The following is a 56,533-nucleotide window of genomic DNA, read 5'->3' on the forward strand; positions in this document are numbered from 1 at the left end:
CGCGCACTTGCGCCCGACGGCTGGTCAGCCGCCTGCAAGGGGCGCGGGGAACGGCGCGAGCAGCCACACTCGCTCCCGCAGGCGCGGTACTCCCGCACTCGGACGGCGCCCGGGCGTCCTCGGCCCCGGCGCACTTGCGCCCGACGGCTGGTCAGCCGCCTGCAAGGGGCGCGGGGAACGGCGCGAGCACCCACACTCGCTCCCGCAGGCGCGGTACTCCCGCACCCGGACGGCGCCCGGGCGTCCAAGCTCGCGCCACACCTCGCACCCCACGGCTGGACAGCCCACCCCCTGGGGCGCGGGGAGCGAGGGGCGCCCAGACCCCGCGCACCCCCCGCCCACACAGACGCCCCAACCGCCGGAGGCACTACGCCGCTTTGGCCTTGGTGGCGTACATGTCCACATACTCCTGCCCCGACAACCGCATGACCTCGGTCATCACCGAGTCGGTCACCGCCCGCAGCACGTACCGGTCCCGGTCCATCCCCTCGTAGCGGGAGAATTCCATCGCCTCGCCGAACCGCACGGTGACCCGGCTCGGCCGGGGCATCCCCGACCCGCCCGGCTGGATCTTGTCCGTGCCGATCATCGCGAACGGCACCACCGGCGCGCCGGTCATCAGGGTGAGCCGGGCGATACCCGTCCGCCCCCGGTACAGCCGCCCGTCGGGCGAGCGGGTCCCCTCGGGGTAGATGCCGAAGACCTTGCCCTCCTCGAGGATCCGCCGCCCGGTCATCAGGGCGGCGACTCCGCCCTTGCCGCCGTCGCGGTCGACCGGGATCATGCCGACGCCGGTGAAGAACCAGGCCATCAGGCGGCCCTTGAACCCCTTGCCGGTGACGTACTCGTCCTTGCCGATGAAAAAGACCTGCCGGTCGCACACGAGCGGAAGGATCATCGAGTCGATGAAGGTGAGGTGGTTGCCGGCCAGGATGACCGGACCCTCTCCCGGGATGTGCTCCACGCCTTCGACCCGGGGGCGGAACATCAGGCGCATGACCGGTCCGAGCACTGCCTTGATGAGCGCGAAGCGGGACAACGAGCCCTCCGATGTCAAGGGATAGCGGTATGAGTCTGTGCAGGTGAGGACGATACTCGCGGCCCCCCGGGTACCGCACATCGGGTTCACCGAGGTCTTACGCACTGTTGACGTACGTTTACCTGATCGGACGCGCCGTCGCGGGTCCGGCACGCGGGTGGACGATGTGACGAAGGACTCGACCGAGCAAGCCCGGGGGAGCCATGGAGATCGCCGCAGCCTCCGCCGTACCCGCACCCGTACGCGTATCCGTGCCGGTGCTCGCGACCGCCGTCACCGTCCTGGTCCGCGGGGACCGGCGCCGCTTCTCCGCGGGCCACGACCCGGCCCGATCGAGACGGACGCCACCCGCGGCCCGCGCGAGGCCCGCCGCAAGGCGCACGCGGCGCGCCACTTCGACGACGCGGGGCGCTCGTTCGCCCTGCGACCGGGACGGCCACGACCGTCACTGACCGACACCGTCCGGCTACCCCGCCCCGCCGCACCGAACCCGACGGGACGTCATCTGGCCGGAACAGACGCCACACGCCGTCACCCCGGTGTTCGTGTCGAGGCCTCCCCCCGGTCATGTGCACGCCCCTACGATCGGCGCGCACCGGACGAGCAGACGCAGGAGGACCATCATGGGGACGCACGAGTCGCAGGAGTCGCACGAGTCGCCGATGTCGAGCAGCCGGGCGGGCGGAACCGGACGGCGCGTGTTCCTCGGAGCCGCGGCCGCACTCGGCGCCGCCGGCACGAGCCTCGGCCTGACCGGCACCGCGAGAGCCGCCGACGCACGGCACGGCGCGGGCCAGGGCGGCAAGGGGCTCAAGAGCCTGCCCGTGCCGACGATCATCGGACACCGCGGCGCCAGCGGCCACCGGCCCGAGCACACCTTCGGCGCCTACCAGCTCGCCCTCGACCTGGGCGCCGACATCGTCGAGGCCGGCGACCTCGTCCCCACCAAGGACGGTCACCTCGTCTGCCGCCACGAGCCGGAGATCGGCGGCACCACGGACGTCGCGAGCCACCCCGAGTTCGCCGGCCGCAGGACCACCAAGCTCCTCGACGGCGTCCCCACCACCGGCTGGTTCACCGAGGACTTCACCCTCGCCGAGCTGAAGACCCTGCGCGCGACCGAGCGTATTCCGGCCAACCGCCCGCACAACACCCTCTACGACGGCCGCTGGGAGATCCCCACCTTCGAGGAAGTCCTGCGGTGGCAGGACGAGCAGACGCGCAAGCGCGGCAAGCAGGTCTGGATCTACCCCGAGCTCAAGCACCCCACCTACTTCCGCAAGCTCGGCCTGGGTCTGGAGGAGCGGGTCGCCAAGCTGCTGCGCAAGCACGGCAAGGACGGCAAGAACGCACCGGTCATCCTGCAGTCCTTCGAGCCGACCAGCATCCAGCGCCTGAACAAGCTGGTCGACAACCCCCTCGTCGTCCTCCTGTCGGGGGCCGGCACGCGCCCCTGGGACTTCGTCGAGACGGGCGACCCGCGCACCGTCGCCGACCTCGTCACCCGCAAGGGCCTGCGGGAGATCGCCGGTTACGCGCAGGGCATCGGCCCCACCCTCGACCTGGTGATCCCGAAGGACGCGAGCGGCAACCTCACCACCCCGACCACCCTGGTGAAGGACGCCCACGCCGTCGGCCTGGTCCTGCACCCCTGGACCCTGCGCAACGAGAACCCCTTCCTGCCCGCGAACTTCCGCAAGGGCACCGACGCCGACGCCTACGGCGACGTCTTCGGCGCCTACCGGGCGTACTTCGCGACCGGCATCGACGGCGTCTTCACCGACCAGCCGGACACGGGCCTGCTGGCCCGCGAGGACCACGTCAACGGCTGAGGGACCCGTTGGGGTGACACACCGGCCGTCCGGGCAACCCGCAGCCCGGCGGCCGCGTCGTGCCGCACATGAAGCACGACTTGCTCGCCGCCCTGCGCCCCCTGCTCACCGCGGAGGCCTCCGCCGAGGCGCACGCCACCGGCATCGAACCCGCCGACCTCGAACAGGCGGTCTGGCTGCGCCTCCTGGAACACCTCGCCACCGACGGGCCGCCGTTCGACCCGCAGGGCTGGCTGCGCCGCGCCGTCCGCGCCGAGTCCCGCCGCACCCGCCGCACGTCCCGCCGGGAACAGCCGTACGGGACCGATCCCGCGGAGGACAGCGAGCGGGGCCCCGAGCACCTCGTCCTCACCGCCGCCCGCCACCGCGCTCTGCGTGACGCCGTGCACCGCCTCCCCGGCCGTTGCCCCCGTCTCCTCCAGGCCCTGCTGTCGCCGCAGGACCTCACGTACCGCGAGATCGCGGGGGAGTTGGGTATCTCACAGGGCAGCCTCGGACCGGAACGTTCCAGATGTCTGGGATGTCTGCGACGTCTGCTCGCGCAGGAGGTTGCGACCCGCGAAGTGCGGGGATAGGAGTGAAGGACCCCAGGCGATCAGGTGAGCGGGAGGCGTGCGCACATGGGCATGAGCGTGACCATCTCGGTGGCGACCGAGCAGGATGCCGAGCAGATCTTCAGGCTGCAGTACCTGTGCTTCCAGAGCGAAGCGGCCCTGTACGGCAACTACCGCATCGCCCCTCTCGTCCAGACCCTCGAATCGGTTCGGCAGGAACTGGTCTCCGACTGCGTCTTCGTGGCCCGCCTGGGCGAGGAGGTCGTCGGCTCGGTCCGCGGCTCCATCACCGAGGACGGCGCCGCCGCCATCGGCAAGCTCTGCGTCCACCCCCGCCTCCAGGGGCACGGCATCGGCGCGCGGCTGCTGCGCGCGGCCGAGGCGGCACTGGCCGAGGAGCGGGGCGCCACCAAGTTCCGTCTCCACACCGGCCACCGCAGCGAGGGCAACCTCCGCCTGTACCGCCGCGTGGGCTACGAGACGGTCGGCACCGCCGAGGGCACGGACGGCGTACCGATGATCGTCCTGGAGAAGGCGGCGGGCGCGTACGTGGCTACGGCTTAGCCGTCCGGCCCTTCCGCAGCCAGTACAGGGCCGACAGCGGCAGCAGCACGGGGATGAACACGTACCCCATGCCGTAGTCGGACCAGACCGTCGCGTCCGGGAAGGCCGACGGCTCGATCAGCGTCCACGTACCGACGATCAGCACTCCCGCGAGCTCGGCGGCACAGCACACCTGTGCCGCCCTCCGCGCGGTCTCGCCGCCCCGCACCAGCGAGTACGTGATGAACCCGTACACCACGCCGGCCACCGCGGAGAGCGAGTAGGCCAGCGGCGCCCGGTCGAACTCCGTCGCGATCTGGTACGCCGACCGCGACACCGCCCCGACCACCATCACGCCGTAGAACCAGACCAGCAGCATGCCCGGCCCGCTGACCAGCCGCGCCCGCTTCTCCCCGACGGCCGTCATCTCAGCCTCCCCAGATGTCGAAGAGCCGCACTTCGAGGACGGCGAGCACCACGCCGCCCGCGGCGACCGTCACCGATCCCCACCGCGTCCGCTCGGCCAGCGACATGAACCCCGCCGCCGGCACGCACGCGAACGCCCCGAGCAGATACGCCACGAAGATCGTCGTGCCCTGCGCCGGTTCCTCGCCCCGCGCGAGCTGCACGATCCCGACCACCAGCTGCACCAGCGCCAGCACCGAGACCACGGCCATCCCGATGAAGTGCCAGTCCTTCGTCGGCTGGTCACGGTAGGCCGCCCAGCCGCACCACGCGGCGAGCAACAGCGCGGCGACACCGGTCACCAGCGTCAGGACATCAAGCATGCAGCGACCTTATTACGGCGTAATCGGCCCCCTGCGGTCGGCCCCGCACCACTCCCTGCGGTCTGGACCACCACGGTCCGTGGACCGGTGCGTGGACCGTGGCGTTGGCCACACCCCACCCCGCCCGCCTGTGCGCATCCGGCCCGGCGGCGAAGGGCCTGTCCGCCTTGTCCGCCCGGGGCTTGGGCGCGGAGGGGGAGGACCGCACACCTCCGCATGGTGTCCACGGCTGTCCAGTATGCGGACAGCGCGGCTTTGTCAGGACCGTACGTCTGCTTTACTGATCGCATGACCACGACGAGCAGCCGCATCCTTGCGACCGAGGCGACCATGACGCCCGGTGCTCGTTGTATGTGTCGAATGTGCGCCTTTTAGAGGGCCCCTGCACCACCCCCGAGCTCGCGCCCCGAAGCGAGACGCCGTGGCACGTCCGTACGCCGTGAGCCGTACGAGACCCGAGCCGCGCTCCGCGCACATGTTCTCCCCCGGTTCCACCGCCACCGCGAGAACCGTGTCGCGTCCCTGACCGATTCGCACCCGTGCCCGGGCACACCCACGCCCGCGCACTCGACAGTGACGGAAACCCAGTGATCACCACCTCGGGCCTGACCAAGGTCTACCGCGCCCGCGGCCGTGAGGTCACCGCCCTCGACGGCGTCGACCTCCACGTCCGCGAAGGCGAGGTCTACGGCGTCATCGGCCAGTCCGGTGCCGGCAAGTCCTCGCTGATCCGCTGCATCAACCTGCTCGAGCGCCCCACCTCCGGGACGGTCACCGTCGCCGGACAGGACCTCACCGCCCTCGCCGGCCGCGGCCCGCGCGCGGGCCGGGAACTCCGCCGGGCGCGCAGTCGTATCGGCATGGTCTTCCAGCACTTCAACCTGCTGTCGACGCGGACCGTGCAGGACAACGTCGAGCTGCCGCTGGAGATCCTCGGCCAGTCGGGGAAGGAACGTTCCCGCAAGGCTCTCGAGCTCCTCGACCTCGTCGGCCTCGCCGACAAGGCCAAGGCCTACCCCGCCCAGCTCTCCGGCGGCCAGAAGCAGCGCGTCGGCATCGCCCGCGCCCTGGCCGGCGACCCCAGGGTCCTGCTCTCCGACGAGGCCACCAGCGCGCTCGACCCGGAGACCACCCGCTCGATCCTGACGCTGCTGCGCGACCTGAACCGGCAGCTGGGCCTCACCGTCCTGCTCATCACCCACGAGATGGACGTGGTGAAGTCGATCTGCGACTCCGCCGCCCTCATGGAGAAGGGCCGCGTCGTCGAGTCCGGCACCGTCAGCGAGCTGCTCGCCACCCCCGGCTCGGAGCTGGCCTCCGCCCTCTTCCCGGTCGGCGGCGAGGCCTCCGGCGACGACCGCACGATCGTCGACGTCACCTTCCACGGCGAGGCCGCGACCCAGCCGGTCATCTCCCAGCTCTCGCGCACCTACAACATCGACATATCGATCCTCGGCGCCGCCATCGACACCGTCGGCGGCCTCCAGGTCGGCCGGATGCGCATCGAACTGCCCGGCCGTTACGAGGACAACGTCGTGCCCATCGGCTTCCTGCGCGAACAGGGTCTCCAGATCGACGTACCGGGCGCCCCCGCACAGGAGCCCCTGCTGGTGAAGGACGGTGCCAAGTGACCTGGTCCGAGATGCAGCCCCTGCTCGAGCAGGCGTGTTGGGACACCCTCTACATGGTGGGCTGGTCCACCCTCATCGCCGTCGCGGGCGGCCTCCCGCTCGGCATCCTGCTCGTCCTCACCGACCGGGGCGGCCTGCTGCAGAACGTCGTCGCGAACAAGGTGACCGGCCAGGTCGTGAACATCGCCCGCTCCATGCCGTTCATCATCCTGATAGTCGCGCTGATGGGCTTCACCCGGTCCATCACCGGGACGACCATCGGCCGCGAGGCCGCCATCGTGCCGCTCGCCGTCGGCGCCATCCCCTTCTTCGCGCGCCTGGTCGAGACGGCTGTCCGCGAGGTGGACGGCGGGCTGGTCGAGGCCGTGCAGGCGATGGGCGGCAACACCTGGACCGTCGTGCGCAAGGTACTGGTCCCCGAGTCGCTGCCGTCGCTGATCTCGAGCACCACCACCACGATCGTCGCGCTCATCGGCTACTCCGCGATGGCCGGCACGGTCGGCGCCGGCGGCCTCGGCGACATCGCGATCCGCTACGGCTACCAGCGCTTCGAGACCGAGCTGATGTGGATCACCGTCGCGGTCCTCGCCGTCGTCATCTCGCTCATCCAGTTCGCCGGCGACTACGCGGCCCGCTCCCTGCACCGCCGCGGCGGCCGCTCGGGCCCCGCGCCCCGGCTGCGCCTGCTGAAGGCCAAGGAGCCCGCGGCCGCCGACGTCGGCAAGGCCGCTTGAGCCGGGCGCCCGCGAGCGCCGCCCCCGGGCCCCCAGGGCCCACCCCCGACTCCCCGTACACCCACCACGGGGCCGCACCACCCTCAGGAAAGGCACTTTTCGTGCGTAACACCGCCAAGATCACCACCACCGTCCTCGCCGCCGGCGCCCTCACCCTCGGGCTCACCGCCTGCGGCTCGGACAAGGACGCCGCCTCCGACACCAGCGGCCCGCTGATCGTCGCCGCGAGCCCGACCCCGCACGCCGAGATCCTCACCTACGTCAAGGACAACCTGGCGCAGAAGGCGGGCCTCGACCTGGAGGTCAAGGAGTTCACCGACTACGTCACGCCGAACACCGCGACGGAGGACGGCTCCGTGGGGGCCAACTACTTCCAGAACCAGCCGTACCTCGACGACTTCAACAAGAAGAACGGCACCCACATCGTGCCCGTCGCCACGGTCCACCTGGAGCCGCTCGGCCTCTACTCCAACAAGATCAAGAGCGTCGACGACCTGAAGAGCGGTGCGACCGTCGCCGTCCCCAACGACACGGTCAACGAGGCCCGCGCCCTGAAGCTGCTCGCCGCCAACGGGCTCATCACCCTCAAGGACGGCGCGGGCGCCGCGGCGACCCCCGCCGACATCACCAAGAACCCCAAGAACCTCAAGTTCAAGGAGCTCGAGGCGGCCCAGACCCCGCGCTCCCTCAACGACGTGGACGCGGCCGTCGTCAACGGCAACTACGCCATCGAGGCCGACCTCAAGCCCGCCCAGGACGCCCTCGTCCTCGAGTCCGCCACGGACAACCCGTACGGCAACTTCCTCGCCGTCAAGGAGGGCAACGAGGACGACCCGCGCGTGAAGAAGCTAGCGAAGCTCCTCACCTCCGCCGAGGTCAAGAAGTTCATCGAGGACAAGTACGCCGGCTCTGTCATCGCCTCCTTCTGAGGCGCCGGTCCGCGCCCTCCCACGTCAGGGGTCCGCTCCTCCGTCCGGAGCGGACCCCGCGGTGCGTCGAAGTGGTTTCATGCTGCATGCTGGGCAGTTCAGCAGGTCTGACGGTCAAGCAGGTCGGATCCCGACGGTCTCGAAGGTTACGGAGCGGCGCATGACGAGCACCTTCCCCACCATCTCCATCAGCACGGAGCGGTTGGTGCTGCGTCCCCTCGACGAGGACGACGTGCCCGCCCTGGCCGAGATGATGAACGACGAGCAGATCACGGCCTGGACCGACGTCCCCCAGCCCTTCACCGAGGACGGCGCCCGCACCTGGATCACCGAGTACGCCCCTGCCGAACGCGCGGCGGGCCGCGGACTCGACCTCGCCGTCACCGAGTTCCTCACCCAGCGGCTCGTCGGCGTCATCCAGCTCGGCAAGACGAACTGGCACGTCCGCTCCACCGAACTGTCGTACATCGTCGCCCCCTGGGCCCGCGGCGAGGGCTACGCCTCCGAGGCCGCCCTCGCGACCGCCCAATGGCTGTTCACCGACCAGAAGTTCGAGCGGATCGAGCTGCGCACCGCCGCCGACAACACCGCCTCGCAGCAGGTCGCGCAGAAGATCGGCTGCATCAGCGAGGGCGTCCTGCGCAACGCCTGCATAGCGCGCGCCCGCACCGAGGACGGCCGCTGGACGGAGGTGCGCACCGACTTCATCGTCTGGAGCCTCCTGCCCGAGGACCTCGAGGGTGCGGGCGAGCAGCTCGCGGAGAGCAACGGATTCACGTCGTACACCGACTGGAACTGACACCCCGGTCACCGCGCCGCGGCCCGGCCCCGCGCGACCGGGTACCCTCACGGAGCCCGCTGCCTGCGCAAACCTCCGGGAGACTGACGACGATGGCCGACCGCGTCACGGTGATCGGCTGGGACGGCTCGCCGCTGACCGCCGCGGCCCGCTCCGCCCTGGGCGCCGCCACGCTGGTGGCCGGGGCCGCCCACCACTTGACGCTGCCCGAAGTGCCGCCCGCCGCAGAGCGCATCCGCCTCGGCAGCGTCGCCCTCGCCGCCCGCCGCATCGCCGGCCACCGCGGCACCGCGGTCGTCCTCGCCGACGGCGACCCGGGCTTCTTCGGCGTCGTCCGCACCCTGCGCGCGCCCGAGTACGGACTGGAGGTCGAGGTCGTCCCGGCCGTCTCCTCCGTCGCCACGGCCTTCGCCCGCGCCGGGATGCCCTGGGACGACGCCCAGGTGGTCGTCGCGCACCGGCGCACCCTGCGCCGCGCGGTGAACGTGTGCCGCGCCCACACCAAGGTCGCCGTCCTCACCTCGCCCGGCGCCGGCCCCGCCGAACTGGGCCTGCTCCTGGAGGGCGTCCACCGGACCTTCGTCGTCTGCGAGGAACTCGGCACCGACCGCGAACAGGTCAGCGTCGTCACCTCCGACAGAGCCGCGGACCACACCTGGCGCGACCCCAACGTCGTCATCGTCATCGGGGGACCGGCCGGCCCGGTGGGTGCCGGGGAAGTCGGCTGGATCGCCGGCCGGGACCCGGGCACCGGCCCGCGCGGCTGGGCCCTGCCCGCCGAGGCGTACGGCGCCGGCCTCGGCGAGGGCGAGTCGGAGCTGCTGCGCACCGCCCAACTCGCGCGGCTGGGGCCGCGCGTGGGCGACCTCGTCTGGGACATCGGCTGCGCCGGCGGCGCCTTCGCCACCGAGGCCGCGCGGGCGGGCGCGGCCGTGATCGCCGTCGACCGCGACCTGGAGGCGTGCGCCCGCACCGACGCCTGCGCGCGCCGCTACGGCGTCCAGCTCCAGATCGTGCGCGGCACCGCCCCGCACGTCCTGGAGAACCTGCCCGAACCGGACGTCGTCCGGGTCGGCGGCGGGGGAGTGGACGTGGTGTCCGCGGTCGCCGACCGCCGTCCGCAGCGCATCGTCACCCACGCCATGACCCGGGACGCCGCCGAACTCGTCGGCCGGGACCTGACCGAACACGGCTACCGCGTCGAGTGCGCCCTGCTGCAGTCCGTCCAACTCGACACGCGGGCCTGGACGGAGACCGAGCGGAGCGTCGCGTTCCTGCTCAGCGGGGTACTGCCGGACCGCTCGACGTGACCCGGTTCGCCCACCCGTGATCCTGTTGTCGTACCGCGCGCGGTAGGCTGGCCGATCGTCGTACCGCATCCGGTCGCCCGGCGCTTCGTCGGTCAATGTCCGGAAAACGCATCCGTTTTGGGATGCGTGTGGTACGGCAGAACCGGCGAGGGCGCGCAACGTGGCGCAGTCCACAGCGGAGCGTCGCGGATCAACCTGTCGCGACGCGACAACGGCCGCGACAATGCCACTGAATGGCTTTGTCGTCTTTTCCGGGCGGGTCGTTCGTGCCGCTGGGCGTGGACGCTCGTTCTTCACTACGGGGCGGTCGGTGCGCCGTTCCGGGTGAGCTGGTCGTAGGAGCACTAACCGATGGGCGAGGGGTACGCATGACCGACACCGGCCAGGTCCCGGGCGAGGGACTGCCGGAGAACGCAGGCATGGTGGAGCAGCCGGGCGCCTCCGCACCCGGTGCGTACACCTACCTCTCCGAGACCACCGCCGAGGACGAAGACCTGTTGCTGCTGCCGGGCGCCCAGAGCGCCTGGGGCAACGAGGTGGCGCCGCCCGCGCCGGAGCCGGTGGTCGAGGCCGTGCACGAACCGGGCCCGCACGAGACGGCCGGCCGCGACAGCGGCTCGGTCGACCTCAGCGGCGTCCGTCTGCCCGGCCCGACGGCTCCGTCGACACCGATCCCGCCGATCACGCCGCGCCGCCCGCTGCACCTGGGCCCGCCCCTCCCCGACACCTCCGCCAGCCCGGTCCGCTCCCTCGCCGACCGGGGCCCCGCCGGAGCCCCGGTACGTCACCCCGGCCCGCCCACGTCCGGCCCCGAGTACCTCGACGTACCGCAGGTGCGCGAGACGCCCCCGCGGGGCACGGCTCCCTGGGGGGCCCAGGCAGCGCCCCAGGCGCCGGTCGTTTCGGAGGCGGACGCCGCGGAAACGGTTGTTCCGCAGGCCCAGCCGCAGCCCGAGCCGGTCGGCGCGGCCCAGGCGGTCGTCGCGCGCGTGGCCACCCAGGCCGTCGCGGCCACCGGCGCCCCCCAGGCCGAGGAGGAGCACGGGCACGCTGCCGGCACGCCCCAGCCCGCGGAGGCCGCGTACGCCGGTGCGGGCGCGCAGCCCGGGCCGGCAGGCGTGATGCCCGCGGAGGGCGCGGCCGGAGACACGGCGTTCGCGGCGGCGACGCCGAACGCACCTGCGGCGGAACCGGTTTCCGCCGCAGTGCCGGGTCCCGACCAGGTGTCCGAGCCCGCCGTCGCGCCGGCTGTGGAACAGCCGGGCGACGCGGCGCAGGCGCCCGAGGCCGTACCGGTGCCCGAGAGCGGGCACGTGGAGGAGGCCGCCGCCCCCGTCGCACCCGAGCCTGTGCAGGCGCCCGCCCCGGTCGCGGTCGTGGCAGAGCCCGTACCGGCCCCCGACGCCGACGCGCCCGAGCCGGCCCAGCCTTCCGAGGCGGCCGACGCCCCGGCCGCGCCCGTCGCGGACGTTGCGGCCGACGCGACCGGCATCCCGGCGGCGCCCGCGCCCACGCCTGCCGCGGTCGCCGAGGCGCCCGTGGCGGAGGCGGCGCAGCCCGCCGAGACCCCGGCCGCCGTGGCCGCGCCTGCTCCCGCGCCCGAGGCATCCGCGCCCGGAACGGCCCCCGAGGCCCCGGCTTCCGAGGCGGCGGCCCACGTGACCGAGGAGGCCCCTGCCGCCGATGCCGCCGCGGGCACCCCCGCCCCCGACGCGGCTCAGGCACCCGAGGCCGCCCCCGAGCCCGCGCCGGCCCCCGAGACGGCGGCGCCCCCGACCCCGGAGGCGCAGGAGCAGATCACCGCACCCGCCGCGGTGCAGGAGCCGACGGCCGTCCCCGCCGATGTGCAGGAGCCGGCGGTCGCGCCGGCCGAGGAGACCGCCTCCGCTGCGGTGGCGGAGTCCCCCGCCGCTTCCGCGGATCAGGCTCTCCCGGCTGCTCCGGCCGAGCAGGCCGCCCCCGCCGTTCCGGCCGAGCAGGCCGCCCCCGCCGCGGAGGCGGACGCTTCCGTCGCGGAAGAGGCGGCAGCGGTGCCCGTCTCCGAGACGCCCGTCTCCGAGACGCCCGCTCCCGCCCCGGAGCCCGCCCCCGAGACGCCCGCTCCCGCCCCGGAGCCCGTCGCCGAGGCGCCCGCCGAGCCGGCCGTATCCGCCGAGACCGCCGTGTCCCCCGAGTCCGCCGTTCCGGACGCCCACGGACTCGCGGACGCCCCCACGGCCGCCGCAGCTGCCACTTCCGCCGAGCCGGTTGTCCAGCAGGCCGGGACCGAGGACGAGCAGGTGCTCCAGGAGCAGCCCACGGCGGAACCGCCCGTATCAGCCGCACCGGTGAGCGACCCCGCCACGGCCCCGCAGCCGGAACAGCAGGCGGAGCCCGCGCACGCGGCTCCCGCCGCCGCCCACATCGCGGACCCGGCGTCCCACACCCCGGACGCCGTCGCCCCCGTGACGGCCGAGGCGGAAGCCGCCCCGGAGCCCGCCCCGCACAACGCGCCCCACGCGGACGCCGCACCGCCCGCGGAGTCCCGGCCGAACGCCCCTCTGGGCCAGTTCGTAACGGTGGACGGCACGGTGCCCACCACCCCGCACCTCGCGCCCACCCCGCCGCACCCCCTCACGCTCCCGGATGAGCCGTGGACGGCGGAGCAGCAGGCGGCGGAACCCCGAACCACGGAAGTCCAGGCCACAGAACACCAGGCCACGGAGGGCCAGGCCGCCGAACCCCACGCCGTGACCCCCGGCGCACCGGCGGCCGAGACCGCCGTCGCCACGGTTCCCGCCCCGCGCGAGGGCGAGGCGCCCGTCGCGGCCGCCCCCCAGGCGGAACCCGAGCGGACGCCCGAGCACGACCCGAACGTCGCGCAGAACCCGGAGGACCTGGACACCAGGGCCGCCGACCAGGAAGAAGGCCAGGAAGAAGGAACGGGCCAGGTGGAAGAGGTACGGCAGCCCACCGGCCCGGCCGCGCCCGGGTACGACGAGGCCGAGCGCGAGGCCGTCCTCAAGGTCATGCGCGAGCGCCGGGACATCCGCAACGGCTTCCGCAGCGACCCCATCCCGCACGAGGTACTGCTGCGCGTCCTGGAGGCCGCCCACACCGCGCCCTCCGTCGGCCACTCGCAGCCCTGGGACTTCGTCGTCATCCGCTCCGCCGACACCCGGCGCGCGATGCACGAACTGGCGATGCGTCAGCGCGACGCGTACGCCAAGTCGCTGCCCAAGGGCCGCGCGAAGCAGTTCAAGGAACTGAAGGTCGAGGCCATCCTCGACACCCCCGTGAACATCGTCGTCACCGCGGACCCGACCCGCGGCGGCCGCCACACGCTGGGCCGGCACACCCAGCCGCAGATGGCCCCGTACTCGGCCGCGCTCGCCGTCGAGAACCTCTGGCTCGCCGCCCGTGCCGAGGGCCTCGGTGTCGGCTGGGTCAGCTTCTTCGACGAGCGCGAGATGGTCCGCGCCCTCGGCCTGCCCGAGCACCTCGAGGTCATCGCCTACCTGTGCGTGGGCTACGTCGACGAGTTCCCGGACGAGCCCGAGCTGATGCAGGCCGGCTGGGCCAAGCGCCGCCCCCTGTCGTGGGTCGTCCACGAGGAGACGTACGGCCGTCGCGCGCTGCCCGGCGAGGACCCGCACGACCTGCTCGCCGAGACCGTCGCCGGCATCCGCCCGCTGGACGCCAAGGCGCTCGGCGAGGCCTGGGAGCGGCAGAAGCGCATGACCAAGCCGGCCGGCGCGCTCGGCATGCTGGAGATCATCTCCGCCCAGCTCTCGGGTCTGTCCCGGCAGTGCCCGCCGCCGATCCCCGAGCCCGCGGCCGTCGCGATCTTCGCCGGCGACCACGGGGTGCACGCCCAGGGCGTCACCCCCTGGCCGCAGGAGGTCACGGCCCAGATGGTCGCCAACTTCCTGGGCGGGGGAGCGGTCTGCAACGCCTTCGCGTCCCAGGTGGGCGCCGAGGTCTGCGTGGTCGACGTCGGCGTCGCGGCCGACCTCCCGGCCACCCCGGGTCTGCTGCCCCGCAAGGTGCGCGCGGGCACGTCCGACATGACCACCGGTCCGGCGATGACCCGCGAGGAGGCCAAGCAGGCCATCGAGGTGGGCATCGAGACGGCCCGCGACCTGGTGGCGGCCGGCAACAAGGCGCTGCTCACGGGGGAGATGGGCATCGCCAACACCACGGCGTCCGCGGCCCTCATCTCCGTCTTCACGGGCGCCGACCCCGCCGAGGTCACCGGCCGCGGCACCGGCATCAACGACGAGACCCTCGCCCGCAAGACCGACGTCGTCCGCCGCGCCCTCGAGCTCCACCAGCCGGACCCCGCCGACCCCATCGGCGTCCTGGCCGCGATCGGCGGCTTCGAGCACGCGGCGATGGTCGGCCTCCTGCTGGGTGGCGCCTCCCTGCGCACGCCGGTGATCCTGGACGGCGTCAGCGCCGGTGCCGCCGCCCTGGTGGCCCGCGCCATCGCCCCCGAGGTCCTCGCGGCGTGCATCGCGGGCCACCGCAGTGCCGAGCCCGGCCACGTGGCCGCCCTCAACAAGCTCGGTCTGCGCCCGCTGGTCGACCTCGACCTCCGCCTGGGCGAGGGCACGGGGGCCCTCCTCGCCCTCCCCATGGTCCAGAGCACGGCCAGGGCGATGCACGAGGTGGCGACGTTCGACTCGGCCGGGGTGACCGAGAAGTAGGCGAGAGGGGCACTCGGGACACCCGTTCCGCGTGCCCTTCCTGCCGGGGCGAGGCGCCGGTGAGGCGGGTGCCCCACGGCCACCCGGCACCGCGCGCCGTGGTGGTGGACAGGCCTTCCTCCCGAGTGCGTCGACGCCCGGAAGGCGCCCCGGGCCGCACGGGCGGGACACCCCCCCGGAACCCCGCACCCGCGCGGCGACGCCCAGCCACCGGACACCCGATCCGCCAAAGGCCCGCCGCAGCATAAAATCCGCACGTCAGGGCCGCCCACGCCACCAAAGGGAGCCGCACCCTCATGGCCGAACACCCCGCCTACCCCGTAGGCCTCCGCCTCACCGGCCGCAGGGTCGTCGTCCTCGGCGGCGGCCAGGTCGCCCAGCGCCGCCTCCCCGCACTGATCGCGGCGGGCGCCGACATCCACCTCGTGTCCCCGGAGGCGACCCCGTCCGTCGAGGCCATGGCGGACGCGGGCGAGATCACCTGGCACAAGCGCCCGTACGCCGAGGGCGACCTCGCGAACGCCTGGTACGCCCTGATCGCCACCAGCGACACCGAGGCGAACACCCGCGCCTCCGCCGAGGCGGAAGCACACCGCGTGTGGTGCGTCCGCTCCGACGACGCAGACCAGGCGACCGCCTGGACCCCGGCCACCGGCACCAGCGAGGGCGTGACGGTCGCCGTCCTCACCACCGACGCCAGGGGCCGCGACCCCCGCCACACCGCCGCCATCCGCGACGCGGTCGTCGAGGGCCTCCGCGACGGCACCCTGGTGGCACCGCACCACCGCACCCGCACCCCGGGCGTCGCCCTGGTCGGCGGCGGCCCCGGCGACCCGGACCTGATCACGGTGCGCGGCCGCCGCCTGCTCGCGGAGGCGGACGTCGTCATCGCCGACCGCCTGGGCCCGCGCGACCTGCTCGCCGAACTCCCCCCGCACGTCGAGGTCATCGACGCGGCGAAGATCCCGTACGGCCGTTACATGGCCCAGGAGGCCATCAACAACGCGCTGATCGAGCACGCCAAGCAGGGCAAGTCCGTCGTCCGCCTCAAGGGCGGCGATCCGTACGTCTTCGGGCGCGGCATGGAGGAACTCCACGCGCTCGCCGAGGCCGGCATCCCCTGTACGGTCGTCCCGGGCATCTCCAGCTCGATCTCGGTGCCGGGCGCGGCCGGCATCCCGGTCACCCACCGCGGGGTCGCGCACGAGTTCACCGTGGTCAGCGGCCATGTGGCGCCCGACGACGAGCGTTCCCTGGTCGACTGGCCGTCCCTCGCGAAGCTCACCGGCACGCTGGTGATCCTCATGGGCGTCGACAAGATCGGGAAGATCGCCGAGACCCTGGTCGCCCACGGCAAGCCGGCCGACACCCCCGTCGCCCTCGTGCAGGAGGGCACCACCGCCGCCCAGCGCCGCGTCGACGCGACTCTGGCGACGGTCGCCGAGACGGTGCGCACGCAGGAGGTCAAGCCCCCGGCGGTGATCGTCATCGGCGAGGTCGTCACCGTCGGCCCCCGGACGTTGACGTAACCCGGGGTAACAGAACCCGTACCGAGCCGTTGGCACCGCACCCAGGACAAGGCAGTATCACCCCTGTGGCCGATCTCATCACCGTCGAGGACCCCGCCGACCCGCGCCTGCGCGACTACACCGGCCTGACCGACGTGGAGTTGCGCCGCAGGCGCGAGCCCGCCGAGGGCCTGTTCATCGCCGAGGGCGAGAAGGTCATCAGACGCGCCAAGGAAGCCGGCTACGAGATGCGGTCGATGCTGCTCTCCGCCAAGTGGGTCGACGTCATGCGCGACGTCATCGACGAGCTCCCGGCACCGGTCTACGCCGTCAGCCCGGAGCTCGCCGAACGCGTCACCGGCTACCACGTCCACCGCGGCGCCCTCGCCTCCATGCAGCGCAAGCCGCTGCCCACGGCGGCCGAACTCCTGCGCACGGCCCGCCGGGTCGTGATCATGGAATCGGTGAACGACCACACCAACATCGGCGCGATCTTCCGCTCGGCCGCCGCGCTCGGCATGGACGCCGTCCTGCTCTCCCCGGACTGCGCCGACCCCCTCTACCGCCGCAGCGTGAAGGTCTCGATGGGCGCGGTCTTCTCCGTGCCCTACGCGCGCCTGGACACCTGGCCCAAGGGCCTGGACTCGGTCCGCGAGGCCGGCTTCACGCTCCTCGCCCTCACTCCGGACGAGAAGGCCCGCAGCCTCGACGAGGCCGCCCCCCACACGATGGACCGGGTGGCCCTCATGCTGGGCGCGGAGGGCGACGGCCTGTCCACGCAGGCCCTGATGGCCGCCGACGAATGGGTCCGCATCCCCATGTCCCACGGAGTCGACTCCCTCAACGTGGGCGCGGCGGCCGCGGTCGCCTTCTACGCGGTGGCGACGGGCCGCCCCCGGGCGTAAGGCTGTCTGCCCGGATCACCCCGAGGCTCGGGGCTCGGCTCGCACAACGCGGGGACGCCGTCGCGGGTTCTCGATTCCTCGCCGCCGGGCCGCCCTCGTTCGGACGGCGACGGTGCCGCCGACGACGCCTCCGCCAGGGGCGCCGCTGCGCGGGCGCACCCGCAGGCGGCGCCACTCGATCGCGTCGGCGCCTCCCACCCTGCGGCCGCAGGCACCGAGCACCGAGCTCCGCTCACCGGCGCCGACGACGGCCGCAGCCCCGCGTCCCGCGGACCGGAGGTCACGCCCGGACCCCTCGGGCCTACCCGCCCGGCGCCCCGTCGGCCTCAGGCCGTACGTGCTCCTGCGCCTGCCGTTGGTCCTTCACGACGCCGTCGCCGCCGCCGAGCCCACGGGCCGGCCCCTGGCAGCCCTGGACCACGGCGATGCCTAGGGCCACGAGCAGCGTCACCACGACGAAGACGAACAGCCGCTGCCGCAGCAGCCGCGGATTGGCGGGCCGCCTCCCCAGCCCCGTGGCCCTCGGCGCCGGACGACCGGCCCTGCCGCGCGGGACCGGCCGACTGCCGCTGCCGGAACGGGTGTTGCGGGCGGCGGGCGTGGTCCGGCCGGCCGAGGAGGGCCGGGCGCCGTTCCTCGACGAAGAGGGCGCTCCGCCGTTCCGCGGAGCGCTCCCGCCCCGCGAGGCACTCCCGCCCCTGGACGGTGTGGCGTCCCGCGGAGGCACCGAGCCGCGCGAGGACGGCACCCCGCCCCGCGGCGCCGGCGTGCCCGGCTGGCGCAGCGTGCGCTGCGGATAGCCGGGGTCGGTCAGCCGTCCGGTCGGCCGGTCCGCCTCATCGGCCCGCGGCCCGGGCGGCCGGGCGTCCGCCAGCCCCTGCGCCTCACGGGCGGCGATCTCCTTCAGCCGCAGCGACAGATCGAGCGTGCTGGGCCGCTCCTCCGGATCCTTTGCCAGACAGGCCCGGACCAATGGGGCCAGGGCGTCCGGTACGCCGTGCAGTTGGGGCTCCTCGTGCACTACCCGGTACAGCATCACCTCGGAACTGCCCTGTCCGAAGGGCGAGTCGGCCATCGAGGCGTACGCGAGCGTGGCGCCGAGCGAGAAGACGTCGGTGGCGGGGGTGACCGCCGCGCCCCGTACCTGCTCGGGCGCCAGGAAGCCGGGGGAACCGACCGCCGTACCGACGTGCGTCAGCGTCGAGGCCCCCGTCGCCCAGGCGATGCCGAAGTCGATGATCCGCGGCCCTTTGGGGGAGAGCAGGATGTTCGACGGCTTCAGGTCACGGTGCACGACCCCGGCCTCGTGGACGGCGACGAGCCCCTCCGACAGCGCGGCCCCGATCGCCGCCAGTTCGGCGGCTCCGAGGGGCCCCTCGTCGACGACCTTGTCGTGCAGGGAGGGACCGGGCACGTACTGGGTGGCGAACCACGGCCGGTCGGCGTCCAGGTCCGCGGCGACCAGCCGGGCGGTGCACCCACCCCTGATCCGTCGCGCCGCGGAGACCTCGCGCGCGAACCGCGACCGGAACTCCTGGTCCTCCGCCAGATCCGGCCGGATCACCTTCAGCGCGACCCGCTGTCCCTTCTTGTCGGAGCCCAGATAGACGACGCCCATCCCGCCCGCGCCGAGCCGTCGGTGAAGCCTGAACGAGCCGACGACGCGCGGGTCCTCGCGCCTCAGGCGCATCATCGCCATGTTCATCCCCGCTGCCCGGTCCGTGTGACGTGGCACAGCTTACGTTTCCACGGCCGTTCGCGCGCAGAGGCCGCGCCCTCTCGAGCCGATCGATTGTCAGTGCCGGGTGGGAGACTTGAAGAGTGGTCAGGGCACCTGCGAACAGGCGTGCGTTGTCTTTGCCGTGACCTCAACCACGCGTCGCGAAAGGGGGATTGAACCCGTGAAGAGTGACCGAGTGGAGATAGTCGTCGACGCCGGCGACACGACACGGACGTACGAGGTGGTGGCCGGCAGGGCGGGCCGCCGGGTGGAGACGGCGGTACGGCGAGGGGTGGTGGAAGTGAGCGAAGTCACCCGAAACGGGTCCGTCGTCCGGACGGCCCGGTTCATGGCGAACCGAGTCCTCGCCCTGGTCGAGCAGCCGGTACCCCGCGGGGACAACTCGGAAAAGCAGACCGGTACCGGGCGACCCCTCCGGGAAGACCCCGAGACCTGGGACGCGGTCTCCACCCAGGGGAGTACTCCGCTGGTCACGGCTCCTACTCCGGGAGGCCCGGCAATCGGTACGAGGGCATGACGCCCGGCACCCGCCGCACGCCTAGATTTGAGGTCAAGCGGCGGGTGCAGCACTCGTCCCCCGAGGTCAGACACCCGCCGCTGCCAACGACAACCGGAGAACGGTCAGGAGAGGGACCATGGCCCAGACGGCACCGCGGACACTGATCCGCACCCAGGAGCGCACCGCGTTCCGCCCCCGCCGGCAGGGCCGCCGCCACCCCCTGGTGGCGACGCTCATGGCCCTCCCCCTGGCGGTCCTGCTCCTCGTCGTTTTCGACGGCTGGGAGACAGTGGCCACACAGGCGTCGTCCGTGGGCGTGATGCTGGGGCGCTGAGCGGCGACCCCAGGCCCGGAAGAGCGGTCCGGGCGGGGACATCCACCCATGAAACCCCGTGGGGACGGGGGTGCGGCGGACGGCACAAATGCCGGCGCAGCTGGGGAGCTGCGCCGGCATTGCTTTTCCCACGCCCAGCGCCCAGCAGCCGGCCCAGGACCACGCGCACACGCCACCCGTCCCACACAGGCAGGCCACGCCCGGCACAGCGGCCCGGCCCATGCCGCCCCACCACGGCCGTTCGTGCCGCGCGCCCCGCCTCGGCGCCCACCCATCCCGACGCACCGCGGGTTTGCGTGTCGCGCTCCGCCTCGGCGCCCGGCCGTGCCGCCGCACCGCGGGCAGTCGTGCCGCGCGCCCCGACGTGGGGCCCGGTCATCAGCCCCACCGCGGGCCTGCCTGCCGCGCTCCGCCTCGGCGCCCAGCCGTGCCGCCCCACCGCGGGCAGTCGTGCCGCCTGGGGCGGCACGGGTGGGCGCGGGCGGCACCCCGTAGCACCGGGTTGCGCGACCGGCCCCCGTCCCGCAACCGCGCACCCCCGAAAGCGCCGGGCTGCGCGACCGGCCCGCGTCCCCCAACCGCGCACCCCCGAAAGCGCCGGGCTGCGCGCCCCACCCCCACCCCTCACCCCAGCCCCAGCACCCCGGCCCCGACCGGCCCGCCGCGTACCCTCGCCGACAAACCCGCACGCCCAGGGAGCCCCATGACCGCCACCCCCTTGCTCACCGACCTCACCCTCCGAGCCAGGGCACAGGCGCACCAAGCCACCCCGAACTGCCCCTGCGGCGCAGCCACCCTCGCCGACCGCCCCGACGCCACCGTCGTCCGTCACGCCGGCACCGTCGCCAAGGCCCACGCCCAGGACACCACCCCCGCCGACCTGACCCCCCGGCTCACGGCCGCCGCCCACCTCCCGGACGTACTCCTCCCTCCGCTCACCCCGGCACCGGTGACCCTGCACGACCGCCTCGTCACCTTCTGGCCGTACGGCACCCCGGTGGACCCGGACGACCCCGACGCCGCCCCCTGGGAAGCCGCAGGCGCCCTGCTCGCCCGCCTCCACCGCAGCCCCGCCCCGAGGACCGGGCTTCCCCCGATGCGGGGGCCCGCCAAGGCCGCCCACGCCGTGACCCGCCTGCGCGCGACCGGCCCCCACCCCGCCGCCGCCCCCGTCCTGCGCGCCTGGGACACCCTCCCCGCCTGGGCCCGCGCCGAAGCGCCCATGCCCGACACCACCACCCTCTGCCACGGCGACCTCCACCTCGGCCAGCTCGTCCGCCACCCCGGGTCCGACGGCCCCTGGCGCCTCATCGACGTGGACGACCTCGGCGTCGGCGTCCCGGCCTGGGACCTCGCCCGCCCGGCCGCCTGGTACGCCTGCGGCCTGCTCCCGCCCGACGAATGGACCCGCTTCCTGACCGCGTACCGGGACGCGCACGGCCCGGCCGTTCCCGCCGCCGGCGATCCCTGGCCCGCCCTCGACGTCCCGGCCCGTGCCCTCACCGTCCAGACCGCGGCCCGCGCCCTCGCCAAGGCGCTGGCCCAGGGCCGGCCCCTCGACGAGGTCGAGCAGGCGCTCGTCGACGCCTGTGCCCGAATGGGGTCCGTACCTCCGCAGTTGGCGCCAAGCTCCGCGAAGTAGGGTGCAACCGACCGCAGCCGGACAGAGTCTGTCCTGGCGATACGCGAAGCAGGACCGACCGGCGAGGAGTTGAGCCGAACCATGCAGTGTCCGAAGTGTCACGCTCCGATGCACACCTACAACCGCAACGGCGTCCAGATCGAGCAGTGCAGCAACTGCCGCGGGATTTTCCTCGACTACGGGGAGCTGGAGGCGCTGACCCGCCTGGAGTCCCAGTGGTCCCAGCCGGCCCCGCCGCCTCCGGCCGCCCCCCAAGCCTACCCGTCGGCCCCGCCCGCTCCGGCGTGGGGCGCCCCGCACGGCGGCCACGGCGGTCATTACGGCCACCACCGCCACAAGAGCTTCGGGCACATGCTCTTCTCCAGCTGAGCGCATACGGAGAAGCCCCCGGCCGCTGAGGCGGCCGGGGGCTCCGGTGTGTGGACGATACTGGGATTGAACCAGTGACCTCTTCCGTGTCAGGGAAGCGCTCTCCCGCTGAGCTAATCGTCCTCGGGACCACGACCCGCGGGCCGTGGATACTGCGTGCGCGATACTGGGATTGAACCAGTGACCTCTTCCGTGTCAGGGAAGCGCTCTCCCGCTGAGCTAATCGCGCGGGGGATCCGAAGATCCAGTGGACGATACTGGGATTGAACCAGTGACCTCTTCCGTGTCAGGGAAGCGCTCTCCCGCTGAGCTAATCGTCCTTGGAGGTGGAGACGGGATTTGAACCCGTGTAGACGGCTTTGCAGGCCGTTGCCTCGCCTCTCGGCCACTCCACCAGGAGTGTAGGGGACCGGGAAGATCCCTACTTCCTTCGAGCGGACGACGAGGCTCGAACTCGCGACCTCAACCTTGGCAAGGTTGCGCTCTACCAACTGAGCTACGTCCGCCTGTCGTTTCGGTCCGCTTGCGCGTCCCGGCGACGTGTTGAACTCTAGCGGATTCCTGGGCCAGCACAAAAACGCGTTTGTGCAGCGTGCTGCGCTGCGCTCCCCCGGGTGCCACTCCGCCTACCCGCTCGGGCCCCCGCCGGGACGTGCCCGGACCAGCCCCGCGACGCCCGCCTAGACTCGGCACCGTGCTCGACCTCCCTCCTCTCGCCCGGTTCGGCGACCGCGTCGCCACCGGCCTCCTCGATGTCACCGACGATCCCGCGGCCCTGGACTCCACCGGTTTCTGGGCCGTGTGCGCCGGCTTCGAGGGCAGCCTGGTCTGCGCCCGCTTCGCGGACGTCCGCGTGCAGCCGGTGCCCGCGCCCGTGCCGGGGGAGTGGCGGGGACCCGCGGCGGGTGACTGGACGTCGTCCCTCGACCGCGCCGCGTACACGGCCGGGGTGCGGCGCATCCGCGAGCACATCGCGGCGGGCGACGTCTACCAGGCCAACCTCTGCCGTGTCCTCTCCGCGCCCGTGGCGCCCGACGCCGACGTGGACGCGCTGACCGCGCTGCTCGCCCGCGGCAACCCGGCACCGTACGCAGGAACGATCCGCCTGCCCGGGCGCGGCGTCGAGATCGCCACCGCGTCCCCCGAGCTGTTCCTGCGCCGCGAGGGGCGGGTCGTCGAGTCCGGGCCGATCAAGGGCACCGGACGGACGGAGGCGGATCTCCTCGACAAGGACTACGCCGAGAACGTGATGATCGTGGACCTCGTCCGCAACGACATCGGGCGGGTCTGCGCCACCGGCAGCGTCACCGTGCCCGACCTGTGCGCGGTGGAGAAGCACCCGGGCCTCGTCCACCTCGTGTCGACCGTCCGCGGCGAGCTGCGCGAGGGCTCCGGCTGGCCGGAGCTCCTCGAGGCCGCCTTCCCGCCCGGCTCGGTCACCGGAGCCCCCAAGTCCAGCGCCCTGAGGATCATCGACGCGCTGGAGACCGCCCCCAGGGGCCCGTACTGCGGCGGCATCGGCTGGGTCGACGCCGACCGGGGCACGGCCGAGCTGGCCGTCGGCATCCGCACCTTCTGGATCGACCGGGCGGAAGGCGCCCTGCGTTTCGGCACCGGCGCCGGCATCACCTGGGGTTCGGACCCCGAGGCGGAGTGGCGGGAGACCGAGCTGAAGGCGGCCCGACTGCTCGCGGTAGCGTCGGGGGCGTACGAGGTGGAGGGGCGGACCCTGACGCACTGTGCCGACCCGGGGGACGATCTCCCGGTCCCCGGCCGCCGCGACGCTCCCGGTACGGACTTGCGAGGTAGGGACCAGTGAAGCTTTGGCTGGACGGCGGGCTGCAGGACATGGAGTCCGCCCGCGTCTCCGTTTTCGATCACGGCCTGACCGTGGGCGACGGCGTCTTCGAGACCGTGAAGGCGGTGGCCGGCAGGCCGTTCGCGCTGACGCGCCACCTCGACCGGCTGACCCGCTCCGCGCGCGGCCTGGGTCTGCCCGACCCCGACCACGACGAGGTCCGCCGCGCCTGCGCCGCCGTCCTCGAGGCCAACCCGATGCCTCTCGGCCGTCTGCGCATCACTTACACGGGCGGCCACGGTCCGCTCGGCTCCGACCGGGGCGAGGAGGGACCGACCCTCGTCGTCGCGCTCGGCGAGACCGGCCGCCGTCCCGACTCCACGGCCGTGATCACGGTCCCCTGGACCCGCAACGAGCGCGGCGCGCTCACCGGCCTGAAGACCACCTCCTACGCCGAGAACGTCGTCGCGCTGGCCCGCGCGCACCAACACGGCGCTTCCGAAGCCCTGTTCGGCAACACGGTGGGACAGCTCTGCGAGGGCACCGGATCGAACGTCTTCGTCGTCCTCGACGGCGAGATCCACACCCCGCCGCTCGCCTCCGGCTGCCTCGCGGGCATCACACGCGAGCTGACCGTCGAGTGGACCGGCGCGAAGGAGACCGACCTGCCGCTGGAGGTGCTCCGCCAGGCCGACGAGGTCTTCCTGACCTCCACCCTGCGCGACGTCCAGGCGGTCCACCGCGTCGACGACCGGGAACTGCCGGGCACGGCGGGGCCGGTGACCGCCAAGGCGATGCGGATCTTCGACGAGCGGGCGGGCGACGACCTCGACCCGTAGGGGTCCGAGGGCAGCGGGAGCGGCCGGAGAATTCGGCTGACCCGGGGCACGGCGGCGGGGTAGAACACCCGTGATGACGACGACCCTGCGGCCGACCGAGCCGCTCCAGCGTGCCGCCGACGGGGCGCTCTCCCGCCGCTACCAGGTGTGCGTGAACAGCCGTCCCGTGGGCGGGATACACCTGTCCACCCATCCCGGCTTCGGGCCTTCCGTCGCCCGTATCGAGGACCTGCGCATCGAGGAGGCGGACCGCCGGCGCGGCCGGGGCACGGTCGCCGCGCTGGCCGCCGAGGAGGTGGCACGGAGCTGGGGTTGCCGCACGATCGAGACACGGATCCCCGCCGATGCCGAGGGCGCCCTGCGCCTCGCCACGGCACTCGGCTACCTCCACCGCAACCGCGGCATGGAGAAACCCCTCGGCACCGTGGCCCCCGAACTGCCGCCCGGGACGCGGAGCCGACCTCTCACCGAGGACGAGTACGGACCCTGGCGGCAGCACGGCGTCGACGAGTACGCCCGGAGTTGGAGCAGCCGGGGGGCCGGCGAGGCCGAGGCCCGCGCCAAGGCCGAGCGCGACACCGAACGTCTCCTGCCCCACGGCCGGAACACGGAGGACATGCTCCTCAGTGTCCTGGAACACGAGGGCACCCGCGTCGGCACCCTCTGGCTGGGTTTCCATCAGGACCGGGCGTACGTGTACGACGTCGAGACCGACGAGGCCTTCCGCGGCCGGGGGCACGGCCGTTCCCTGATGCTGCTGGCCGAGGCACGGGCCGTCGCCGCGGGAAAGCGCGTCATCGGCCTCAACGTCTTCGCGGGCAACACCCCCGCCGAGCGGCTCTACGAGTCCCTCGGCTATGTGACGGTGGGCTACTCGATGTACAAGAACCTGCTCTGAGCGGACCTCATCCCTGCTCGGCCAGCAGCCGGTCCGCGATCTCCTCGACGCGCTCGCGCAGCCCTTCCTGGCTCTTGCCTCCGTCGAGCCGCTCGCCCCCGATCACGTACGTCGGGGTGCCCGTGACGCCGATCGCCTTGCCCTCGGCCTGGTCCGCGTCCACGATCAGGATGTGCCGGCCGTCGATGAGCGCGGTGTCGAACTCCTCGGCGTCCAGCCCCAGTTCCCCGGCGACCTCGACCAGGAAGGGTTCCCCCTTACGCTCCAGTTCCTCGACCCGGCCCAGCACCGCCTCGACGTACGGCCAGCCCTGTCCCTGCTCCGCGGCCTCCTCGGCGGCCTGGGCGGCGGCGAAGGCGTGCCTGTGCTTCTCCAGCGGGAAGTGCCGCAGCCGCAGCTCCAGCCGGTCGCCGTAGCGCTCGCGCAGGGCGCGGAGGTCGTCGAGGGCACTGCGGCAGTCCGCACACTGCAGTTCGCACCAGACGTCGAGCACGACGGCGGGGCGGGAGGGGACGGGCGCCGGGGCGGAGGCCGGGGAGGAGTCGCTCATGCCCCCAGTCTTCCAGCCCCTGCCCCGCCACCCCAATCCGGTCCACCGCACCACCGCGACCGCCCGCCCCCACCGCCGGTACGTCTCCGCCCGGCACCCCCGAAGGGGCGGACCTCGCCCGGTGCCTCCGGAGTCAAACCGGGCCGGCACCCCCGAAGCGGCGGACCTCGCCCGGCGCTCCCAGAGGAGTCGACCTCGCCCGGCACCCCGGCAGGGGCCGACCTCGCCCGGCACTCCCGTAGGGCGCCGACCTCGCCCGGCGACTGCGGAGAAGTCGACGCGACCGGCACCCCCGGCGAAGCCGCTCCCAACCGGCGCCTCCATAGGCACGGACTCCGGCCGGCACCTCCGGAGGAGCCGTCCTCGACCCGCACCCCCGGAGGAGCCGACCCCGACGGGCGCATCCGTAGGCACGGAGTCAGGCCGGCACCTACGGAGGAGGCGACCCGGAGATGTCCCTGATGTCCGCTCGGGCCATGGCCCGGGAGCGCCGTGCAGGTGCACGATGGAGGGGACGAAGCGCCGCCCTGCCGCGGCGCCGAGCCCGACCACACCTGCCCGAGCACGCCGCCTGGAGGACCGGATGATTGCCGAGACCGTCTGTTCCGCCGTCGCCGCGGCCGGCCTGGGCATCGCCGCGATCACGGCCTACCGCAAGCGTTTCCTGACGGCCACCCGCATCGCGGCCTACTCGCTCGTCCCCCTCGGCCTGGTGATGACCGGGATCGTCGAGTGGGTCGCCGACACGGCCTTCAGCCCGACGGCCTGGGTCGGCTTCGGCGTGCTCGGCGCGGCCTGGGCGCTCTTCGCGACCACCCGGGTCGTGGAGCGCCGACGCGGCGGCACCCGCAAGGAGCGCAAGGCGGCGGCGCGCGCCGCACAGGCCGACGCGGTGGCCCCGGCCGCTTCGGCGCCCTCCCTCGGCCAGGGCAGCAGCCCGGCCTCCCGGCCCGCCGCCGCACCCCGGGCGACCGCCTCCGACGACTTCAGCGACATCGAGGCCATCCTCAAGAAGCACGGCATATGAAGCGGTGCCGTACCCGACCGCTACGGCACCCGCCGTGGGCCGACGTGCAGGGGAGGCGGCGGCTCGGCGCCAGCCGCGGCCCCACGCCTGAAACGACACAGTCGAGCCGCCCGCGCGCGGAAGTGATCAAGGCTGGAAACCGACCTCACGAAAACGGCGAACACCCGCTCAATCCGGGCGGGCTGATCGCGTCGCCGGTCCGGCCTGCGTCATCATCGCCGCGAGATGCTGGACACGACACAGAGCGACGCCGCGCCACCTCAGGACGAGCCGCGCGGCTGCCTCTTCGCCCTTTCCCAGCCACCGCTGATGATCTTCCTTGCGGTGATCGGGTGTCTTCTGCTCATGGCTGCGCTGCACGATCTGCTGCTGCTGTGACCGTACCCGCGGTACCCGGCGCCACCCGCCGGGCCCGCGTCGGCCCCGCCGGCCTTCGCCATCGAGCACCTGTGACGATCGGCGAGTCCGTGATCGACCCGGAGGGCGCAGGCGGATCGGCCCCTCAGCCCGCCGCCTCCTTGCGGCGTGCGCGGTACGCGGCCACGTGGAGGCGATTGCCGCAGGTGCGGCTGTCGCAGTAGCGGCGGGAGCGGTTGCGGGAGAGGTCGACGAAGGCGCGCCGGCAGTCCGGGGCCTCGCAGCGTCGCAGCCGCTCCTGCTCCCCGGCCACCACGAAGAAGGCCAGCGCCATCCCGCAGTCGGCCGCCAGATGGTCCGCGACCGAGGCGCCCGGGGCGAAGTAGTGCACATGCCAGTCGTAGCCGTCGTGATCGGTGAGCCGCGGCGTGGTGCCGGCGGCGGCGACCAGCTCGTTGATCAGTCCGGCGGCGGTACGCGGGTCCGGCGCCGCGAAGATGCCCGCGAACCGCCCGCGGATCTTGCGCACGGCCGACAGGTCGAACTCGGAGAGCACACCGACGTCGCTGATTTCGTGCTTTCGTACGAAATCAGCGAGGGTGGCCACATCTGGAAGCCCGTCCGGCGTGGTGTCGTCCTCCGGTGCGGTGTTCACCAGATCCACCACGGCGTCGAGCGCACACCGGGTGTCGTGGGTGATCAGCACGTTTCGCTCCCTGGCCTGGTGGGTCGGGCCGACGCCCGCCGATGCTGGCCGATGGTAGCGGCCCCGGGCCGTCAAGCCACGAGCGGTCGCGCCCCGGAACCGGCGCAGGACACGCCGGCACCGCACCACGGGGACCCGTGGCACGGCGCCGGCGCATGCCCTATGCGGTTGTCCTGGCCCGAGCCGTCTCCCCGAGTGGACGGCGCCGGGCAGCTCAGCGGGAGTCTCGCCCTAGCTTTCCGCCAGGATGTGCGAGAGCTCCTGATCGAGGTCGAAGTGACGGTGCTCCGTGCCGGGGGGCACGGCGGCGTCCGTGCGCTTCAGGAAGGATTCCAGGGCCCGCGCCGGGGCCTCCAGCAGGGCCTCACCCTCGGGGGAGCTGAGGGCGATGCACACGACGCCCTGACCGTGGCTGCGCGACGGCCAGACGCGGACGTCGCCGGTGCCCGTGGGCCTGTGCAGGCCCTCCGCGAGGAGGTCGCGGGCGAACACCCACTCGACGGTCTCCTCGGCTCCGGTGTGGAAGGTGGCGTGCACGGCGTAGGGGTCGGCCGTGTCGTACCGCAGGCCTGCGGGGACAGGCAGGGAGGACTCGCTCGACACAACGAGGCGCAGGTGCAGCTCGCAGCTGACCGTGGTGTTCATAAGCGCCAGGGCCTTTCGCTCAGTGTGCGCTCGGGGATTCGCACGTCGGCGAAATCGACATGCCACCTACGGTGCCGTTGTAAACCCCTCTGCGTGTTTTGCGTGCCTTTACGTAACTCTTCCGGCCGAGAGATCGTTCGTGAAGTACCACCATTTCAGTGACCCGAATCTCTTCGGGTAGGGTTTGGCCGTATGAATACGGGGAGTGACGAGCCGGGCGAGGTTGCCATGGCGGCGGACGACGCGAGGACCGACAGGGCGGCGGCGGAGGAGCAGGAGCAAGGGCTCGGATCCCGGGCGCCGGAGTTCATCAAGGCGCGTCGCATCCTGCACCTGAGCTGGCAGGTCGGGATCTTCATCGTGGGCCTCGCGGTCGTGATCGCCGGCATCATCATGCTGCCGCTGCCCGGGCCCGGCTGGGTCGTGATCTTCGGCGGCATGGCTATCTGGGCGACCGAGTTCGTCTGGGCCCAGCTGGTCCTGCGCTGGACCAAGCGCAAGGTCACCGAGGCGGCCCAGCGTGCCCTCGACCCGAAGGTCCGACGACGCAACATCATCCTGACCTCGGTCGGTCTCGTGATCGTCGCGGTGATCGTCGGGATCTACCTGTGGAAGTTCGGCCTCGAGATGCCGTGGAAGATCAAGGACCAGTGATCCTTGGAGGGGGCGCGGGAGCCGGCCCGGTCGTGGTCACAGGTACCCCCTGACATGGGGTAATGTTCTTCCTGCGCCCGGGCGATTAGCTCAGTGGGAGAGCGCTTCGTTCACACCGAAGAGGTCACTGGTTCGAACCCAGTATCGCCCACCCGGGACGGCGGCCCGTCTGCGACAGAGCAGGCGGGCCGCCGTCGTGTGTGCTAGGAGCGCCGACGTTCGCGCGGACGGTCGCCCCCTCTGCACACCGCCGTCGCCTCCCTGTGCGCGGCCGTCACCTCCCTCCGCGCGTGGACGTCGCCGTCCTGTGCGCACGGATGTCAGCCTCGCGCGGGCGGGGATGTCCGCTTCCCGGGGTCTTCGTCGCCCTCGTCCGTGGGCGGACGCTTGCGGTCTCTGCGCGCGGGTGCCGTCGCGGCGCGTGGACCCCTGCCGCCGACGGGCCGTGTCCGGTTCTCGGCATCACCGCAGGCGAGCGTGCCAGGGGCGGCCCGTCACGCCTGCCGCTTCCCCGGCAACGGACGAGGGGAGCCGTCACTTGGGCACCACGGCGACCGTCGGCCGGCCGTCGCGTCCGCCGCCTCTATGTCGACCGTCCGTCCGTCCGGCCGGCCGTCGTGTCCGCCGCCTCGTGTCGACCTCCCGGGCAGCCGCCGTGTTCGCCGCTCCCTTCGTGGCGGCGACAGCCCGAGCGACCGTCACGCCGCCTGCGCGGCACTCCGGGCAGCCGTCACGCCCACTGACTCCCTGGCGATCGTGCGGGCGGCCGTAACATCCGCCGCCTTCCCGGCAACCGCCCGAGCGGCCGTCGCGCCCACCGCGTCCCCGGGCCACCGCCCAAGCGCCCCTCACGGCCGCTCCCGGCAAGCGCGCAAGCGGCCGTCCCGCCCACCGCCTCCCCGGGCAACCGTCCAGGCGCCCCTCGCCCCGCCACCTCCCCGACAACCGTGCTGATCAGGGCAGTCCCTCCCCGGCATGCCCGGGCACCGCACCCCGAACAGGCTGCGCGTACACCCGTACCGTCGCCTCGGCGGTTCGTCGCGCACCTGTCGAACCCGTCCGTCACCGCGGCGGTTCGCCGCGGGCTTCTCGAACCCGTCCGTCACCGCGGCGGTTCGTCGCGGGCTTGTCGAACCCGTCCGTCACCGCGGCGGTTCGTCGCGGGCTTGTCGAACCCGTCCGTCACCGCGGCGGCCCGTCGTGGGCCCGTCGCACCCGTCCGCCGGCGTCTCCATCCACCCGCCCCAACGCCTTCCGAACCCGGCGGATTTCAGCCGCTCGCTCGGAGTGCACGGACGTCCATCCGTCGTCCGAGCAGTCGAACAACTGCCCCGCATCTGCCGCTTCGCCGCGCCGGTGACGCCGCTTCGGCCGCCTGCGGCCTGGTCGCCCCGCGGCCGCCCGGCAAGAAATTCCTGTCCGAATCATTGACGCTCTCCCAACCCCCTCGTACCTTGTGCCAGCAAGCGCTTTCTTGAAACGATTCATGCAAGCGGCAACGACGCTGCGGGGAGGCCGACTGTGGGAACCAGCAGGAATGTGGACAGGCGAACGATCCTGAAGGTGGCCGGGGCTTCGGCGGCCACTCTTGGGCTGGCCGCCACGACGGGCTGCGGGGGCGGTAGTGGTTCCGGGGATGGGACGGTGACGCTCCGTTACGCGTGGTGGGGTGGTGAGCCGCGCACCATCGCCATCAAGAAGACGATCGCGCTCTTCGAGAAGAAGTACCCGAAGATCAAGATCAAGCCCGAATTCACCGACTACGAGGCGTTCTGGGAGAAGTTCCAGACCCAGGCGTCCGGTGGGAATCCGCCGGATGTTTTCCAGAATGCGGTCGGATTCCTGCGCAAGTACGACAAGCGCGGTGTTCTGATGGATCTCAAGGCGCAGGCGGAGGCGGGGAATCTGAACCTCGAGAACTTCCGCAACGGCGTCCTGGCGAACGGTCAGGTCGACGGCAAGCAGATCGGCATCCCCGTCGGCGCCAACACCATGGCGCTCGTCATCGACCTCAACGCCTTCAAGAAGGCAGGCGTCGAGGCGAAGTTCGGCTGGACCTGGGACGAGTACTTCGACGCGCTCCAGACGATCCAGGACAAGCTGAAGATCGCCGGCGACACCGGCTACTTCAGCATCATGTACCTCTACGACCTGTACCTGCGCCAGAACGGCAAGGCCTTCTTCACCGACTCCGACCTCGGTTTCACCGAGGACGATCTGACGCAGTGGTGGGAGGACGGCTACAAGCGCGTGAAGTCCGGGCTCGTCGCCGACCCGAAGAAGGTCGAGCAGGTCAAGCCCAAGTCCGCTCTCTCGGCGGGGCTCGCCGCGTCCGAGTTCACCTGGGACAACTTCTCCATCCGCTACCAGGGCGAGGGCGAGTCGGACTACGGGCTCGCGCCGATCCCCACCACGAACGGCAAGGACACCGGCCAGTACCTCGGTTCACTGATGCTCAGCGCCTTCTCCGGGACCAAGCACCCCAAGGAAGTCGCCCAGTTCATCGACTTCATGGTCCACGACCCCGAGGTCGGCAAGATCATGGGCTACGACCGCGGCATCCTCGCCACGACCGAGCAGTACGAGGCGTTCACCCCCACCGACGCCAACAACAAGGGCGTCGCGGCGTACGAGGACGAGGTCGCCAAGGCCGGCGTCCTCGGGAAGATCACTCCGCACCCGTCCGGCGCCGACGTCATCGAGGCGGCGTTCCTGCGCATCGGCGGTGAGGTCGCCCAGGGCAAGACCAAGCCGGCCGACGCCGCGAAGGCGCTGTTCAGCGAGGCCAAGGCCGCGTTCGCGGGCTGAGGGGACGTACCACCATGACGCTCGTCAAGGAAGCGCCCGTGCGCCCGGCCGGGAAGCGGTCCGCCGCTCCCGCCGCCGGGCGGCGCGGGCGGCGCCGCGAGAACCTCGCCGGCTACCTCTTCATGTCGCCGTGGATCGCCGGGTTCCTGCTGCTCACGGCGGGGCCGATGATCGCCTCGCTGTACTACGCGTTCACCAGCTACAACCTGTTCACGCCACCCCAGTGGGTGGGGCTGGACAACTTCACGACGATGTTCCAGGACCCGCGCTGGCAGAAGTCGGTGCAGGTCACGCTGAAGTACGTCGTCGTGGCCACTCCGTTGAAGCTGCTGCTCGCGCTCGGGGTCGCGCTGCTGCTGGCGCAGAAGCGGCGCGGGCAGGGCCTGTACCGGGCCGCGTTCTACATGCCCTCGCTCATCGGTGCCAGCGTCTCCGTGGGTTTCGTGTGGCGCGCGCTGTTCTCGGACGACGCGGTCGTGGACCGGACGCAGAAGATCTTCGGTCTCGACGTGGGTGGCTGGATCGGCAACCCGGACTACGTCATCTACGCGCTGGTGGCCCTGAGCATCTGGCAGTTCGGCGCGCCGATGGTCATCTTTCTGGCCGGCCTCAAGCAGGTCCCGCAGGAGCTGTACGAGGCCGCCGAGGTGGACGGGGCCGGACCCTTGCGCAGGTTCTGGAACATCACACTGCCGATGATCTCCCCGGTGCTGTTCTTCAACGTGCTGCTGGAGTCCATCCACGCGTTCCAGGTGTTCGGCTCCGCGTACGTCGTCTCCGACACCCGGTGCGGTCCCGCCGACGCCACGCTCGTCTACACCTGCTACCTCTACCAGAAGGGCTTCAAGGAGGCCCAGATGGGCTTCGCCTCCGCGATGGCCTGGACGCTGGTGGTCGCGGTGGCGCTCGTCACGGCGGTCCTGTTCTGGTCGCAGAAGAAGTGGGTGCACTACGAGGAGGCCGCCAAGTGACCACAGCCACCAGCCCTGTCGTGCGCACCGCGAACGAGCGGCGGCGCGCCGGCTCGATCGCCTGGCACGTGGGCGCGCTCGTCGTCCTCGCGGTCGTCCTCTATCCCGTGGTCTGGGTGGTCGGCGCCTCGTTCAAGCCGAGCAAGGACATCATCGCCAGCCTCGACCTGCTGCCCACCGAGCCGGTCTGGGCGAACTTCTCCGGGCTCGCCGACGGCATCTCCGGCATTCCCGTCAGCAGCTTCTTCTGGAACTCGCTGATGTACGCGGTCCTCGCCGTGATCGGTGTCGTGCTGTCCAGCTCGCTGACCGCGTACGCCTTCGCCAAGATTCGCTTCGCCGGGCGGAACCTGCTGTTCACGCTGATGATCGGCACGCTGCTGCTGCCGTACCACGTGCTGCTCATCCCGCAGTACGTGCTCTTCCGCAACCTCGAGCTCACCGACACGCTGGTGCCGCTCGTGGCGGGCAAGTACCTGGCCACGGAGGCGTTCTTCGTCTTCCTGATGGTGCAGTTCATGCGCGGGCTGCCGCGCGAGCTGGACGAGGCCGCCAAGCTCGACGGCTGCGGGCACCTGCGAACCTACTGGTCCATCGTGCTGCCGCTGAGCCGTCCCGCGATCATCACCAGCGCCATCTTCACCTTCATCAACGCCTGGAACGACTTCATGGGGCCGTTGATCTACCTCAACACCCCCGAGAAGTACACCGTGTCGCTCGGCCTGATGATGTTCCGCGACCAGGAGGGCATCTCCAACTACGGCAGCATGATCGCGATGTCGCTGGTGGCGCTGGTGCCGGTCATCGCCTTCTTCATGGCCTTCCAGCGCTACCTCATCGACGGTATGGCGACGTCCGGACTGAAGGGCTGAGGCGGTCACCATGGCGCAGACACGTGTGAAGGCACCCAGGGAATCCGTGTTCGGCGAGCGCTTCGCGGTCTTCGCCGAGTGCCTGCTCACCGGCGTGTGGATCGCCGTGGCATGTCTCGGGGTCGTCACCTACCCCGCGGCCTTCGCCGCCGGCGCACGGCATCTGCGGCGGCGTACCCGTCATGAGGGCGGGGGAGGGCGGCAGTTCGTCGCGGACTTCCGGGCGGCGCTGCGCGGCGGGTGGGCGGTCGGGCTCGCCGGCTGGGCGGCGGGCGCCATGGTCTGGGTGGACGTCCAGGCCGCACGGGCCGGGCTGCCCGGCGGGCCGTTCGTCGGAGCCGTCGGTCTGTTCGCGCTGATCGGGCTGACCGTGGCCCTGCTGCGGGCGGCGGCCGTCTGGGCGCCGGGCGACTCCTGGCGGGCGCTGCTCGCGGGCGCCGGGCGCCGGACCGTGCTCGATCCCGCCGGGTCCTTCCTGGTCGTCGGCGGGCTGGGCGTCGTGGCCCTGTCCGCCATGTTCGTCGCGCCGCTGGCGGTCCCCGTCCTGGGGGCCGTCGCGGCGGCGGCCGTCGCCGTCGAGGAGCGCTACCGGCGCCGCTGACGGGCGGTGCCCCTTCTCCAGGTCGGCGCCCCGGGCGCCGCACCTCCCTCTGTCATGCCCCTGACCACCCCTGCACCGCACCCGCACGGAAAGGAAAGGCAGCATCCCATGTCTCCCATCCCCCGCAGGTCCCTCCTCAAGGCGGCTGCCGTCGCCGGAGCCGCCGCACAGTTCAGCTGGGCGCTAGGGACGACGGACGCGCAGGCCGCCCCGAGAGCCGAGGCCGCGGACGCAGACCCGGTGACCCTCGACTGGCTGGAGGACGGCGGCCTCGGAGCCGCCCCCGGCTCCACCCTCGGCGTGCCCTGGCCGATGGGCGCCTACCAGGAGGACCAGACCTTCGCGCTGACGGACGCCGACGGCAAGGACGTCCCCGTGCAGTCCTGGCCGATCGCCTACTGGCCGGACGGGTCGCTGAAGTGGACCGCCCACGCGGTGAGCTCGGGCTCCGGCAAGCTCACCCTCACCGCCGGCACCCCGGCCGCACCCGCCAAGAAGGTCACCGTCGACAAGAGCGGCGGCACCATCGACATCTCGACCGGTGTCATCACCGCCAGGATCGGCAAGTCCGGCGCCACCCTCGTCAAGTCCGTCACCCGCGGATCCACCGAGATCGCCAAGAACGGCCGCCTGGTCCTGATCCGGCAGCCCGAGATCGAGGACGAGGACCAGGGCACGGTCAGGACCGAGCGTTTCGACGGCGCGATCTCCGAAGTCACCGTCGAGCAGGAGGGCCCGGTCCGCGCCGTCGTCCGCATCGACGGCAAGCACCGCAAGGGAAGCCGCAGCTGGCTGCCGTTCTCCATCCGCCTCTACTTCTACGCGGGCGCCGACTCCTTCCGCATGGTGCACACCATCACCTACGACGGCACCCAGGAACCGGGCAAGGCGAGCGGCGACTTCGTCCGCGGCCTCGGCGTCCGCTTCACCGTGCCCATGCGCGACGAGTCCTACGACCGTCACATCCGCATCGGCGGCGAGGGCACCGGCCTGCTCCGCGAGGCCGTCAAGGGCATCACCGGACTGCGCCGCGACCCGGGGGCGGCCGTACAGGCGGCCCAGTACGCCGGCGAGAAACTGCCCGATCCGGCCACCTGGGACCAGCGGGTGACGACCAGGCTGCAGTACATCCCCGAGTGGGGCGACTACACCCTCTCCCAGCTCTCCGCCGACGGCTTCACCCTGCGCAAGCGCACCAAGAAGGGCTACGGCTGGATCGCCGCCGGCGGCGGCCGGCGGGCCTCCGGCTTCGGGTACGTCGGCGGGGTGAGCGGCGGCTTCTCCTTCGGCCTCAGGGACTTCTGGGAAAGCCACCCCTCCCAGCTCGACATCCGTGACGCCCACACCGACGAGGCCGAGGTCACCCTCTGGCTCTGGTCGCCCGAGGCGCAGCCCATGGACCTGCGCTTCTACCACGACGGCATGGGCCAGGACACCTTCCCCGAGCAGCTCGAGGGCCTCAACATCACCTACGAGGACTACGAGCCCGGCTTCGGCACCCCCTACGGCATCGCCCGTACCTCCGAACTCCTCTTCTGGGCCAACGAGTCCACGCCCGCACCGGAGGTCCTCGCCCAGCAGGTCGAGGCCGTGCGCGTGCTGCCGCAGCTCGCCGCCCCGCCCAAGCAGCTCATCAAGGCCAAGGTCTTCGGCCCCGGCCTCTACTCCGAGCCCGACCGCTCCACCCCCGCCAAGGCGAAGATCGAGGACCACCTCGACTTCCTCTTCACCTACTACAAGGACCAGGTGGAGATGCGCCGGTGGTACGGCTTCTGGGACTACGGCGACATCATGCACACCTACGACACCGTCCGGCACCAGTGGCGGTACGACATCGGCGGATACGCCTGGGACAACTCCGAGCTGTCGCCCGACCTGTGGCTCTGGTTCGCCTACCTGCGCAGCGGCCGCGCCGACATCTTCCGCTTCGCCGAGGCGATGACCCGCCACACCGGCGAGGTCGACGTCTACCACCTCGGCCAGTGGGCGGGCCTGGGCACCCGGCACGGCGTCCAGCACTACGCCGACAGCGCCAAGCAGCAGCGCATCGCCAACACCACCTACCGCCGCTACTACTACTTCCTCACCGCCGACGAGCGCGTCGGCGACCTCATGCACGCCAACGTCGACTCCGACGAGACGTTCCTCGTCCTCGACCCCATCCGCAAGATCCGCACCGAGCCCTACACGCCCGACCGGCACGCCCTGTCGATCGGTTTCGGCACCGACTGGAGCGGCCTGGTGTCGGCCTGGCTCACCGAATGGGAGCGCAAGGGCCCGAAGTGGGAGAAGGCCAGGGCGCGCGTCCTGTCGACCATGGAGACGATCGCCGCCCAGCCCAACGGCTTCGTCCAGGGCACCGGCCTGTACGACCTGGACACCGGGAAGTTCGCCATCGCCGACAAGCCCGTCGTCGGCGTCTCGCACCTCTCCGCCGTCTTCGGCCTCAACGAACTGTGCGCCGAGCTCATCCACCTCGTCGACATGCCGAAGTTCGCCGAGGCCTACTACGACTACTGCCGCTACTTCAACGCCACCAAGGCCGAGCAGGCGGCACGCTACGGCTCCAACTTCGGCAGCCTGCTGCTCTTCCAGGGCCACTCGCGCCTCGACGCGTACGCGGCCGTGCAGACCGGGGACGAGAAGCTCGCCAAGCGAGCCTGGGACAAGTTCTACAACTCCGACGGCTACAAGGAGTCGGCGCCCTGGAAGACGGAGGCCCTGAGCGGCCCCGCCACCCTGGTGCCGGGCAGCGAGGCCGCCTGGGTGTCCACCAACGACACCGCGCTGTACGGCCTCGCCGCCATCGAGAACCTGGCGCTCCTCGGCGACAGGATGCCGTCGTAGGGGGCCGGTCCGGCTAGTTCAGCCTCCCCAGCACCTCCCGCACTCGCCGTGCGTCACGCATCCGCTGCTCATAGGTGGCACCCAGCGCGAGCAGCAGCAGACCGGCGAGTGCGGGAGGCACCCAGCGCGGCAGGACGCCGACGACCTGGGCGATGTACGGCGCGAGCTCGTGCAGGGCGTCCAGGGCCAGCACCGAGGCGCCGAGCGCGAGGGGCGCCTGCAGTCGGTGCCGGGCGCCCAGCAGGGTGACCAGCAGAGCCGCCGCTCCCAGCAGCAGCGGGCGCGTCCACTGCGGGTCGCCCCAGACCGCGGCGAGACTCGGCAGGAACGTCGCGGCGAGCCCGGGCCCGTACGCCGTCCAGGACGAGGTCCGCGGCTCGCGGCGCCGGCGCCGGACGCCGACCACCAGGGCCGCGACGGTCACGGGGAGGGTGTACGCCTCGGGCGTGGTGACGTCCCAGGCGGCCAGCCTGACCCAGGTGGCCAGGAGGAAGAGGACACCGGCCGCGTATCCGGCCGGGCGGCGGTCGGCACGGACCGCCGCGGTTCCGGTGATCACACCGCACAGTCCCAGCACCAGAGCCAGCATCGGCGGATCGGTCACCGCGAGACCCACGGCGAGCAGCCCCGCGACCACGCCCGTCACCTCGACCGGCACGGTCGCCGGGGACTGACCGAACCGGTCGGCGACCAGGGCCGCCGCCGCTGGGACGACGAGGACCAGCAGCGCCGTGTGCGCCGGCTGCCAGTCCGCCGCCGCGCCCGTCGCGCAGGCCAGCGCGGCGGCGTACCCGAGGGCGGCCGGAGCCATGACCGGGGTGAGGCGAGGCCGCCCCGACACGGTCACGAACAGCGCGGTCAGCGCCGACAGCACGGTCAGGGTCGCACTCTGCGTGGCCAGGGAGAGGAAGGCCACGTGGAGCGAGGTGACCAGGGCGAGGACGCCGGCCACCCACGGGGTGGGCAGGAACGCCGCCGCCGCGGTCATGACACCCAGCGTCAGCAGAGTGACCACGTAGGGGAGTTCGAAGGTCGCCGGCAGGGCCACGCCCGCTGCCCAGGCCAGGCCCAGCGCACCGGTGCGGGCCCGCGGCCGCCAGGTCTCGTGCCGGACGGTCAGCGCGAGCGTGCCCGCCACGACCAGCAGGACGAGGAGCGCCTGCACCGGGTGCGGCGGCCAGGGCGTGTGGACGGTCACCGCGTCGCGGGCGTCGGAGGGCGCGCCCGGCCAGGGCCGCTCCAGGTGGCCGAGCGGGCCGAGCAGCGTGACCAGGACCAGCGGCACGCTCCACAGCACCGCAAGCGTCTGCACCGCGGCGGACGCCGCCGTCAGGCCGTGCCGCACGGGCTCGGTGAGCCGTCCCCGTACCGCCGCGAGCAGGACGACGGCGCAGGCCAGGTGGGCGGGGACCGCCCAGCCGTCGGGCAGCGCGGCCCGCACCGGGCCGCCGCCCGCCGCCACCAGCAGCACACCGCCGGTGAGCGCGGCAGCCCTCGCGACGGCCGGGCCGGGCAGCCGCCGGGCGGCTCCCAGCGCGATGGCCGCCGCGAGGGCGAGGAGCGCCGCCGCACGGGCGACGGCGCTCGGACCGGATGCCGTCCAGGACAGCCAGCCGGCCGCCAGAACACCGCAGCCGCCCAGGGCGCAGGCCCCGACGGCGGCCGTGACGCGCACGGGACGGCCCGTCACCCGCAGCGCGACGACCGTGTCGAGGCCGGACGTCACCAGCAGCGCCGCCCCGACGGTGTACGCGTCGGCGCCCGCCGCGATCACCCCCAGCGGCAGCGGGAGTTGGGCGGCGACCAGCGCGGCCGGCCACGGCAGGCGCAGGGCGCCCAGTCCGCGGCCGTACGCCGCCCAGAGCCCCGCCAGCGCCGCCGACGCGACCGCCGTGTACCCCGTGCCGTCGGTGCCGGTCAGTGCGGCCTCGTGCACCGCGTAGGCGTCCAGCACCGTCAGTGCCAGTCCCAGGCCCGCCACCGACTCCGCGGTCGAGCGCAGAGCGCGCCGCAGCAGGAGCACCGGCGCGGCGAGCACGGCCAGGGTGACCGTGCCCAGCACCAGGGCCCGCCCGGCGATCCCCAGATGGCCCCAGCTGACCAGCGTGAACGCGATCGCGGCGACGGTCAGCAGGACACCGCCGAGCAGCAGGAGGACGTTCTGGACCCGCGGGGCGGTCGCCTCGGGGCGTGCGGCGGCCGGAGCAGGCCGTACCGGCTGCCGCGTCTGCTGGAGCGTGGCGACCAGCCAGGCACGGCGGGCCAGCAACTGGGAGCGGCGGGCGTCCAGTCGCCACAGTTCGGCGTCGATGAGCCGCAGCTCCTCGGCCGGGGGCGGAATGTGCGTCATGGATCGGAGTGTGTCCCGCGTCACGCCGCACGGCATGAGTGCGCATACTCAACTCGTACTCAGATCCCCGCCCGAGACGGGCAGACTTCCCCCATGGACTGGACGCACTACCGCTTCCGCAGCCTGTGGCCCCTGCCCGCGCCCCCGGCCGCCGTCTACGAAATCCTGGAGCGGCTCGAGGACTATCCCCGCTGGTGGCCCCAGGTCCGCGCGGTGACCCGGCTCGACGGCGTCACCGGCGTCCTCACGATCCGCTCGCTCCTGCCGTACGCCATGACCTTCACCGCCCGCGAGGTGCGGCGCGATCCGGCGGCCGGGGTGCTGGAGGTCGCGCTGTCCGGGGACATCGAGGGCTGGGCCCGCTGGACGGTCACCGCGGCCGGCTCCGGCAGCCTCGCCCGCTACGACCAGGTCGTCGACGTGAACAAGCCGCTGCTCAGGAGGTTCGCCGTGCCGGGGCGGCCGGTCTTCCGCGCCAACCACCGGCTGATGATGCGCGCCGGACGGCGGGGACTGACCGCGTACCTGCGAGCGGTTTGAAGGAAACCCGCGGGGACCTGTATTGTTCAGTGCGTTCCCGGGCGATTAGCTCAGTGGGAGAGCGCTTCGTTCACACCGAAGAGGTCACTGGTTCGAACCCAGTATCGCCCACCGGGAAAGGCCGGTCCGCGTCACGCGGACCGGCTTTCTTCATACTCCCCACCGCCCGTCATGCCGCCGCCGGCAGCTCCGGGCGCAGCGGCCACGACGTGTCCACCGTCTCCGTCGAGCCGCTGCGCGCGAACCACGCCTGCAGCCCCCTCGCCTGCGCCGCGTGCCAGGACGTCTGCAGCGAGTGCAGCTCGGCGGGGGAGAGGCGTTCCAGGCGGGCGGCGAAACGCCGGCCCAGCGCCCGTACGACCTCCAGGGCGGCCACCGCGTCCGCGGCCGCGTCGTGCGCGTCGGCCAGCGAGACGCCGTAGTGCGCGCACAGGTCGGTGAGGGTGCGGCGACCCTTGCGGTAGCGGTCCAGGTGCTTGTCCAGCACCCGTGGGTCCAGTACCCGCAGCGGCGCCGGCTCCAGCCAGTGGGCCAGCGACGAAGCGCGGTGCCGGCGCAGCTCGCGGTCGAGCAGCGTCAGGTCGAACGGCGCGTTCATGACCACCAACGGCCGCCCCGCTGACGCCTGTTCGGCGAGCAGCTCCGCTATCTCGTACATCACCGGCGCCGGCCAGCGGCCGTTGCGGTGCAGGTGATCCTCCGTCAGCCCGTGCACCGCCGTCGCCTCGGCGGGCACCGGCACGCCCGGATTCACCAGCCAGCGGCTCACCCGCGGCCGGATGCCGGGCGCGTCCTGGACGACGAGCGCGGCCGACACGATCCGGTCGGTCTCGACGTCCACCCCTGTCGTCTCCGTGTCGAACGCCGCCAAAGGGCCCTCGTACCAGCACGCCATACCAACACAACCCCTCGTTCACCCACGGCAGCTGACGCCCCGTCTTCTGCCCGTTTGGTGATACCCGGGCTGTTTGCGCCGTACGCCGGAAGGACACAACAGGAGTACGGGTCTTTGCAGTTCAGGGGCTCGACCTGGGAATCACCCGGCCCCCGGTGCGGGGATCCACTTTGCCTGGAAGGCTGTTGGTCATGGCGATTGCGCAGCCCGAGCGGGGCGGGCTGCTGCCCGAGCACGCGGGCCCCCATCGCGGCACACTGGCCACCACCGCCTGCATGGAGACACTGCAGGTGGGCTACCTCCACGCGGTCGCGGCGGCCGCGGGCTGCTCGCTGTCCCAGCCCTTCCCGGACAACGGCATCGACTGGCACGTCAGCCACAGCGCGCCGGGGCACACCGTCGACGACGAGGTGACCATCAAGGTGCAGCTGAAGGCCACGTACCAGATCCCGCCCGCCCCGCCCGGCCGGTTCTTCTCCTTCACGCTCGACAACGACCACCTGAGGAAGCTCGCCCGCACCCCGGTGTCGGTGCACAAGATCCTCGTCGTGATGATCGTCCCCCGGTCCCGGGACCAGTGGCTGCGGGCCGGCCACGACCGGCTCGACCTCAGGCACTGCTGCTACTGGGTCAACCTGGCCGGCCACCCGATCACCGGCCGGACGCGGACCACCGTGCGGATACCGACCTCGCGCGTCTTCGACGACCGGGCCCTGTGCGAGATCATGACGCGGGTCGGGACGGGAGGCAGACCATGACCCACCGCCCGCTCGACGAACCCCTGCGGCCGGTGCGACCGCATCCCGTCGAAGCCGTCTGGAGCCGTCCCCCCGAGCCGGGGGAGGTGGACCCGGCCGTCCTCGGCGCCCTGCTCCGCCGGCACGGCTGGCAGCGGCGCGGCGGCGCCCCGGGACGCTACGGCCGCTGGACCCCGCCCGGACCGGGCGCCAGCGGCACCAGCCTGCTGGTGCCCGAGAGCCGTGCGTTCCCCGACAGCGAGGACCTGCTCGGCGAGGCGCTCCAGGCGCTGGCCCGCAGCCAGACGCCCGCCGCGCGCGAGGTGCTGGTCGGGCTCGCCGTCCCCAGCGACGAGATCCGCTGGTGGCGGGACACCCCGGCCGGGCCCGCCGCCGGTGCCGGGGCCGCCTCCTGGGCCGTGGAGGAACAGCTGCGGAGCGCCGCCCGGCTGATGCTCCTCGCCGGCGCCCTCGCCACCCGCGCGCGTGCCGGCTACCACGGCGCCCGGCACCGGCGTTCGGCCGCCGCGATGCTGGAGACCGTCCTCGTCGGATCCGCGGCCGGCGGTCGCCACCTGACCGCGTTCACCCCCGTCGCCGTCGCCCGCCCACTCGCCGTACGCCTGCACCAGGCGCTGTACGCCGTCCGCGAGGCCATCGACTACCAGCGGGCCACCGGCGCCATGGACGCCTTCGACGGCGCCGTCGAGGCCGGTGCCAGCCGCGAGCTGACCGAGGCGCTGATCGCCCTCGTCCGGGGTACCGAGGGCGCCCGTGTCGCCGTCGAGTGGGCGCCGGCGGCGGGGGTCCCCGAGGACTGCGCCGCCACCGCCGAGCCCGTGGAGTTCTCACCCGGCGACCTGCCCGTGCTGCGCGAGGCCGGCGCCCGCTACCTGCGCGAGGAACCCTCGGTGTCCGTGCGGATCACCGGCGCCGTGGTCCGGATGCGCAGGTCGGGGCCGCGGGGTGAGGGCAGCGTACGGCTGCGCGTGCTCGCCGGGGCGGAGATCCCCTACGTCCGGCTCAGCCTCGACGAGGAGGACTACCGCATCGCCGGCCAGGCCCATCTGGTCGGACTGCCGGTGCGGGTGCGGGGGAGGCTGGAGAGCAGGGGCGGGTTCCGCAGGATCACCGGCGCCTCCGGGGTCGTACCCGTGCAGGTGGACGAGGCCGAGAGGGACCGGCTGATGAAGTCCCTGCAGGAGAATCTGGACTGCTTCGAGGAGGCCTGCGGCGGGGACTGAGGGGCGGCTGAGGCGCGGGAGCGCCGGGCCGAGCCCGGTATGGGGAAGGGTTCGGCCCGGTGTGGGAAACGGGTTCGGCCCGGTGTGGGGGACGGGTTCGGCCGGTGCGGGGCCTGGGCGGATGTCATCCGTTTCGCGGTCGGGCGGCCGAGGTCGGTACGATCCCGTAATGCGCGCGCTCCCGGTATGGCGCCGCACCCCACCTGCAGTCAGGAGAGACCGGTGTCAGACGTCCGTGTGATCATCCAACGCGATTCCGAGCGGGAAGAGCGCACGGTGACGACGGGCACCACGGCCGCCGACCTCTTCGCCGGCGAGCGCTCGATCATCGCCGCGCGCGTGGGCGGCGAGCTCAAGGACCTCACCTACGAGCTCCGGGACGGCGAGACCGTCGAGGGCGTCGAGATCTCCTCCGAGGACGGCCTCAACATCCTTCGCCACTCCACCGCGCACGTCATGGCGCAGGCCGTGCAGGAGCTCTTCCCCGAGGCCAAGCTGGGCATCGGCCCGCCCGTCAAGGACGGCTTCTACTACGACTTCGACGTCGAGAAGCCCTTCCACCCCGATGACCTCAAGGCCATCGAGAAGAAGATGCAGGAGATCCAGAAGCGCGGGCAGAAGTTCTCCCGCCGTGTGGTCACCGACGAGGCCGCCCGCGAGGAACTGGCGAACGAGCCGTACAAGCTCGAGCTGATCGGTCTCAAGGGCTCCGCCTCCAGCGAGGACGGCGCGGACGTCGAGGTCGGCGCCGGTGAGCTGACGATCTACGACAACCTGGACGCCAAGACCGGCGAGCTGTGCTGGAAGGACCTCTGCCGCGGTCCCCACCTGCCCTCCACCCGCCTCATCCCGGCGTTCAAGCTGATGCGCAACGCGGCCGCCTACTGGCGCGGCAGCGAGAAGAACCCGATGCTCCAGCGCATCTACGGCACCGCCTGGCCGTCCAAGGACGAGCTGAAGGCGTACCTCGACTTCCTCGCCGAGGCCGAGAAGCGCGACCACCGAAAGCTGGGCAGCGAGCTCGACCTGTTCTCCGTGCCGGAACAGATCGGCTCCGGCCTCGCGGTCTTCCACCCCAGGGGCGGCATCGTCCGCCGGGTCATGGAGGACTACTCGCGGCGCCGCCACGAGGAGGAGGGCTACGAGTTCGTCTACACCCCGCACGCGACGAAGGGGAAGCTCTTCGAGACCTCGGGCCACCTGGACTGGTACGCCGACGGCATGTACCCGCCCATGCAGCTCGACGAGGGCGTGGACTACTACCTCAAGCCCATGAACTGCCCGATGCACAACCTGATCTTCGACGCGCGCGGCCGCTCGTACCGTGAACTGCCGCTGCGCCTGTTCGAGTTCGGGACCGTGTACCGGTACGAGAAGTCCGGCGTCGTGCACGGCCTGACCCGCGCCCGCGGCTTCACCCAGGACGACGCGCACATCTACTGCACCCGCGAGCAGATGTCGGAGGAGCTCGACAAGACGCTCACCTTCGTGCTGAACCTGCTGCGCGACTACGGCCTGACCGACTTCTACCTCGAGCTGTCCACCAAGGACCCGGAGAAGTTCGTCGGCTCCGACGAGGCCTGGGAGGAGGCCACCGAGACGCTGCGCCAGGTCGCCGAGAAGCAGGGCCTGCCCCTGGTTCCGGACCCGGGCGGCGCCGCCTTCTACGGCCCGAAGATCTCCGTGCAGGCCAAGGACGCCATCGGCCGCACCTGGCAGATGTCGACGATCCAGCTCGACTTCAACCTGCCGGAGCGCTTCGACCTGGAGTACACCGCCGCCGACGGCTCCAAGCAGCGGCCGGTCATGATCCACCGGGCTCTCTTCGGGTCCATCGAGCGGTTCTTCGCGGTACTCCTGGAGCACTACGCGGGCGCGTTCCCGGCGTGGCTGGCGCCGGTGCAGGCGATCGGCATCCCGATCGGCGACGCGCACGTGGACTACCTGGAGAAGTTCGCCGCGGCCGCGAAGAAGCAGGGCCTGCGGGTCGAGGTCGACTCCTCCTCCGACCGCATGCAGAAGAAGATCCGCAACGCCCAGAAGCAGAAGGTGCCCTTCATGGTCATCGCGGGCGACGAGGACATGTCCCACGGGTCGGTGTCCTTCCGCTACCGCGACGGCTCGCAGGAGAACGGCATCCCGTTCGACGACGCCATCGCCAAGATCGCGAAGGTCGTCGAGGAGCGCACGCAGGTCTGATCCCGCGCCGCGCCCACCGGCACACAGGGCCCCCGGGAGGTCAGCTTCCCGGGGGCCTCTCGTCTCCCTCACGGGAGAAGGTCTGCATCAGCCAGGACGAGAACGACCCCGTGACCGCGCCGAGGAGAGCCAGTCCGCCGGCCATCATCCCCGTCGCGATCACCCGGCCGAAGGGGGTCACCGGTGCGATGTCGCCGTAGCCGACCGTGCTGAGGGTCGAGGCGGCCCACCACACGGCGTCCCCGAACGACCGCATGCTCGCTCCGGGCGCCCCGCGCTCCTGCTGGTAGACGGCGAGCGCACCGGCGAAGCCGAGCAGCACGGTGGACAGGCCGGCGTAGGCGATCACGCGCGCGTGCAGGGAGAGCCGGGGCTGTCCGTGCCGGCGCTGGACGACGTCGTAGAGCGGGACGATCCGCAGCGGGCGCAGCAGCGGCAGGACGACCACGACCGTGTGCAGCACATGCGTGGGGACGAAGCGCAGGCCCTGCCCGCTGAGGCGCCAGCGCACGGCGTAGTCCACGGCGAACAGCACCCAGAGGGCGAGCAGCGCGACCCCGCACAGGTCCCGCCAGACGGACGGCAGGCTCACGGCCAGGACGCGGATGGCATAGGCGGCCATGAAGACGAGCGACGCCATGAAGAGCGGGATCTCGGTGCGCTGTTCCCAGCGAGCCGCGGGGCTGTCGTCGTCCACCGGCCCAGCTTGGCCGGTGACCGCCCTCCCGCCGCCCCGGCGACACGCCGCGATCGGGCGAAGCCATATGCTGCCTTGCATGACGAGTGAGCCGGAGCAGCAGATCGGAGTGGGGACGCAGGACGCGTTCCAGCGCCTGTGGACCCCCCACCGGATGGCCTACATCCAGGGCGAGAACAAGCCGACCGGCCCGGGGGCCGGCGACGGCTGCCCCTTCTGCTCGATCCCGGCGAAGTCCGACGAGGACGGTCTGGTCGTCCGGCGCGGTGAGCACGTCTACGCGGTGCTGAACCTCTACCCGTACAACGGCGGCCACCTCATGACCGTCCCCTACCGTCACGTGGCCGACTACACCGACCTGACCGCGCCGGAGACGGCGGAGCTCGCGGAGCTGACCAAGCAGGCGATGACCGCCCTGCGCACGGCGTCCGGCGCGCAGGGCTTCAACATCGGCATGAACCAGGGCTCCGTGGCGGGCGCCGGTATCGCCGCGCACCTGCACCAGCACATCGTGCCGCGGTGGGGCGGGGACACGAACTTCATGCCCGTCGTGGGGCACACGCGTGTGCTGCCGCAGTTGCTGGCGGACACCCGGAAGATGCTCGCGGAGGCCTGGCCGGCGGCCTAGCCCCGTGCACGTCGGACGCCGAGGCCGCGTCCGTCGCGGTGGGCGGGCGGGACCCGGACCCGGCGCCGACGGGTGCCGCCCGTGCCCGCTCTCCCCCCTCCCGGCCTCGCTCGAGCGCGGGCAGCCCCGTCGCCCGGGCGGTGCGGCCGCCCGCGGCCGACGAGGCGCCGCCTACGCGTCATAGGTGTCGGCCTTGCGGGGCGACAGGTCCTGGACCGCCCCGCTCAGCACCGACGACCGCGAGCTGAACTTCTCGATGTCCACGTCGTGCTCCTTGAGCACCCGCAGCGCGGCCGTGTGCACCACCCGCAGCACCGGGGCGGCCGCGCGCAGCGCGTCGTCGGCCATGAAGCGGTGCCGCCAGGGCTGGTCGGCCCAGGCGTGCCGCAGACCGAACGGCTCGGGCAGGCCGATGGAACCGCCGAGCCAGTTCAGCAGCGGCGGGTACCAGCTCAGCGTGGCGCGCGCGGACAGCCGGACCACCTCGTCGGCCGTGACCAGCGGCAGGCTGATCTTGCGGGTCTCCCAGAAGCGGACGGTCTTGGCGACCTCCTTGGTCGGCGCCTCGGGCTTGGTGGTGAACAGCGCGTTCACAGGACCGAGCGCGTGTCCGGTGACCTCGATGCGCAGCGTCTCGTGGAGCACCGTCACGGTGATCAGCATGGTGATGATCAGCTGGCCCTCCCAGAGCGGCCACTGGACCCCGAGGTAGTGCCGGTCGCCGCCGCCGAACTGCTGCTGGTCGCAGATCTGCTCGATCGCCTTCGGCTTGACCTGGTACGCCTCCACGTCGGTGCCCTCCGGCCTGGCCACCGCCGTGGCGTTCTCGCCGACGGGCGTGACGATCCAGTGCCGTACCGACGGGGGCGGGAAGCCGCCCGTCTTCAGGCTCTGCCGGTTCAGCACGGTCAGCTGGTCGTGGATGGCCCGTATCACCGTCCAGCTGCGGAACTCGTGCACGCCCTTGTTGGGATCGACCGGGGTCAGTTCCTCCGCGAGGTGCCAGGCTCCCCAGCGCGTGCCCATGCCCAGAATGCCCTTGGGGCCGGCGTAGAAGACGGAGTTGGACTGCTGCTCGGCGCTCAGCCGGGCCAGGGACTGGCGCAGCTGCTCGGCCGCCGTCTGGTTGGGGCTGGTCGGCACCGCCTCGGGGACCTTGGCGCCGACGCTGCTGCCGGAGAGCAGACTGTCCCAGCGCTCACGCAGGTCCTTCGCCGTGCTCTCGCAGATGCGCTTGGCGAGGAACCAGCCGACCACGGGGGCGACCACCGCACCGCGCGCGTACCAGCCCCAGAAGCCCGTGAACGGCATGCGGAGCAGGAAGATCACGGCGAGGGCGCCGACGGCGACGAGCAGACCGGTGGCGAGCCCGGAGACCCGCCTGTCGGCCAGCTTCCCCATGGTGGCCCGCAGCTGGAAGACCAGCAGCCAGACCAGCAGTCCGGGGAGGAAGAGCAGACCGCACAGGAGCATGACGCCGGCCAGCTTCTTGTCGCGCTCGCGACGAATGCGGTTGGCGGCCAGACAGTGTTCGACGACCACCTGCGGCTCGGTGCCGAACGACTGGATGAGCGGCTTGCGGCCGACGCCCAGCATGCGGTCGACCACCGCCTGGGAGAACGCCTCGCCGAGGTTGGGCCGGAAGATCCTGGCCCAGCTGCGGCCGGTGTTGACCGCCGACTGGTGCCACTCGTTGTCGGCCTTCTTGATGTCCTCGACGGGGTTGTCCCGGTAGGCGGCCGAGGCCAGCGCGAAGGTCGCCGTCTGCCCCCCGTCGCCCGTCTGCGGCACCTGTGGTCCGAAGATGTCCGCGTAACCGCCGTCAACGGTCATTCCCGCCCCCGATCGCCGCCACTCTCGCTCCTGCGGCCTTCCCGACTTCCGTGCTCCGCACACCTGTTGATCAGGTCATCAGCGTATCCGCAGCCGCCGACATGCGTCGGCGGACGGCCGAAGCCGCCCGCCGAACCGGAGGAACCTGTTCCACACAGGCCACTTGAGAGCGGCCCCGTCCCAACCCCTACCCGTCCTGCGCCTGTTGACGGATCCGCTCGGCCACCTGGACCGGCATCGGCTCGTGCCGGGCGTAGGCGCGGTGGAAGCGGGCCGTGCCGTGCGACAGGGACCGCAGGTCGACCGCGTACCGGCCGATCTCGATCTCGGGCACCTCGGCGCGCACGAGGGTGCGCCCGCCGCTCGTCTGCTCGGTGCCCAGCACCCGGCCGCGCCGGCCGGACAGATCGCTCATCACGGCGCCCACGTACTCGTCGCCCACCAGCACGGTCACCTCGGCCACCGGCTCCAGCAGATGGATGCGGGCGTCGGCCGCGGCTTCCCGCAGTGCCAGGGCGCCCGCCGTCTGGAACGCGGCGTCGGAGGAGTCCACCGAGTGCGCCTTGCCGTCGAGGAGCGTGACGCGGACGTCGACCAGCGGGTGCCCGGCCGCGACGCCCTTGGCCGCCTGCGCCCGTACGCCCTTCTCGACGGACGGGATGAACTGGCGCGGCACCGCGCCGCCGACGACCTTGTCCACGAACTCGATGCCCGAACCGCCGGCCAGCGGCTCCACCTCGATCTCGCAGATGGCGTACTGCCCGTGCCCGCCGGACTGCTTGACGTGCCGCCCCCGCCCCGTGGACTTCTCCGCGAACGTCTCCCGCAGGGAGACCTTGTGCGGCACGACGTCGACCTGGACGCCGTAGCGGTTGCGCAGACGCTCAAGGGCGACGTCCGCGTGGGCCTCGCCCAGGCACCACAGGACCACCTGGTGGGTCTGCTGGTTCTGTTCGAGCCGCATCGTCGGGTCCTCGGCGACCAGCCGGGAGAGCCCCTGGGAGAGCTTGTCCTCGTCGGCCTTGCTGTGCGCCTGGATGGCCAGCGGCAGCAGCGGGTCCGGCATCTGCCACGGCTCCATCAGCAGTGGGTCGTCCTTGGCGGAGAGGGTGTCGCCGGTCTCCGCGCGGCTCAGCTTCGCCACGGACGCCAGGTCGCCCGCGATGCAGTGCGTCAGCGCGCGCTGCTGTTTGCCGAAGGGCGCGGACAGGGCGCCCACGCGTTCGTCGACGTCGTGGTCCTCGTGACCGCGGTCGGCGAGCCCGTGCCCGGAGACGTGGACGGTCTGGTCGGGGCGCAGGGTGCCGGAGAAGACACGGACCAGGGAGACCCGGCCGACGTACGGGTCGGAGGACGTCTTCACGACCTCCGCGACCAGCGGCCCGTTCGGATCGCACGGATTCAGCTCGCGCGGCCTGCCGTCGATCGTGGTGACGACGGGCGCCGCGCGCTCCAGGGGCGTCGGGAAGCCCCGGGTGACCAGTTCCAGCAACTCGACCGTGCCGATGCCCTGCCGGGCGCCCTCGGCGGCCGGGGCGGCCGCCAGCACGGGGAAGAACGTGCCGCGCGCGACGGCCCGCTCCAGGTCCTCGATCAGCGTCTTGACGTCGATCTGCTCGCCGCCGAGGTAGCGGTCCATGAGGGTCTCGTCCTCGCTCTCGGCGATGATCCCCTCGATCAGCCGGTTGCGGGCCTCCTCGATCAGCGGGAGCTGGTCCTCGCCCGGCTCGGACTCCTTGCGCTCGCCGGTGGAGTAGTCGAACAGCTTCTGCGACAGCAGGCCGATCAGGCCGGTCACGGGCGCGTGCCCGTCCGGCGCCTGCGGGCCGTGCAGCGGCAGGTACAGCGGCAGCACGGCGTCCGGGTCGTCACCGCCGAAGACCTCCGCGCAGATCCGCGTCATCTCCTCGAAGTCCGCGCGCGCCGCCTCCAGGTGCGTGACGACGATCGCGCGGGGCATGCCGACGGCGGCGCACTCGTCCCACACCATGCGGGTCGAGCCGTCCACGCCGTCCGAGGCCGAGACGACGAAGAGGGCCGCGTCCGCCGCGCGCAGACCGGCCCTGAGCTCCCCGACGAAGTCCGCGTATCCGGGGGTGTCGAGGAGGTTGATCTTGATGCCGTCCCATTCGACCGGCACCAGGGAGAGCTGCACCGAGCGTTGCTGGCGGTGCTCGATCTCGTCGTAGTCGGAGACGGTGCCGCCGTCCTCCACGCGGCCCGCCCGGTTCACCGCTCCCGCCGTCAGCGCGAGAGCCTCCACCAGGGTCGTCTTGCCCGATCCGCTGTGGCCGACCAGCACCACATTCCGTACGGACGCGGGGTGGTCGGCCGCCGTAGCCCTGCCGGCGGCTCCGGGGTGGGTGTTCGCCTTGTCGCCCATTTCTTGCCTCCCGAGCACGGTGAGGTCATTGGGGGCGCGGACACGGCGGCGCCGCGTGCGGTGGCGGCTCCGGCGACGCCCGCGGTCCTTCGAGCTTTCCACTCCCGTCACGGTGCGTCCATACGAAGGACGCGACGAGGCCATGGGGCGGTGCCGGGCGACGGTGCTCGGGCGCTGGTGGGCGGGGGTGCGGCAGGAAATTGGGGGGCGTGGCCGGCGCAGTCGCGCCGGCGCCGTGACGCCGATGCCGGCGAGGGGTCCGACCGGGTCGTGACCGGGACGGCCTCCGGCCGGGACACAGGGTCCGGGTGCCCGCCGGTCGCCCACGCGCGCGCGTGGCTACGATGGGCCAGCCGGTGGCCAGCAGGGGCCGCGCGGCCACACCGACCCTCGGGAAGGCCATGCTGAACAAGTACGCGCGTGCATTTTTCACGCGTGTCCTCACACCGTTCGCCGCGTTTCTCATCCGCCGGGGCGTCAGCCCCGACACGGTCACGCTCATCGGCACCGCCGGCGTGGTCGCGGGCGCGCTGGTCTTCTACCCCAGGGGCGAGTTCTTCTGGGGCACGGTCGTGATCACGCTGTTCGTCTTCTCCGACCTCGTCGACGGCAACATGGCCCGCCAGCTCGGCCGTTCCAGCCGCTGGGGCGCCTTCCTGGACTCCACGCTCGACCGGGTCGCCGACGGCGCGGTCTTCGGCGGCTTCGCGCTCTGGTACGCGGGCGGCGGCGACGACAACATCCTGTGCGCCGTCTCGATCTTCTGCCTGGCCAGCGGCCAGGTCGTGTCGTACACCAAGGCCCGCGGCGAGTCGATCGGGCTGCCGGTCGCCGTCAACGGGCTCGTCGAACGGGCCGAGCGACTGGTGGTCTCACTGGTCGCGGCCGGGCTCGCCGGCCTGCACGCGTTCGGGGTACCCGGTATCCAGTACCTGCTGCCGATCGCCCTGTGGATCGTCGCCGTCGGCAGCCTGGTCACGCTGATCCAGCGCGTGGTCACCGTCCGGCGCGAGTCGGCCGAGGCGGAGGCCGCGGCGGCGACACCGGACACCGAGGGACGTGAGACGGCCAAGTGAACGCCCGGGACCAGGTGACCGACGCGCTGTACGGACTCGGCTGGAGCACCGTCAGGAAACTCCCCGAGCCGGTCGCCGTGCGCCTCGGCCGCACCATCGCCGACCTCGCCTGGAAACAGCGCGGCAAGGGCGTGCTGCGCCTGGAGAGCAACTACGCGCGCGTGGTGCCCGACGCGAGCCCCGAGCGCCTGGCCGAGCTCTCACGCGCCGGCATGCGCTCCTACCTGCGGTACTGGATGGAGTCGTTCCGCCTCCCGGCCTGGAGCCCCGAGCGCGTGCGGAGCGGCTTCGAGGCCAAGGACCTGCACCACCTGACCGACGGGCTCGCCGCCGGCCGGGGCGTCGTCCTCGCCCTGCCCCACCTGGCCAACTGGGACCTGGCGGGCGCCTGGGTCACCACGAAGCTGCGACTGCCGTTCACCACGGTCGCCGAACGACTCAAGCCCGAGAGCCTCTACGACCGCTTCGTCGCCTACCGCGAGGGCCTCGGCATGGAGGTCCTGCCGCACAGCGGCGGCTCCGCCTTCGGCACCCTCGCCCGGCGGCTGCGCGACGGCGGCCTGGTCTGCCTGGTCGCCGACCGCGACCTGTCCGCCTCCGGCGTCGAGGTCGAGTTCTTCGGCGACACCGCCCGGATGCCCGCCGGACCGGCCCTGCTCGCCCAGCAGACCGGCGCGCTGCTGCTCCCCGCCACCCTGTGGTACGACGACTCCCCCGTCATGAAGGGCCGCGTCCACCCCCCGATCGAGGTACCCGAGTCAGGTACACGGGCCGAGAAGACGTCTGTCATGACACAGGCGCTGGCGCACGCCTTCGCCTCGGGCATCGCCGAGCACCCGGAGGACTGGCACATGCTGCAGCGGCTTTGGCTCGCCGACCTCGATCCCGCGCGTCCTTCCGGAGGAGCCGCGTGAGGATCGGCATCGTCTGCCCGTACTCCTGGGACGTGCCGGGCGGCGTCCAGTTCCACATCCGCGACCTCGCCGAGTACTTCATCGGCCTCGGCCACGAGGTCTCCGTCCTCGCCCCCGCCGACGACGACACCCCGCTGCCGCCGTACGTCGTCTCGGCCGGCCGCGCGGTCCCGGTGCCGTACAACGGCTCGGTGGCCCGGCTGAATTTCGGCTTCCTGAGCGCCGCGCGCGTGCGGCGGTGGCTGCACGACGGCAAGTTCGACGTGATCCACATCCACGAGCCGGCCTCGCCGTCCCTGGGCCTGCTCGCCTGCTGGGCGGCGCAGGGCCCGATCGTGGCGACCTTCCACACGTCCAACCCGCGCTCGCGCGCGATGATCGCCGCGTACTCGATCCTTCAGGCCGCCCTGGAGAAGATCAGCGCCCGGATCGCGGTGAGCGAGTACGCCCGGCGGACGCTGGTGGAACACCTCGGCGGGGACGCGGTGGTCATCCCCAACGGCGTCGACGTGGACTTCTTCGCCGAGGCCGAGCCCAATCCCGACTGGCAGGGGGACACGATCGGCTTCGTCGGCCGCATCGACGAGCCCCGCAAGGGCCTGCCGGTGCTCATGAAGGCCCTGCCGAGGATCTTCGCCGAGCGCCCGAACGCCCGCCTGCTGGTCGCGGGCCGCGGCGACGAGGAGGAGGCGGTGGCGAACCTCCCCGAGGAACTCCAGGCGCGCGTGAAGTTCCTCGGCATGGTCAGCGACGAGGACAAGGCCCGCTTCCTGCGCAGCGTCGACCTGTACGTCGCCCCCAACACCGGCGGCGAGAGCTTCGGCATCATCCTGGTCGAGGCCATGTCCGCCGGCGCCCCCGTCCTCGCCTCCGACCTGGACGCCTTCGCCCAGGTGCTGGACCAGGGAGCGGCGGGCGAACTCTTCGCCAACGAGGACGCGGACGCGCTGGCCGAGGCGGCCGTACGGCTCCTGGGCGACCCCGAGCGCAGAGCCGAACTGCGGGAGCGGGGCAGCGCCCATGTGCGGCGCTTCGACTGGTCGACCGTCGGCGCGGACATCCTGTCCGTGTACGAGACGGTGACGGCGGGCGCGGCCGCGGTGGCGGCGGACGAGCGAACCGGAGGCGGCGGCGCGAGCGGGTTGCGCTCCAAACTGGGCCTGGCCCGGGACTGAGCCACACGGCGGGTGCTGAGACGCGGGGTCGGCGGGGGATCGGCGTACGCGGGTGGCGTGGGACTGACCTGCGGCTGGAGCTGCGGGACTGATTTGCGGCGGGAGCTGCGGGGGTTGGACCGCGGTCGGTGCGAGGCGGGGCCGCGCCCGACGGGGTGCGAAGGGTCGGCCCACGGAGGGTTGCGTGGGACTGGCCCATCAGGGTGCCGCGGGCTGATCCATGGTGAGCCGCTGGGTCGGCCCGGGACTGAGCCACCCGACGGGTGCCGAGAGGCGCCGGTCGGCGGGGGATCGGCCTACGCGGGTGGCAGAGGACTGAACCACGGCGGAAGCTGCGGGGCCGGCCTGCGGTCGGTGCCAGGCGGGGCCGGCGCGGGGGCGGCCCGCGGGGGGCGTGGGACTGGCTCATGGGGGTGCCGCGAGTGGCCAACGCCTGGTTCTGCCATGCGGCGGCCGGCGCGGATCCGGTTCGCAGGGCGTTGTGCAGGGCTGGCCCGGGGGTGCCGCGGGGCCCGGGGGTGCCGCGGGGCTGGCCAACGCACGGTTCTGCGAGTCGGGGGCCGGGCCGGGATCGGCCCGCGGGGGGCGTGGGACTGGACCCGCGGTGGGTGTCGCAGGACCGGCCCGGCGGGTGCCGCCACTGGCCCACCGTGGGGGCCCTGCGCCGCCCCGATAGCCTTCGCCCGTGACCGCAACCCTCATCTGGGCCCTAGTCGTCCTCGTCGCGATCGGCCTGTACCTGAGCTGGACGGCGGGGCGACTGGACCGGCTGCACGCCCGCATCGACGCCGCACGCGCCGCCCTGGACGCGCATCTGCTGCGCCGGGCCTCCGTCGCGCAGGAACTGGCCACCTCCGGAGTGCTCGACCCGGCCGCCTCGATCGTGCTCTACGAAGCGGCGCACGCCGCCCGGCAGGCCGAGGAGGACCAGCGCGAGGTCGCCGAGAGCGAGCTGAGCCAGGCCCTGCGCGCCGTTTTCGCGGACGCGCAGCAGGTGGAGGTCGTACGGGCGGTGCCCGGGGGAGAGACCGCCGCACGCGAGCTCACGGAGGCCGTCCGCCGTGTCCCGATGGCCCGGCGATTTCATAACGACGCCGTCGGCGCGGCCCGACGGCTGCGCGAGCACCGCAAGGTCCGCTGGTTCCGGCTGGCCGGACACGCCCCGTTCCCGATGGCGTTCGAGATGGACGACGAGCCGCCCGCCGCCCTGGCCGACCGGGCGGCCTGAGCCGACGTCCGGCGGCAGGCGCCGGATCTCTCCCCGACGGGGAGGGCACCGACACAGTTGGTTCTTCGTCGTCGTGGTCTCGCCCACCGGCGTGCTCCATGAGGCGCAGGGCGCCGACCACGGCTCCGTCCCGTCCGCGCGGGATGAGCAGAGCCTGCTGCCCGTCTTCGACGAAACCCCGACGCTGAGGTGAGACGAAACCCCGACGCTGAGGTGAAGGGAAGCCACGCCGGCGAGCACGGAGCCCGGAGCCCAGCCCGCGGGACCAGGGGCCGCAGCGCCTGGATTGGCCTCCGGAGCTGCTCGACCGGCTCCGCCGTGCCGTCGCGTCCCACGGTTACGGCTCCGCGCACCGGGACGACTCGGTCCCGACGCCCCCGGTCCTCGACGAGTCCGGGTTGTCAGGGTCGTCAGGGTCGTCAGGGTCCTCCGAGGCGGACGAGGCGTCGACGCCGGGTCCGGCGCCCGGCGGCCCCTGGGCGCTGCACCCGGAGAAACGCCGACCGAGGCCGCCCTCGCAGGGGCCTGGCACAGAAAAGGATCCACCGACTTGCCATTGGCCCTTGCTGTGGACTGGTCCACTCGCGTTTCCTCGGTGCTTGCAGCAAACCCTTCTCCACTCCAGTGAGGTCAACCCGTGTCCATCACCGAGAACCAGGCTCCCGAGACCGGCACCGCGCGCGTGAAGCGCGGCATGGCCGAGCAGCTCAAGGGCGGCGTGATCATGGACGTCGTCACGCCGGAGCAGGCGAAGATCGCCGAGGACGCGGGCGCCGTCGCCGTCATGGCCCTCGAGCGGGTCCCGGCCGACATCCGCAAGGACGGCGGAGTGGCCCGGATGTCCGACCCGGACATGATCGAGGGCATCATCGACGCCGTCTCCATCCCGGTCATGGCGAAGTCCCGCATCGGCCACTTCGTCGAGGCCCAGGTCCTGCAGTCCCTCGGCGTCGACTACATCGACGAGTCCGAGGTCCTCACCCCGGCCGACGAGGTCAACCACTCCGACAAGTGGGCCTTCACCACCCCCTTCGTCTGTGGCGCCACCAACCTGGGCGAGGCCCTGCGCCGCATCGCCGAGGGCGCCGCGATGATCCGCTCCAAGGGCGAGGCCGGCACCGGCAACGTCGTCGAGGCCGTCCGCCACCTGCGCCAGATCAAGAACGAGATCGCCAAGCTGCGCGGCTTCGACAACCACGAGCTGTACGCCGCCGCC

Annotated in this window: 48 protein-coding genes and 7 tRNA genes (1 of these 55 cut by a window edge); 38 read left to right on the top strand and 17 right to left on the bottom strand. The window is 72.5% G+C overall.

Features of this window, described 5'->3' with window-relative positions; translation table 11 throughout:
• Positions 1-367 precede the first annotated feature (367 nt).
• Positions 368-1,039 carry a lysophospholipid acyltransferase family protein gene (locus ACIHAR_RS18655; protein ID WP_365456132.1) on the bottom strand — a complete coding sequence of 224 codons (672 nt, stop codon included), beginning with the start codon at positions 1,037-1,039 and terminating at the stop codon, positions 368-370.
• A 623-nt stretch (positions 1,040-1,662) separates the two neighbouring features.
• Between ACIHAR_RS18655 and ACIHAR_RS18660 the strand changes: the two genes are divergently transcribed.
• From ACIHAR_RS18660 to ACIHAR_RS18670, 3 genes are all read left to right on the top strand, one after another.
• The gene (locus ACIHAR_RS18660) at positions 1,663-2,871 is read left to right on the top strand and encodes a glycerophosphodiester phosphodiesterase (RefSeq protein WP_365455606.1); all 1,209 of its coding nucleotides are present in this window, start codon (positions 1,663-1,665) and stop codon (positions 2,869-2,871) included.
• 68 nt (positions 2,872-2,939) lie between these two features.
• Positions 2,940-3,446, top strand: coding sequence for a sigma-70 family RNA polymerase sigma factor (locus ACIHAR_RS18665; RefSeq protein WP_365455603.1), 507 nt, complete (start codon positions 2,940-2,942; stop codon positions 3,444-3,446).
• A gap of 45 nt (positions 3,447-3,491) precedes the next feature.
• Positions 3,492-3,989 (top strand): GNAT family N-acetyltransferase, encoded by a 498-nt coding sequence (locus ACIHAR_RS18670; RefSeq protein ID WP_400020467.1) that lies wholly within the window; start codon positions 3,492-3,494, stop codon positions 3,987-3,989.
• Here the strand turns inward: ACIHAR_RS18670 and ACIHAR_RS18675 are convergent.
• Positions 3,979-4,395 carry a hypothetical protein gene (locus ACIHAR_RS18675; protein ID WP_365455598.1) on the bottom strand — a complete coding sequence of 139 codons (417 nt, stop codon included), beginning with the start codon at positions 4,393-4,395 and terminating at the stop codon, positions 3,979-3,981. The genes ACIHAR_RS18670 and ACIHAR_RS18675 overlap by 11 nt on opposite strands.
• A 1-nt stretch (position 4,396) precedes the next feature.
• Complete coding sequence (locus ACIHAR_RS18680) at positions 4,397-4,756, bottom strand: hypothetical protein (protein WP_365455595.1); 360 nt, start codon at positions 4,754-4,756, stop codon at positions 4,397-4,399.
• 587 nt (positions 4,757-5,343) lie between these two features.
• Here ACIHAR_RS18680 and ACIHAR_RS18685 point away from each other — a divergent pair.
• From ACIHAR_RS18685 to ACIHAR_RS18720, 8 genes are all read left to right on the top strand, one after another.
• Entirely contained in the window at positions 5,344-6,387 is a 1,044-nt protein-coding gene (locus ACIHAR_RS18685) for an ATP-binding cassette domain-containing protein (RefSeq protein ID WP_365455592.1), read from the top strand.
• Positions 6,384-7,121 carry a methionine ABC transporter permease gene (locus tag ACIHAR_RS18690; RefSeq protein WP_400020471.1) on the top strand — a complete coding sequence of 246 codons (738 nt, stop codon included), beginning with the start codon at positions 6,384-6,386 and terminating at the stop codon, positions 7,119-7,121. The genes ACIHAR_RS18685 and ACIHAR_RS18690 overlap by 4 nt, the downstream gene beginning before the upstream one ends.
• Before the next feature lie 101 nt (positions 7,122-7,222).
• Positions 7,223-8,050, top strand: a complete 828-nt coding sequence (locus ACIHAR_RS18695; protein ID WP_400020473.1) for a MetQ/NlpA family ABC transporter substrate-binding protein — start codon at positions 7,223-7,225, stop codon at positions 8,048-8,050.
• A 160-nt stretch (positions 8,051-8,210) separates the two neighbouring features.
• Positions 8,211-8,849 carry a GNAT family N-acetyltransferase gene (locus tag ACIHAR_RS18700; protein ID WP_365455583.1) on the top strand — a complete coding sequence of 213 codons (639 nt, stop codon included), beginning with the start codon at positions 8,211-8,213 and terminating at the stop codon, positions 8,847-8,849.
• 92 nt (positions 8,850-8,941) lie between these two features.
• Complete coding sequence (gene cbiE / locus ACIHAR_RS18705) at positions 8,942-10,159, top strand: precorrin-6y C5,15-methyltransferase (decarboxylating) subunit CbiE (RefSeq protein WP_365455580.1); 1,218 nt, start codon at positions 8,942-8,944, stop codon at positions 10,157-10,159.
• Between the two features lie 368 nt (positions 10,160-10,527).
• Positions 10,528-14,847, top strand: a complete 4,320-nt coding sequence (gene cobT / locus ACIHAR_RS18710; protein WP_400020477.1) for a nicotinate-nucleotide--dimethylbenzimidazole phosphoribosyltransferase — start codon at positions 10,528-10,530, stop codon at positions 14,845-14,847.
• 296 nt (positions 14,848-15,143) lie between these two features.
• Complete coding sequence (gene cobA, locus ACIHAR_RS18715; RefSeq protein WP_400020479.1) at positions 15,144-16,376, top strand: uroporphyrinogen-III C-methyltransferase; 1,233 nt, start codon at positions 15,144-15,146, stop codon at positions 16,374-16,376.
• A gap of 65 nt (positions 16,377-16,441) precedes the next feature.
• Positions 16,442-17,260 (top strand): RNA methyltransferase, encoded by an 819-nt coding sequence (locus ACIHAR_RS18720; protein ID WP_365455571.1) that lies wholly within the window; start codon positions 16,442-16,444, stop codon positions 17,258-17,260.
• A gap of 301 nt (positions 17,261-17,561) precedes the next feature.
• Here the strand turns inward: ACIHAR_RS18720 and ACIHAR_RS18725 are convergent, their stop codons facing one another.
• On the bottom strand, positions 17,562-18,965 hold the full coding sequence (locus ACIHAR_RS18725) for a protein kinase (RefSeq protein WP_400020646.1): 1,404 nt from the start codon (positions 18,963-18,965) through the stop codon (positions 17,562-17,564).
• Positions 18,966-19,161: 196 nt separating this feature from the next.
• Between ACIHAR_RS18725 and ACIHAR_RS18730 the strand changes: the two genes are divergently transcribed.
• The 4 genes from ACIHAR_RS18730 (at position 19,162) to ACIHAR_RS18745 (ending at position 21,845) form a co-directional block, all read left to right on the top strand.
• On the top strand, positions 19,162-19,518 hold the full coding sequence (locus ACIHAR_RS18730) for a hypothetical protein (protein WP_400020481.1): 357 nt from the start codon (positions 19,162-19,164) through the stop codon (positions 19,516-19,518).
• Between the two features lie 118 nt (positions 19,519-19,636).
• Positions 19,637-19,834: a hypothetical protein gene (locus tag ACIHAR_RS18735; protein ID WP_365455565.1), complete on the top strand. Its 198-nt coding sequence runs from the start codon at positions 19,637-19,639 to the stop codon at positions 19,832-19,834.
• A 703-nt stretch (positions 19,835-20,537) separates the two neighbouring features.
• A complete protein-coding gene (locus ACIHAR_RS18740; protein WP_400020484.1) occupies positions 20,538-21,476 on the top strand; it encodes a phosphotransferase family protein in 939 nt (312 codons plus the stop codon).
• Between the two features lie 81 nt (positions 21,477-21,557).
• Positions 21,558-21,845 carry a zf-TFIIB domain-containing protein gene (locus ACIHAR_RS18745; RefSeq protein ID WP_365455559.1) on the top strand — a complete coding sequence of 96 codons (288 nt, stop codon included), beginning with the start codon at positions 21,558-21,560 and terminating at the stop codon, positions 21,843-21,845.
• Positions 21,846-21,896: 51 nt separating this feature from the next.
• On the opposite strand, the gene ACIHAR_RS18750 is transcribed toward ACIHAR_RS18745, so the two are convergent.
• The 5 genes from ACIHAR_RS18750 to ACIHAR_RS18770 all read right to left on the bottom strand — a co-directional run bounded on the left by ACIHAR_RS18750 (position 21,897) and on the right by ACIHAR_RS18770 (position 22,351).
• Positions 21,897-21,968 (bottom strand) — tRNA-Val (locus ACIHAR_RS18750).
• A gap of 34 nt (positions 21,969-22,002) precedes the next feature.
• A tRNA-Val gene (locus tag ACIHAR_RS18755) sits at positions 22,003-22,074 on the bottom strand.
• 19 nt (positions 22,075-22,093) lie between these two features.
• Positions 22,094-22,165: transfer RNA gene (locus ACIHAR_RS18760), tRNA-Val, on the bottom strand.
• Between the two features lies 1 nt (position 22,166).
• Positions 22,167-22,240, bottom strand: a tRNA-Cys gene (locus ACIHAR_RS18765).
• A 38-nt stretch (positions 22,241-22,278) separates the two neighbouring features.
• A tRNA-Gly gene (locus ACIHAR_RS18770) sits at positions 22,279-22,351 on the bottom strand.
• A 188-nt stretch (positions 22,352-22,539) separates the two neighbouring features.
• Between ACIHAR_RS18770 and ACIHAR_RS18775 the strand changes: the two genes are divergently transcribed.
• From ACIHAR_RS18775 to ACIHAR_RS18785, 3 genes are all read left to right on the top strand, one after another.
• The gene (locus ACIHAR_RS18775) at positions 22,540-23,664 is read left to right on the top strand and encodes a chorismate-binding protein (RefSeq protein WP_400020486.1); all 1,125 of its coding nucleotides are present in this window, start codon (positions 22,540-22,542) and stop codon (positions 23,662-23,664) included.
• The gene (locus ACIHAR_RS18780) at positions 23,661-24,482 is read left to right on the top strand and encodes an aminodeoxychorismate lyase (RefSeq protein WP_365455553.1); all 822 of its coding nucleotides are present in this window, start codon (positions 23,661-23,663) and stop codon (positions 24,480-24,482) included. Before ACIHAR_RS18775 ends, ACIHAR_RS18780 begins: the two co-directional genes overlap by 4 nt.
• A 73-nt stretch (positions 24,483-24,555) precedes the next feature.
• On the top strand, positions 24,556-25,380 hold the full coding sequence (locus tag ACIHAR_RS18785; protein WP_365455551.1) for a GNAT family N-acetyltransferase: 825 nt from the start codon (positions 24,556-24,558) through the stop codon (positions 25,378-25,380).
• Positions 25,381-25,387: 7 nt separating this feature from the next.
• On the opposite strand, the gene ACIHAR_RS18790 is transcribed toward ACIHAR_RS18785, so the two are convergent.
• Positions 25,388-25,930 (bottom strand): DsbA family protein, encoded by a 543-nt coding sequence (locus ACIHAR_RS18790; protein ID WP_365455548.1) that lies wholly within the window; start codon positions 25,928-25,930, stop codon positions 25,388-25,390.
• 583 nt (positions 25,931-26,513) lie between these two features.
• Here ACIHAR_RS18790 and ACIHAR_RS18795 point away from each other — a divergent pair.
• Both ACIHAR_RS18795 and ACIHAR_RS18800 read left to right on the top strand, forming a co-directional pair.
• Entirely contained in the window at positions 26,514-26,957 is a 444-nt protein-coding gene (locus tag ACIHAR_RS18795; RefSeq protein WP_365455545.1) for a hypothetical protein, read from the top strand.
• Between the two features lie 225 nt (positions 26,958-27,182).
• Complete coding sequence (locus ACIHAR_RS18800) at positions 27,183-27,335, top strand: hypothetical protein (protein WP_020138043.1); 153 nt, start codon at positions 27,183-27,185, stop codon at positions 27,333-27,335.
• A 124-nt stretch (positions 27,336-27,459) separates the two neighbouring features.
• Here ACIHAR_RS18800 and ACIHAR_RS18805 read toward each other — a convergent pair whose 3' ends face one another.
• On the bottom strand, positions 27,460-28,020 hold the full coding sequence (locus ACIHAR_RS18805) for a CGNR zinc finger domain-containing protein (RefSeq protein WP_365455542.1): 561 nt from the start codon (positions 28,018-28,020) through the stop codon (positions 27,460-27,462).
• 231 nt (positions 28,021-28,251) lie between these two features.
• Entirely contained in the window at positions 28,252-28,665 is a 414-nt protein-coding gene (locus ACIHAR_RS18810) for an SsgA family sporulation/cell division regulator (RefSeq protein ID WP_004002642.1), read from the bottom strand.
• A 192-nt stretch (positions 28,666-28,857) separates the two neighbouring features.
• Between ACIHAR_RS18810 and ACIHAR_RS18815 the strand changes: the two genes are divergently transcribed.
• The 7 genes from ACIHAR_RS18815 to ACIHAR_RS18845 all read left to right on the top strand — a co-directional run bounded on the left by ACIHAR_RS18815 (position 28,858) and on the right by ACIHAR_RS18845 (position 37,418).
• Positions 28,858-29,319, top strand: coding sequence for a TIGR02611 family protein (locus ACIHAR_RS18815; protein ID WP_365455539.1), 462 nt, complete (start codon positions 28,858-28,860; stop codon positions 29,317-29,319).
• 79 nt (positions 29,320-29,398) lie between these two features.
• Positions 29,399-29,470: transfer RNA gene (locus ACIHAR_RS18820), tRNA-Val, on the top strand.
• 1,370 nt (positions 29,471-30,840) lie between these two features.
• Complete coding sequence (locus ACIHAR_RS18825; RefSeq protein WP_400020490.1) at positions 30,841-32,127, top strand: extracellular solute-binding protein; 1,287 nt, start codon at positions 30,841-30,843, stop codon at positions 32,125-32,127.
• A 14-nt stretch (positions 32,128-32,141) separates the two neighbouring features.
• Complete coding sequence (locus ACIHAR_RS18830) at positions 32,142-33,098, top strand: sugar ABC transporter permease (RefSeq protein WP_365455533.1); 957 nt, start codon at positions 32,142-32,144, stop codon at positions 33,096-33,098.
• Entirely contained in the window at positions 33,095-33,970 is an 876-nt protein-coding gene (locus tag ACIHAR_RS18835) for a carbohydrate ABC transporter permease (protein ID WP_365455530.1), read from the top strand. Before ACIHAR_RS18830 ends, ACIHAR_RS18835 begins: the two co-directional genes overlap by 4 nt.
• Before the next feature lie 10 nt (positions 33,971-33,980).
• Positions 33,981-34,571 (top strand): hypothetical protein, encoded by a 591-nt coding sequence (locus tag ACIHAR_RS18840; RefSeq protein WP_400020493.1) that lies wholly within the window; start codon positions 33,981-33,983, stop codon positions 34,569-34,571.
• A 108-nt stretch (positions 34,572-34,679) separates the two neighbouring features.
• The gene (locus ACIHAR_RS18845; protein ID WP_400020495.1) at positions 34,680-37,418 is read left to right on the top strand and encodes a Tat pathway signal sequence domain protein; all 2,739 of its coding nucleotides are present in this window, start codon (positions 34,680-34,682) and stop codon (positions 37,416-37,418) included.
• A 13-nt stretch (positions 37,419-37,431) separates the two neighbouring features.
• Here the strand turns inward: ACIHAR_RS18845 and ACIHAR_RS18850 are convergent, their stop codons facing one another.
• Positions 37,432-39,768 (bottom strand): SCO7613 C-terminal domain-containing membrane protein, encoded by a 2,337-nt coding sequence (locus ACIHAR_RS18850; RefSeq protein ID WP_400020497.1) that lies wholly within the window; start codon positions 39,766-39,768, stop codon positions 37,432-37,434.
• A 93-nt stretch (positions 39,769-39,861) separates the two neighbouring features.
• Here ACIHAR_RS18850 and ACIHAR_RS18855 point away from each other — a divergent pair, with 93 nt between their 5' ends.
• Both ACIHAR_RS18855 and ACIHAR_RS18860 read left to right on the top strand, forming a co-directional pair.
• Entirely contained in the window at positions 39,862-40,308 is a 447-nt protein-coding gene (locus ACIHAR_RS18855) for an SRPBCC family protein (RefSeq protein WP_400020499.1), read from the top strand.
• Between the two features lie 39 nt (positions 40,309-40,347).
• Positions 40,348-40,419, top strand: a tRNA-Val gene (locus ACIHAR_RS18860).
• Positions 40,420-40,477: 58 nt separating this feature from the next.
• Here the strand turns inward: ACIHAR_RS18860 and ACIHAR_RS18865 are convergent.
• Positions 40,478-41,203 carry a 3'-5' exonuclease gene (locus ACIHAR_RS18865; RefSeq protein ID WP_384655229.1) on the bottom strand — a complete coding sequence of 242 codons (726 nt, stop codon included), beginning with the start codon at positions 41,201-41,203 and terminating at the stop codon, positions 40,478-40,480.
• Between the two features lie 191 nt (positions 41,204-41,394).
• Here ACIHAR_RS18865 and ACIHAR_RS18870 point away from each other — a divergent pair, with 191 nt between their 5' ends.
• The 3 genes from ACIHAR_RS18870 to thrS all read left to right on the top strand — a co-directional run bounded on the left by ACIHAR_RS18870 (position 41,395) and on the right by thrS (position 45,383).
• Positions 41,395-41,961 carry a DUF4365 domain-containing protein gene (locus ACIHAR_RS18870; protein WP_365455512.1) on the top strand — a complete coding sequence of 189 codons (567 nt, stop codon included), beginning with the start codon at positions 41,395-41,397 and terminating at the stop codon, positions 41,959-41,961.
• The gene (locus ACIHAR_RS18875; protein WP_400020501.1) at positions 41,958-43,184 is read left to right on the top strand and encodes a hypothetical protein; all 1,227 of its coding nucleotides are present in this window, start codon (positions 41,958-41,960) and stop codon (positions 43,182-43,184) included. The genes ACIHAR_RS18870 and ACIHAR_RS18875 overlap by 4 nt, the downstream gene beginning before the upstream one ends.
• A gap of 222 nt (positions 43,185-43,406) precedes the next feature.
• Entirely contained in the window at positions 43,407-45,383 is a 1,977-nt protein-coding gene (gene thrS / locus ACIHAR_RS18880; protein ID WP_400020503.1) for a threonine--tRNA ligase, read from the top strand.
• 40 nt (positions 45,384-45,423) lie between these two features.
• On the opposite strand, the gene ACIHAR_RS18885 is transcribed toward thrS, so the two are convergent.
• Positions 45,424-46,080: a potassium channel family protein gene (locus ACIHAR_RS18885; protein WP_400020505.1), complete on the bottom strand. Its 657-nt coding sequence runs from the start codon at positions 46,078-46,080 to the stop codon at positions 45,424-45,426.
• 67 nt (positions 46,081-46,147) lie between these two features.
• On the opposite strand from ACIHAR_RS18885, the gene ACIHAR_RS18890 reads away from it, so the two are divergent.
• A complete protein-coding gene (locus ACIHAR_RS18890; protein WP_400020507.1) occupies positions 46,148-46,708 on the top strand; it encodes an HIT family protein in 561 nt (186 codons plus the stop codon).
• A gap of 171 nt (positions 46,709-46,879) precedes the next feature.
• Here ACIHAR_RS18890 and ACIHAR_RS18895 read toward each other — a convergent pair whose 3' ends face one another.
• Positions 46,880-48,541, bottom strand: a complete 1,662-nt coding sequence (locus ACIHAR_RS18895) for a hypothetical protein (protein ID WP_400020509.1) — start codon at positions 48,539-48,541, stop codon at positions 46,880-46,882.
• Between the two features lie 187 nt (positions 48,542-48,728).
• A complete protein-coding gene (locus ACIHAR_RS18900) occupies positions 48,729-50,924 on the bottom strand; it encodes an elongation factor G-like protein EF-G2 (protein WP_365455494.1) in 2,196 nt (731 codons plus the stop codon).
• Between the two features lie 344 nt (positions 50,925-51,268).
• On the opposite strand from ACIHAR_RS18900, the gene pgsA reads away from it, so the two are divergent.
• From pgsA to pdxS, 5 genes are all read left to right on the top strand, one after another.
• Positions 51,269-52,000 carry a phosphatidylinositol phosphate synthase gene (gene pgsA / locus ACIHAR_RS18905; protein ID WP_400020648.1) on the top strand — a complete coding sequence of 244 codons (732 nt, stop codon included), beginning with the start codon at positions 51,269-51,271 and terminating at the stop codon, positions 51,998-52,000.
• Positions 51,997-52,914: a phosphatidylinositol mannoside acyltransferase gene (locus ACIHAR_RS18910; RefSeq protein ID WP_365455491.1), complete on the top strand. Its 918-nt coding sequence runs from the start codon at positions 51,997-51,999 to the stop codon at positions 52,912-52,914. The genes pgsA and ACIHAR_RS18910 overlap by 4 nt, the downstream gene beginning before the upstream one ends.
• The gene (locus ACIHAR_RS18915) at positions 52,911-54,089 is read left to right on the top strand and encodes a glycosyltransferase family 4 protein (RefSeq protein ID WP_400020512.1); all 1,179 of its coding nucleotides are present in this window, start codon (positions 52,911-52,913) and stop codon (positions 54,087-54,089) included. The genes ACIHAR_RS18910 and ACIHAR_RS18915 overlap by 4 nt, the downstream gene beginning before the upstream one ends.
• Before the next feature lie 685 nt (positions 54,090-54,774).
• On the top strand, positions 54,775-55,317 hold the full coding sequence (locus ACIHAR_RS18920) for a hypothetical protein (RefSeq protein WP_400020514.1): 543 nt from the start codon (positions 54,775-54,777) through the stop codon (positions 55,315-55,317).
• A gap of 637 nt (positions 55,318-55,954) precedes the next feature.
• Positions 55,955-56,533: the 5' portion of a pyridoxal 5'-phosphate synthase lyase subunit PdxS gene (gene pdxS / locus ACIHAR_RS18925; protein WP_360345081.1), read on the top strand. The gene runs 327 nt beyond the window's last position; 579 of the gene's 906 nt are visible here — the first part of the coding sequence; its start codon is at positions 55,955-55,957; the stop codon falls past the right edge of the window.

The sequence above is a fragment of the Streptomyces sp. NPDC052016 genome (genome assembly GCF_044548445.1).
In the GTDB taxonomy this organism is placed as follows: Bacteria; Actinomycetota; Actinomycetes; order Streptomycetales; family Streptomycetaceae; genus Streptomyces.

Excerpts from the sequence above, each read along its gene's own strand:
- ACIHAR_RS18830 (WP_365455533.1), top strand. The coding sequence starts at position 32,142 with ATGACGCTCGTCAAGGAAGCGCCCGTGCGCCCGGCCGGGAAGCGGTCC.
- ACIHAR_RS18785 (WP_365455551.1), top strand. The coding sequence starts at position 24,556 with ATGACGACGACCCTGCGGCCGACCGAGCCGCTCCAGCGTGCCGCCGAC.
- ACIHAR_RS18675 (WP_365455598.1), bottom strand. The coding sequence starts at position 4,395 with ATGACGGCCGTCGGGGAGAAGCGGGCGCGGCTGGTCAGCGGGCCGGGC.
- ACIHAR_RS18790 (WP_365455548.1), bottom strand. The coding sequence starts at position 25,930 with ATGAGCGACTCCTCCCCGGCCTCCGCCCCGGCGCCCGTCCCCTCCCGC.
- ACIHAR_RS18870 (WP_365455512.1), top strand. The coding sequence starts at position 41,395 with ATGGCGATTGCGCAGCCCGAGCGGGGCGGGCTGCTGCCCGAGCACGCG.
- ACIHAR_RS18815 (WP_365455539.1), top strand. The coding sequence starts at position 28,858 with ATGAATACGGGGAGTGACGAGCCGGGCGAGGTTGCCATGGCGGCGGAC.
- ACIHAR_RS18735 (WP_365455565.1), top strand. The coding sequence starts at position 19,637 with ATGGCCCAGACGGCACCGCGGACACTGATCCGCACCCAGGAGCGCACC.
- ACIHAR_RS18875 (WP_400020501.1), top strand. The coding sequence starts at position 41,958 with ATGACCCACCGCCCGCTCGACGAACCCCTGCGGCCGGTGCGACCGCAT.
- ACIHAR_RS18895 (WP_400020509.1), bottom strand. The coding sequence starts at position 48,541 with ATGACCGTTGACGGCGGTTACGCGGACATCTTCGGACCACAGGTGCCG.
- ACIHAR_RS18725 (WP_400020646.1), bottom strand. The coding sequence starts at position 18,965 with ATGAACATGGCGATGATGCGCCTGAGGCGCGAGGACCCGCGCGTCGTC.
- ACIHAR_RS18900 (WP_365455494.1), bottom strand. The coding sequence starts at position 50,924 with ATGGGCGACAAGGCGAACACCCACCCCGGAGCCGCCGGCAGGGCTACG.
- ACIHAR_RS18810 (WP_004002642.1), bottom strand. The coding sequence starts at position 28,665 with ATGAACACCACGGTCAGCTGCGAGCTGCACCTGCGCCTCGTTGTGTCG.
- cobT (WP_400020477.1), top strand. The coding sequence starts at position 10,528 with ATGACCGACACCGGCCAGGTCCCGGGCGAGGGACTGCCGGAGAACGCA.
- ACIHAR_RS18740 (WP_400020484.1), top strand. The coding sequence starts at position 20,538 with ATGACCGCCACCCCCTTGCTCACCGACCTCACCCTCCGAGCCAGGGCA.
- ACIHAR_RS18660 (WP_365455606.1), top strand. The coding sequence starts at position 1,663 with ATGGGGACGCACGAGTCGCAGGAGTCGCACGAGTCGCCGATGTCGAGC.
- ACIHAR_RS18845 (WP_400020495.1), top strand. The coding sequence starts at position 34,680 with ATGTCTCCCATCCCCCGCAGGTCCCTCCTCAAGGCGGCTGCCGTCGCC.
- ACIHAR_RS18795 (WP_365455545.1), top strand. The coding sequence starts at position 26,514 with ATGATTGCCGAGACCGTCTGTTCCGCCGTCGCCGCGGCCGGCCTGGGC.
- ACIHAR_RS18855 (WP_400020499.1), top strand. The coding sequence starts at position 39,862 with ATGGACTGGACGCACTACCGCTTCCGCAGCCTGTGGCCCCTGCCCGCG.
- ACIHAR_RS18890 (WP_400020507.1), top strand. The coding sequence starts at position 46,148 with ATGCTGCCTTGCATGACGAGTGAGCCGGAGCAGCAGATCGGAGTGGGG.
- ACIHAR_RS18700 (WP_365455583.1), top strand. The coding sequence starts at position 8,211 with ATGACGAGCACCTTCCCCACCATCTCCATCAGCACGGAGCGGTTGGTG.
- pgsA (WP_400020648.1), top strand. The coding sequence starts at position 51,269 with ATGGGCCAGCCGGTGGCCAGCAGGGGCCGCGCGGCCACACCGACCCTC.
- ACIHAR_RS18840 (WP_400020493.1), top strand. The coding sequence starts at position 33,981 with ATGGCGCAGACACGTGTGAAGGCACCCAGGGAATCCGTGTTCGGCGAG.
- ACIHAR_RS18800 (WP_020138043.1), top strand. The coding sequence starts at position 27,183 with ATGCTGGACACGACACAGAGCGACGCCGCGCCACCTCAGGACGAGCCG.
- ACIHAR_RS18665 (WP_365455603.1), top strand. The coding sequence starts at position 2,940 with ATGAAGCACGACTTGCTCGCCGCCCTGCGCCCCCTGCTCACCGCGGAG.
- ACIHAR_RS18745 (WP_365455559.1), top strand. The coding sequence starts at position 21,558 with ATGCAGTGTCCGAAGTGTCACGCTCCGATGCACACCTACAACCGCAAC.
- ACIHAR_RS18680 (WP_365455595.1), bottom strand. The coding sequence starts at position 4,756 with ATGCTTGATGTCCTGACGCTGGTGACCGGTGTCGCCGCGCTGTTGCTC.
- ACIHAR_RS18865 (WP_384655229.1), bottom strand. The coding sequence starts at position 41,203 with ATGGCGTGCTGGTACGAGGGCCCTTTGGCGGCGTTCGACACGGAGACG.
- ACIHAR_RS18850 (WP_400020497.1), bottom strand. The coding sequence starts at position 39,768 with ATGACGCACATTCCGCCCCCGGCCGAGGAGCTGCGGCTCATCGACGCC.
- ACIHAR_RS18670 (WP_400020467.1), top strand. The coding sequence starts at position 3,492 with ATGGGCATGAGCGTGACCATCTCGGTGGCGACCGAGCAGGATGCCGAG.
- cobA (WP_400020479.1), top strand. The coding sequence starts at position 15,144 with ATGGCCGAACACCCCGCCTACCCCGTAGGCCTCCGCCTCACCGGCCGC.
- cbiE (WP_365455580.1), top strand. The coding sequence starts at position 8,942 with ATGGCCGACCGCGTCACGGTGATCGGCTGGGACGGCTCGCCGCTGACC.